At 72.8% G+C, this 55,887-nt stretch carries 48 protein-coding genes and 4 pseudogenes (1 of these 52 only partly in view); 26 read left to right on the top strand and 26 right to left on the bottom strand.

Going from position 1 to position 55,887, the window contains the following annotated elements; all coding sequences use genetic code 11:
• From ET526_RS12460 to ET526_RS12445, 4 genes and pseudogenes are all read right to left on the bottom strand, one after another.
• Positions 1-544, bottom strand: the 5' portion of a protein-coding gene (locus ET526_RS12460) for an ANTAR domain-containing response regulator (protein ID WP_240048372.1). It extends 44 nt beyond the left edge of the window; 544 of the gene's 588 nt are visible here — the first part of the coding sequence; the start codon lies at positions 542-544; the stop codon falls past the left edge of the window.
• 232 nt (positions 545-776) lie between these two features.
• Complete coding sequence (locus ET526_RS12455) at positions 777-1,406, bottom strand: tripartite tricarboxylate transporter substrate-binding protein (protein ID WP_158295571.1); 630 nt, start codon at positions 1,404-1,406, stop codon at positions 777-779.
• 385 nt (positions 1,407-1,791) lie between these two features.
• Positions 1,792-2,630: pseudogene (locus ET526_RS12450) on the bottom strand (IS5 family transposase).
• An 80-nt stretch (positions 2,631-2,710) separates the two neighbouring features.
• Positions 2,711-3,546 (bottom strand): annotated as a pseudogene (locus ET526_RS12445) (NAD(P)-dependent oxidoreductase).
• 458 nt (positions 3,547-4,004) lie between these two features.
• Here ET526_RS12445 and ET526_RS22635 point away from each other — a divergent pair.
• Positions 4,005-4,208: pseudogene (locus ET526_RS22635) on the top strand (tripartite tricarboxylate transporter substrate-binding protein); the annotation flags it as partial.
• A 13-nt stretch (positions 4,209-4,221) separates the two neighbouring features.
• Positions 4,222-4,515, top strand: a pseudogene (locus ET526_RS22630) (tripartite tricarboxylate transporter substrate-binding protein); the annotation flags it as partial.
• A gap of 18 nt (positions 4,516-4,533) precedes the next feature.
• On the opposite strand, the gene ET526_RS12435 reads toward ET526_RS22630, so the two are convergent.
• Positions 4,534-4,944 (bottom strand): DUF4260 family protein, encoded by a 411-nt coding sequence (locus tag ET526_RS12435; RefSeq protein WP_135468028.1) that lies wholly within the window; start codon positions 4,942-4,944, stop codon positions 4,534-4,536.
• An 89-nt stretch (positions 4,945-5,033) separates the two neighbouring features.
• Here ET526_RS12435 and ET526_RS12430 point away from each other — a divergent pair, with 89 nt between their 5' ends.
• On the top strand, positions 5,034-5,951 hold the full coding sequence (locus ET526_RS12430; protein WP_204623615.1) for a LysR family transcriptional regulator: 918 nt from the start codon (positions 5,034-5,036) through the stop codon (positions 5,949-5,951).
• A gap of 528 nt (positions 5,952-6,479) precedes the next feature.
• Here the strand turns inward: ET526_RS12430 and ET526_RS12425 are convergent.
• The 8 genes from ET526_RS12425 to ET526_RS12390 form a co-directional block, all read right to left on the bottom strand.
• Positions 6,480-7,076, bottom strand: coding sequence for a transposase (locus ET526_RS12425; protein ID WP_135468027.1), 597 nt, complete (start codon positions 7,074-7,076; stop codon positions 6,480-6,482).
• Entirely contained in the window at positions 7,046-7,381 is a 336-nt protein-coding gene (locus ET526_RS12420; protein WP_135468026.1) for a hypothetical protein, read from the bottom strand. The genes ET526_RS12425 and ET526_RS12420 overlap by 31 nt, the downstream gene beginning before the upstream one ends.
• Positions 7,382-7,460: 79 nt before the next feature.
• The gene (locus ET526_RS12415; protein WP_135468025.1) at positions 7,461-8,024 is read right to left on the bottom strand and encodes an NADH-quinone oxidoreductase subunit B family protein; all 564 of its coding nucleotides are present in this window, start codon (positions 8,022-8,024) and stop codon (positions 7,461-7,463) included.
• Positions 8,024-9,547, bottom strand: coding sequence for a hydrogenase large subunit (locus ET526_RS12410; protein ID WP_135468024.1), 1,524 nt, complete (start codon positions 9,545-9,547; stop codon positions 8,024-8,026). The genes ET526_RS12415 and ET526_RS12410 overlap by 1 nt, the downstream gene beginning before the upstream one ends.
• Positions 9,544-10,983, bottom strand: coding sequence for a hydrogenase 4 subunit F (locus ET526_RS12405; RefSeq protein ID WP_135468023.1), 1,440 nt, complete (start codon positions 10,981-10,983; stop codon positions 9,544-9,546). The genes ET526_RS12410 and ET526_RS12405 overlap by 4 nt, the downstream gene beginning before the upstream one ends.
• Positions 10,983-11,651, bottom strand: coding sequence for a hydrogenase-4 component E (locus ET526_RS12400; protein ID WP_135468022.1), 669 nt, complete (start codon positions 11,649-11,651; stop codon positions 10,983-10,985). Before ET526_RS12400 ends, ET526_RS12405 begins: the two co-directional genes overlap by 1 nt.
• 163 nt (positions 11,652-11,814) lie before the next feature.
• Positions 11,815-12,774 (bottom strand): respiratory chain complex I subunit 1 family protein, encoded by a 960-nt coding sequence (locus tag ET526_RS12395; protein ID WP_135468021.1) that lies wholly within the window; start codon positions 12,772-12,774, stop codon positions 11,815-11,817.
• Positions 12,774-14,792: a proton-conducting transporter transmembrane domain-containing protein gene (locus ET526_RS12390; RefSeq protein WP_135468020.1), complete on the bottom strand. Its 2,019-nt coding sequence runs from the start codon at positions 14,790-14,792 to the stop codon at positions 12,774-12,776. Before ET526_RS12390 ends, ET526_RS12395 begins: the two co-directional genes overlap by 1 nt.
• A 254-nt stretch (positions 14,793-15,046) precedes the next feature.
• Here ET526_RS12390 and ET526_RS12385 point away from each other — a divergent pair, with 254 nt between their 5' ends.
• Positions 15,047-15,595, top strand: a complete 549-nt coding sequence (locus ET526_RS12385; protein ID WP_135468019.1) for a TRAP transporter small permease subunit — start codon at positions 15,047-15,049, stop codon at positions 15,593-15,595.
• 49 nt (positions 15,596-15,644) lie between these two features.
• Entirely contained in the window at positions 15,645-17,054 is a 1,410-nt protein-coding gene (locus tag ET526_RS12380; RefSeq protein WP_135468018.1) for a TRAP transporter large permease, read from the top strand.
• A 46-nt stretch (positions 17,055-17,100) separates the two neighbouring features.
• Here the strand turns inward: ET526_RS12380 and ET526_RS12375 are convergent, their stop codons facing one another.
• Positions 17,101-18,129: a zinc-binding dehydrogenase gene (locus ET526_RS12375; RefSeq protein ID WP_135468017.1), complete on the bottom strand. Its 1,029-nt coding sequence runs from the start codon at positions 18,127-18,129 to the stop codon at positions 17,101-17,103.
• A 41-nt stretch (positions 18,130-18,170) separates the two neighbouring features.
• Positions 18,171-18,695, bottom strand: coding sequence for a MarR family transcriptional regulator (locus ET526_RS12370; protein ID WP_135468016.1), 525 nt, complete (start codon positions 18,693-18,695; stop codon positions 18,171-18,173).
• Between the two features lie 100 nt (positions 18,696-18,795).
• Between ET526_RS12370 and ET526_RS12365 the strand changes: the two genes are divergently transcribed.
• From ET526_RS12365 to mtgA, 7 genes are all read left to right on the top strand, one after another.
• Entirely contained in the window at positions 18,796-19,563 is a 768-nt protein-coding gene (locus ET526_RS12365) for an SDR family NAD(P)-dependent oxidoreductase (RefSeq protein ID WP_135468015.1), read from the top strand.
• Between the two features lie 12 nt (positions 19,564-19,575).
• The gene (badI, locus tag ET526_RS12360) at positions 19,576-20,358 is read left to right on the top strand and encodes a 2-ketocyclohexanecarboxyl-CoA hydrolase (RefSeq protein ID WP_135468014.1); all 783 of its coding nucleotides are present in this window, start codon (positions 19,576-19,578) and stop codon (positions 20,356-20,358) included.
• 8 nt (positions 20,359-20,366) lie between these two features.
• On the top strand, positions 20,367-21,539 hold the full coding sequence (gene aliB, locus ET526_RS12355; RefSeq protein WP_135468013.1) for a cyclohexanecarboxyl-CoA dehydrogenase: 1,173 nt from the start codon (positions 20,367-20,369) through the stop codon (positions 21,537-21,539).
• 31 nt (positions 21,540-21,570) lie between these two features.
• Positions 21,571-23,205 carry a cyclohexanecarboxylate-CoA ligase gene (gene aliA, locus ET526_RS12350; protein WP_135468012.1) on the top strand — a complete coding sequence of 545 codons (1,635 nt, stop codon included), beginning with the start codon at positions 21,571-21,573 and terminating at the stop codon, positions 23,203-23,205.
• A gap of 38 nt (positions 23,206-23,243) precedes the next feature.
• A complete protein-coding gene (locus tag ET526_RS12345; RefSeq protein WP_135468011.1) occupies positions 23,244-24,479 on the top strand; it encodes an ABC transporter substrate-binding protein in 1,236 nt (411 codons plus the stop codon).
• Positions 24,480-24,513: 34 nt separating this feature from the next.
• Positions 24,514-26,436, top strand: coding sequence for an AMP-binding protein (locus ET526_RS12340; protein WP_135468010.1), 1,923 nt, complete (start codon positions 24,514-24,516; stop codon positions 26,434-26,436).
• Positions 26,437-26,561: 125 nt separating this feature from the next.
• Positions 26,562-27,221, top strand: a complete 660-nt coding sequence (gene mtgA / locus ET526_RS12335) for a monofunctional biosynthetic peptidoglycan transglycosylase (RefSeq protein ID WP_135468009.1) — start codon at positions 26,562-26,564, stop codon at positions 27,219-27,221.
• A 72-nt stretch (positions 27,222-27,293) separates the two neighbouring features.
• Here the strand turns inward: mtgA and ET526_RS12330 are convergent, their stop codons facing one another.
• Complete coding sequence (locus tag ET526_RS12330) at positions 27,294-28,196, bottom strand: EDSAP-1 family PEP-CTERM protein (protein ID WP_135468008.1); 903 nt, start codon at positions 28,194-28,196, stop codon at positions 27,294-27,296.
• Positions 28,197-28,916: 720 nt separating this feature from the next.
• Between ET526_RS12330 and ET526_RS12325 the strand changes: the two genes are divergently transcribed.
• Complete coding sequence (locus ET526_RS12325; RefSeq protein ID WP_135468007.1) at positions 28,917-29,585, top strand: GNAT family N-acyltransferase; 669 nt, start codon at positions 28,917-28,919, stop codon at positions 29,583-29,585.
• Positions 29,586-29,610: 25 nt separating this feature from the next.
• On the opposite strand, the gene ET526_RS12320 is transcribed toward ET526_RS12325, so the two are convergent.
• Both ET526_RS12320 and ET526_RS12315 read right to left on the bottom strand, forming a co-directional pair.
• Entirely contained in the window at positions 29,611-31,425 is a 1,815-nt protein-coding gene (locus ET526_RS12320) for an SLC13 family permease (RefSeq protein WP_135468006.1), read from the bottom strand.
• Positions 31,426-31,639: 214 nt separating this feature from the next.
• A complete protein-coding gene (locus ET526_RS12315; protein ID WP_135468005.1) occupies positions 31,640-31,993 on the bottom strand; it encodes an antibiotic biosynthesis monooxygenase family protein in 354 nt (117 codons plus the stop codon).
• A 117-nt stretch (positions 31,994-32,110) separates the two neighbouring features.
• On the opposite strand from ET526_RS12315, the gene ET526_RS22405 reads away from it, so the two are divergent.
• A complete protein-coding gene (locus ET526_RS22405; RefSeq protein ID WP_135468004.1) occupies positions 32,111-32,815 on the top strand; it encodes an ArsR/SmtB family transcription factor in 705 nt (234 codons plus the stop codon).
• A gap of 37 nt (positions 32,816-32,852) precedes the next feature.
• On the opposite strand, the gene acnA is transcribed toward ET526_RS22405, so the two are convergent.
• Positions 32,853-35,561, bottom strand: coding sequence for an aconitate hydratase AcnA (gene acnA / locus ET526_RS12305; protein WP_135468003.1), 2,709 nt, complete (start codon positions 35,559-35,561; stop codon positions 32,853-32,855).
• Between the two features lie 110 nt (positions 35,562-35,671).
• Between acnA and ccmA the strand changes: the two genes are divergently transcribed.
• The 3 genes from ccmA (at position 35,672) to ccmB (ending at position 38,237) form a co-directional block, all read left to right on the top strand.
• Complete coding sequence (gene ccmA, locus ET526_RS12300; RefSeq protein WP_135468002.1) at positions 35,672-36,295, top strand: heme ABC exporter ATP-binding protein CcmA; 624 nt, start codon at positions 35,672-35,674, stop codon at positions 36,293-36,295.
• 127 nt (positions 36,296-36,422) lie between these two features.
• Entirely contained in the window at positions 36,423-37,457 is a 1,035-nt protein-coding gene (locus ET526_RS12295; protein WP_204623614.1) for a Hint domain-containing protein, read from the top strand.
• Positions 37,458-37,577: 120 nt separating this feature from the next.
• Positions 37,578-38,237 carry a heme exporter protein CcmB gene (gene ccmB / locus ET526_RS12290; RefSeq protein WP_135468001.1) on the top strand — a complete coding sequence of 220 codons (660 nt, stop codon included), beginning with the start codon at positions 37,578-37,580 and terminating at the stop codon, positions 38,235-38,237.
• A 356-nt stretch (positions 38,238-38,593) separates the two neighbouring features.
• Here the strand turns inward: ccmB and ET526_RS12285 are convergent, their stop codons facing one another.
• The gene (locus tag ET526_RS12285) at positions 38,594-38,896 is read right to left on the bottom strand and encodes a hypothetical protein (protein ID WP_135468000.1); all 303 of its coding nucleotides are present in this window, start codon (positions 38,894-38,896) and stop codon (positions 38,594-38,596) included.
• 256 nt (positions 38,897-39,152) lie between these two features.
• Here ET526_RS12285 and ET526_RS12280 point away from each other — a divergent pair, with 256 nt between their 5' ends.
• Entirely contained in the window at positions 39,153-40,472 is a 1,320-nt protein-coding gene (locus tag ET526_RS12280) for a DUF3422 family protein (RefSeq protein ID WP_158295569.1), read from the top strand.
• A gap of 126 nt (positions 40,473-40,598) precedes the next feature.
• Here ET526_RS12280 and ET526_RS12275 read toward each other — a convergent pair whose 3' ends face one another.
• Positions 40,599-41,972 (bottom strand): nicotinate phosphoribosyltransferase, encoded by a 1,374-nt coding sequence (locus ET526_RS12275; RefSeq protein WP_135467998.1) that lies wholly within the window; start codon positions 41,970-41,972, stop codon positions 40,599-40,601.
• A gap of 102 nt (positions 41,973-42,074) precedes the next feature.
• Between ET526_RS12275 and ET526_RS12270 the strand changes: the two genes are divergently transcribed.
• Positions 42,075-43,058: a ribose-phosphate diphosphokinase gene (locus ET526_RS12270; RefSeq protein WP_135467997.1), complete on the top strand. Its 984-nt coding sequence runs from the start codon at positions 42,075-42,077 to the stop codon at positions 43,056-43,058.
• Here the strand turns inward: ET526_RS12270 and ET526_RS12265 are convergent.
• The 5 genes from ET526_RS12265 to ET526_RS12245 form a co-directional block, all read right to left on the bottom strand.
• Complete coding sequence (locus ET526_RS12265; protein WP_135467996.1) at positions 43,027-44,097, bottom strand: hypothetical protein; 1,071 nt, start codon at positions 44,095-44,097, stop codon at positions 43,027-43,029. The two genes, ET526_RS12270 and ET526_RS12265, sit on opposite strands and share 32 nt — an antisense overlap.
• Before the next feature lie 94 nt (positions 44,098-44,191).
• Positions 44,192-45,496: a TRAP transporter large permease gene (locus ET526_RS12260; RefSeq protein ID WP_204623613.1), complete on the bottom strand. Its 1,305-nt coding sequence runs from the start codon at positions 45,494-45,496 to the stop codon at positions 44,192-44,194.
• 8 nt (positions 45,497-45,504) lie between these two features.
• Positions 45,505-46,023, bottom strand: a complete 519-nt coding sequence (locus ET526_RS12255; protein ID WP_135467994.1) for a TRAP transporter small permease subunit — start codon at positions 46,021-46,023, stop codon at positions 45,505-45,507.
• Positions 46,024-46,092: 69 nt separating this feature from the next.
• Positions 46,093-47,190 carry a TRAP transporter substrate-binding protein gene (locus tag ET526_RS12250; protein WP_158295568.1) on the bottom strand — a complete coding sequence of 366 codons (1,098 nt, stop codon included), beginning with the start codon at positions 47,188-47,190 and terminating at the stop codon, positions 46,093-46,095.
• A gap of 139 nt (positions 47,191-47,329) precedes the next feature.
• On the bottom strand, positions 47,330-48,130 hold the full coding sequence (locus tag ET526_RS12245) for a hotdog family protein (RefSeq protein ID WP_135467992.1): 801 nt from the start codon (positions 48,128-48,130) through the stop codon (positions 47,330-47,332).
• 71 nt (positions 48,131-48,201) lie between these two features.
• On the opposite strand from ET526_RS12245, the gene ET526_RS12240 reads away from it, so the two are divergent.
• The 7 genes from ET526_RS12240 (at position 48,202) to ET526_RS12210 (ending at position 55,795) form a co-directional block, all read left to right on the top strand.
• Positions 48,202-48,696, top strand: a complete 495-nt coding sequence (locus tag ET526_RS12240; RefSeq protein WP_135467991.1) for a MarR family winged helix-turn-helix transcriptional regulator — start codon at positions 48,202-48,204, stop codon at positions 48,694-48,696.
• Positions 48,677-49,933 carry an HlyD family secretion protein gene (locus tag ET526_RS12235; protein WP_135467990.1) on the top strand — a complete coding sequence of 419 codons (1,257 nt, stop codon included), beginning with the start codon at positions 48,677-48,679 and terminating at the stop codon, positions 49,931-49,933. The genes ET526_RS12240 and ET526_RS12235 overlap by 20 nt, the downstream gene beginning before the upstream one ends.
• The gene (locus ET526_RS12230; RefSeq protein WP_240048371.1) at positions 49,926-51,518 is read left to right on the top strand and encodes a DHA2 family efflux MFS transporter permease subunit; all 1,593 of its coding nucleotides are present in this window, start codon (positions 49,926-49,928) and stop codon (positions 51,516-51,518) included. The genes ET526_RS12235 and ET526_RS12230 overlap by 8 nt, the downstream gene beginning before the upstream one ends.
• Before the next feature lie 61 nt (positions 51,519-51,579).
• A complete protein-coding gene (locus ET526_RS12225; protein ID WP_135467989.1) occupies positions 51,580-53,304 on the top strand; it encodes an N-acyl-D-amino-acid deacylase family protein in 1,725 nt (574 codons plus the stop codon).
• Between the two features lie 231 nt (positions 53,305-53,535).
• Positions 53,536-54,615 (top strand): bifunctional DNA-binding transcriptional regulator/O6-methylguanine-DNA methyltransferase Ada, encoded by a 1,080-nt coding sequence (gene ada / locus ET526_RS12220; protein WP_135467988.1) that lies wholly within the window; start codon positions 53,536-53,538, stop codon positions 54,613-54,615.
• On the top strand, positions 54,612-55,328 hold the full coding sequence (locus tag ET526_RS12215) for a 2OG-Fe(II) oxygenase (RefSeq protein WP_135467987.1): 717 nt from the start codon (positions 54,612-54,614) through the stop codon (positions 55,326-55,328). Before ada ends, ET526_RS12215 begins: the two co-directional genes overlap by 4 nt.
• 176 nt (positions 55,329-55,504) lie before the next feature.
• Positions 55,505-55,795 carry a hypothetical protein gene (locus tag ET526_RS12210; protein WP_192898689.1) on the top strand — a complete coding sequence of 97 codons (291 nt, stop codon included), beginning with the start codon at positions 55,505-55,507 and terminating at the stop codon, positions 55,793-55,795.
• The last annotated feature ends 92 nt before the right edge of the window (positions 55,796-55,887 follow it).

The raw sequence follows: 55,887 nt of genomic DNA, 5'->3' as shown, positions 1-55,887 counted from the left end.
CCATGCGCTGCCCGCGGTCCATCGCACGGCGGCGCAGCCAGTGATGCGCCTCGGCCTCGCTCATCCGCCGGCGCTGCATCAGCACGCCCTTGGCCCGCTCGATCAGGCTGCGCTCGGCCATTGTGGCGCGCATGCCGTCGAGTTCCGCCCGCAGCGCCTGATGCGCCCGGAAGCGGCGGATCGCCACCTCGAGCACCGGCCGTACCCGCTCCGGCGCCAGGCCTTCCACGACATAGGCCGCCACCCCGGCCTCGATCGCCGCCTCGATCTGCCCGGGCTCGCCGCGCGCGGCGAAGACCACGACCGGGCGCGGCTCGTCGCGATACAGCGCGCGCATGCTCTCGAGCGCATCGCGCGAGGGGTCGTCGAGGTCGCAGACGATCACCTCCGCCGCGCTCTCGCGCACCAGCGCGACCAGGTCGCGCGCCTCGGGCACGACAGCCACGACGGCACAGCCACCCGCCTCCAGCCCGGAGCGCACGGCCGCCGCCCTGTCCTCGTCGTGATCCACCAGCAGGACCCGCAGGGTGCCCTCCTCAAGCATCCTCCAGGTGGCTGGCGCTTCCGTCTCCAGCAGCTAGGATCGAGCCATGCCGGCGGCACTGGCAAGGCCCATGCGCGGGCGCGCTGCCCCGGCGGGCCGGCGACCTGCCCACAATCCGGGCAGCGCAGGCGGGCATCTGCCCGCGGACCGGACTGCGGTGCAGCCGCAGCACCCCGGCACCGCAGCGCACGCCGGCGCGGCATTGCCCGCGTCACTGCCATGGCGTCCGCTCTCAAATCTGCTGGTAGCGCCGGAGCTGCGCAGGCATGCGCGCCTCCCACTCGGCGCCGGGCAGGACGCCCATCGCGAGTTCGAGCTGGCGCGCCTTCTCCGCCCATTCGAAGGTGGCGACGACCTTGAGGATCGCCTGCTCCAACCGCTGCGTGATCTCCTCGGGGATGGCGCGCGGCGCGCCGATGTCGCGCTCGCTCGTCATCACCCCGTCATAGCCGAGTTCGCGGAAGGTCGGCACATCGGGCATCAGCTTCCAGCGCCGCTCGCCCATGCCAGCGAGCGTACGCAGCTGCCGAAGCGGGTTCTCTTGATCGAGCGTGCCAATCTCTCCGAGATTGAGCCCGGCGATATCGATCTTCCGCCCTAGCGCCGCGTTACGCGAGGGCCCGGCGCCGCTGAAGGGCACATGGATGAACTCGGTGCCCGAGGCGGTCTGGAACAGCGTGAGCCCCAAATGGTCGTCGGTGACGATGCCCGAGGTGCCCACGCTAATCGTCCCCGGGCGGCGGCGCGCATCGGCGATCACATCCTGGAGGCTGCAATAAAGCGAATCGCGGTGCAGCACGAAGGTTGAGGAATCGTCCACGATGCGCGCGATGAGGCGGATCTGCGCGCGGTCGTAGCGCACCCGCCGCTGCACGCCGAGCGAGAGGAAGCCCGGCGTGTTGATGGTGCCGAGGGTGAGCCGTCCGGCCGCGCATTCTGCAGCGCGACATAGGCAGCCTTGCCGCCCGCACCAGGACGGTTGACGACGACGAAATTCGCCCCCGTCAGTTCGGGGGCGAGCATCTGCGCGAGCGCGCGGACTATCACATCGGTTCCTCCGCCCGGAGCGAAGCCGACGATGATCTCGATCGGCCGGTCGGCGGGCCAGGCGGCCTGGCCGAGCGCCGGCGCAGCGAGCGCGGAGCCCGGCGCCGAGCAGGAAGCGCCGGGCGGTGAGGGATCATACGATTATGCGTTCCTCCTCGCCCTTGTGGGTGTCCTTGCGCGTCCTTAGTGTCCGTCCGGGATCATGTTGTTTTCTGGCATAGCCTTCGCAGCATGAGGCGGATGGAGGCCCAGCGCAGGAAGGTCAGGGCGTTCCGGTTCAGGCACTCCCAGTCCTTGGCGAGCCGGCGACAGCGGTTGAGCCACGCGATCGTCCGCTCGACGATCCAGCGCTTCGGTAGCGCGACGAACTTGTGCCGGTCGCAGCGCCTGACGATCTCCGGGCTGACCCGGCGGCAGACGGCCCGCAGCCCGGCCTGGAACTTCGCGCCCTGGTAGCCGCTGTCGGCGTAGAGCTTCAGCAGGAACGGATACAGCCCGAACAGCGCCCCCATCAGCAGCAGGCCGCCGTCGCGGTCCTGCACGTCGGCGGCGTGGACCACCGCCTGCATCAGCAGGCCTTGGGTGTCGACCAGGACGTGGCGCTTCTTGCCCTTGATCTTCTTGCCCGCGTCGTAGCCCGGCGGGTCGACGCAGCGCCCCCCTTTTCGCCGCCCTTGACGCTCTGGCTGTCGATGATCGCCGCCGTCGGGCTGGCTTCGCGCCCGGCCCGCTCGCGGCACAGCACGTAGAGCGCGTGGTGGATGCGATCGAGCGTGCGGTCCTCGTCCCAGCGCCGCAGGTAGTCGTTCACCGTGCTGCGCGGCGGCAGGTCCTTGGGCAAGGCCGCCCACTGGCAGCCGGTGGAGAGGATGTACATCACCCCGTCCACCACCGCCCGCACGTCGATCGTCCGCTTGTTGCCGCCGCGCTTCGCGGGCGGGATCAGCGGCGCGACGATCGCCCATTCCTCGTCGGTCAGGTCGCTCGGATACCGCAGCCTGCTGCGGTCATACCGAGCCCGGTTCCCCTGCGTCCACATGGCCGCAGTTCTCCCCAGACCGACCGCCTCGCGCGAGTCACAAGCGATTCAGATCACTCGATCTGTTCCCGGATGGACACTTACGCCGGCCTGGCGAGGCGGCCGGGCAGCACTAGCGCGCCCGGCGCCGCCGGCGCGCGGCCGGCAAGGAGCACGAGGATGCTCTCGGCCGCTGCGCATCCCATGGTGGCGACGGCGCGCGGCGTGTTGGCCGCGAGATGCGGGGTAGCAAGCACGCGCGGATGGGCGCGCAAGGGGCTTTCGGGCGGCAGCGGCTCGGCGGCGAAGACATCGAGCCCCGCCCGGCGGCATGGCCCGCATCGGAGCGCGGCAGGCCGCGCCGCCTCGTCCACGATGCGCCGCGCGCGGTGTTGATCAGGATCGCCCCGCGCCGGAAGCGTGCGAGGGCGGCCGTCCTGATCAGGCCGCGCGTCCCCTCGGTCAGCGGGCAGTGCAGCGAGAGCACCTCGGCCTCGGGCAGCAGCGTTTCGAGCGTCTCCACGCGCGCGCCCGGCTCCGGCGGCAGGGCGGGATCGACGGCGAGGACGCACATGCCGAAGGCATCAGCGAGCCGCGCGCCGATCGCGCCATAGCCGAGAATGCCGAGCGTGGTGCCGGCCGCGTCGCGGGTGATGCGCGTGGTCTTCTCCCAGGCGCCGGCGCGCATGGCGGCGGCGGGCAGATCCTTGAGCAGCGCCATCATCATCGCAAAGGCGTGCTCAGCGATGGCGGGCGCATTGGCGCCGGCCACGCGCGTCACCGCAATGTCGCGCGCCTCGGCCGCGGCGAGCGCGATGCCGTCTACGCCCACGCCGTGCCGGGCAATGACCCGCAGATGCGGCAGGGCAGTATCCATCACGGCCGCCGAGATTGCGCCCTGGCGATGCAGGATCGCGGCCGGGCGGTTGGTGACGATGGCGGCGAGCAGCGCCGCCTCGTCCGGATAAGCGGGGGTGTGGGCTGCGCCATGCGTGGCGCGGTTTTATGGAATATCGTTCTATTCATGCTATGGCCGCCGGGCCCAAGCGGCAGACCGGCGCGGGCGGCGGCCTCGGGCCAAGCGGGATCGGCGAAGATCGGGGCGGGGATACTCAGCGCGGCACGGCAGCCGAGGCGGGGTGTCGGCATGGTTGGAGGTCTCCTTCCCTGCGCCGACGTTTGACAGGCCGCTTCGTGCAGCGCGTACAACGCAACAACGTTTCGAAATGCAAGATCCGCCACCGATCGGGGCCGAAAGGGAGGAACCGCCCGCCATGACCAGCCATCGCCTGCTGCTCAACGCTGCGCTGCCGCTCTCCCCCCGCCCCTCCGCGCCCAGGCTTATGGCCCTCGCGGCCCATCCGCATCGTCGTCGCTTGGGCCCCGGGCGGGGCGGTGGACACCTTCGCCCGCCGCCTCGCACCCAGACTCTCCGAGACGCTTGGCCGGCCTGTGATGGTGGAGAACAAGTCGGGTGCGACCGGCACCATCGGCGTCGCCGAGGTCGCACGCGCTACGCCCGACGCGCATACGCTGCTGGCGATGGACAACACCTACGCCATGCTGCCCCACCTCTTCCGCACCCTTGTCCTTCGACCATGCTCGGGCCTTCGTGCCCGTCACCGTCAGCGCCTTCTCGGCAGTGATGCTCGCCGTGCACCGGGACGCGCCCTGGCCCGATCTCGCGGCGTTGATCGCCGCGGCGTGCGCGGCGCCCGAGCCCATCACCTACGGCACGGGCGGCACCGGCTCGGCGCCGCATTTCGCCACCGCCGCCTTCGCCGAGACCGCCGGCATCCGCCTGCTACACGTCCTCTTCCGCGGCGCTGGCGAGGCGGTGACGAATGTGCTCTTGCGCCAGGTGGACCCGATGATGATCTCGCTCGGCTCGGCGCTCGGCCGTGTGGGGGCGGGGCGGCGACTCTCACGCCCTCGACGCCGCCTGCCCGGTCCCGATCGTGCCGAGATGCGTCGCCGTGAACCCTTCCGGATACTTCAGCCCATAGCCCAGCGCCCGGTCGAAGCCGATATGCGCGGCCCAGACCAGGGCGACCGAGCCTGCCGCCTCGGCCTCTGTGACCAGGCCGATCCCGCCGACCAGCGCCGGTGCGAGGTAGCTATGGGCAAGGTTATAGGCGAGCGCTCCGACGCGCCGTCCCACCAGATAGCCCGCCATGGCGAGATCGGGCAACAGGAGCAGCGCGGCGAATAGCGTCCAGCATCCACCGGCGAGGCCATAGGCGGTGACGGCGGCGGCCAGCGCGGTCAAGCCTTCGAGGCGCAGCAGCAGCCGTGGCTGGCCGGTGACAGGGGGTGCAGCGGGGGCGGTGTTCATGGCGGTCTCCTGTGAGGGATGGCCGAGCTTCCCTCCGCCGCGGGTTGAACGCGATTAGGCAGATGCGTCCATCCGCTGTAGGGTTTCGTATGAACCGCCCCCTGCCACACGATGGCCCCGACTGGGCGCTGTGGCGCTCCTTCCTCGCCGTGCTGCGCGCCGGCAGCCTCTCGGGGGCGGCGCGCGCGCTGCGTCTCACTCATCCCACCCTGCGCCGGCACATCGAGGCGCTGGAGGCGGCGCTCGGCACCGCGCTGTTCACGCGCTCCCCGGCGGGGCTGCTTCCCACCGCCACGGCGCTCTCCTTGCGCGCCGCGGCCGAAGCCATGGAGGCGGCGGCGGCGCGGCTCATGCGCGAGGCGTCCGCCGAAGCCGAGGAGCCGGCCGGCACGGTTCGCCTGACGGCAAGCGAGATCGTCAGCGCCGAGGTACTGCCGTCGCTGCTGGCTGAACTGCGCGCGCGCCACCGCCGCCTTGCCTTCGAGCTGGTGCCGTCGGATGGGACGCTCGATGTGCTGCGGCGGGATGCCGATATCGCGGTGCGCATGGCCCGCCCCGCCACCAACGGGCTGGTGGCGCAGCGCCTCGGTGCGGTGCGGCTCGGCTTTTTCGCCCATTGGCGCTGGCTCGAGGTGCATGGCGAACCGGCGGATCTTGCCTCCCTCATCGCGGCGGGCGCGCTGATCGGGCCAGATCGCAGCGATGCCCTGCCGCGCGCTCTGGCCGCACACGGCATCGCGGTCTCACGCGAGGCTTTCACGTTCCGCTGCGACAGCGATGTGGCCTGCCTCGCGGCGCTGCGAGCGGGGATCGGTGTGGGCATCTGCCAGGTGCCGCTCGCCGCCCGCATGCCGGACCTCCGGCCCGTTCTCCCCACACTCGGCGCGGAGCTCGAGATGTGGCTGGTGACCCACCCCGATCTGCGGACGGTGCCGCGCGTGCGGATCGCGCTCGATGCGCTGGCGGCAGGGCTGCGGTGCTATCTCGCGGTCGGGGACACCGCCTAAGTGGCCCCACTCCCTACCGCTACGCCCCTTCATGCGCCGCGAATCGCCTCCCCTCGGTGGGCCCCGCCATGAGGTGCAGGTTCTTCGCAGGTTGCGCCCATTGGGCTGGCGGGTGCGAAGGCGCAGCGACGGTCTCCGGGCATCTCTCTCCCCCCCTTTCTCTCCGAACCTTGCGTCTTGCCGCTGCGGCAGGGTGATGACGCCTTGGAGGCCCACTCCCTCAGGGCGGCGCGATCCTGAGGCCGTTCCGAACCCCGGTGCAGAGACCGGCCTCAAGCAGGGCCCGCATCGCCCTATCTTAAGAATGCCCAATGCTCTGTTGAAATGCTCATGCGGAAGCGGCGAGGAGCATGAGGTTGTGGGTGAGGANGCCATCCCCCGCCGTTTGGCAGGGGAAATCACCACGCCGGCGCCAAGCCAATTAGTACAGACCACCCCCCACGCACCTCGTGCCGGAAACGGTCCGAGACGGGCTCTCAGACAACGCACCGCACCGGGTTTTGTTAGGCGTTTGCTCTGTTGAAATGCTCATGTGGAAGCGGCGAGGAGCATGAGGTTGTGGGTGAGGATGCGCAGGACAAGTTCGCGGGCCTGGGCATCGTCGCAGCGGGTGGTCAGGGCCGATCCGAGCCGCCGCTTGTGCTGGCTGAAGCCGCTCTCGGCGTGCCAGCGCTGGTTATAGAGGGTGCGGTCGAAGCGTTTGCGCATGGCACGTCGATGCGGCGTCTTCGGCCAGCGCCGCCCGGTGTTGCGACGGTTGAGGCGGATCACCGTCTGCCGGACGCCGAGTTCCTCGCGGCAGAGCCGGTGGTTGTGCTCGGCGTCATAACCCGCGTCACCCAGGACGGCATCGACAGCGATGAGCGCCCCTGCCTGCCGCATGGCGGGAGTGAAGTCGGGAGAGTCCTGGCTCGGCCCAACGCCGGGAACCGCACCGAGAATAAGGTGGGAGGCGGTGTGCACGACGGCCGTCAGCTTCGGCCAAGCCCGCTGTCGGTGCCCCTCCCCGGTGGCCCGTCGCATGCCGAAGTAGGCGCTGACGTGGCGGGTCTCCAGCCCGGTGGCGTCGACCGCGGCGACGGGCTTTGGACCGATCAGGCCCCGCGCCTGTGCACGTCCGACCACCGCGGCCTGGGCATGGCGGAAAGCCCCCCGGCCTCCGCCTCTGCGAGGATCCGGCGCGAGGCATGGGCCAGCGTCGAGTAGTGCGGCACCTTTTTCAGGCCGAGGGCACGGCGCAGCTCGGCCCACTCAGCCACAAGGGTGACGACGCCCCGGTAGTCCGTCCGCAGAAACTGCCGCAGCACCAGCAGGGCGAAGAGCTGCGGCTGCGTGTAGTCCCGCCTCGAGTAGCGGCTGCCATACTCGGGCAGAGCCACCCGACCCGCCGCCAGCGCCTCTCGAGCGACACCAACCGCCGACTTCGACATCCTCCGCATCCGCCGCCTCCCAACCCTCGCTCGAAAGCGGGCCAGAGCGCCTGCGGCATCTCAGGGTTTCAACAGAGCATTAGGCGTTCTTACTGACCGACTGAACGGCGGAGGCGGCGCGCGGCGGCGCCTGCGCCTCCAGCAGCGCCAGCAGCCCTTCCAACAGCTGCGTCGGCGAGGGTGGGCAGCCCGGGATCACCAGGTCCACCGGCAGTGCCGCGCCGACGCCGCCCTCGACCGCGTAGCTGCCCTTGAACACCCCGCCATCCACGGCGCAGTCGCCGGCCGCGACCACCCATTTCGGCTCCGGCGTGCAGGCCCAGGCGCGTTCCAGCGCCTCACGCATGTTGCGCGAGAGCGGACCGGTCACCAGCAGCACGTCGGCATGGCGCGGCGAGGCGACGAAGCGCAGCCCGAACCGCTCCAAATCGTAGACGACGCTGGACAGCGCGTTGATCTCCAGCTCGCAGCCATTGCAGGAGCCCGCATCCACCTGGCGGATCGCAAGGCTGCGGCCGAGCCGACGCTGCGCCGCCGCGTCCAGCCGCGCCGCCAGCGCCTGCGCCACCTCCTCCGGCACCGGCGGCGCCGGGTCGGTCAGCGGCTTCGAGAACAGGGCGCGCGCGAGCCTCGGCCAGAGCATCAGAGGTCCACCCCGCTATAGGAACAGTTGAAGCTCTTGTTGCAGAGCGGGAAGTCGGCGACGATGTTGTTCCCGATCGCGGCCTCCAGCAGCGGCCATTGCAGCCAGGAGGGGTCGCGCGGGAAGGCCGCGCGGATCAGCCCGCCCTCCTCCAGCGCCAGCCAGTGCAGGCATTCGCCGCGGAAGCCCTCGACGATGCCGACGCCCTCGCCGCCGCGCTGCGGCAGCGACACCTTCACTTCGCCCTCCGGCAGCCGCTCCAGCAGCAGGCGCACGAGGCGGGCGGATTCCTTCAGCTCGGCGATGCGGATGCGCATGCGCGCATCCACGTCGCCCTGCGGCAGCACCGGCACGGCCGGGTCGAGGTCGTCGTAGGGCGCGTAGCCGGGCAGGCGGCGGGCGTCGAAGCCGCGGCCGGCGGCGCGGCCGACGAAGCCGCCGGCGGCGAAGCGCGCCACCAGCGCCGAGCCGACCGCGCCGGTGCCCACCACACGGTCCTGCAGGCTGGCATGGCCGTCATAGACGCGTTCCAGCGCCGGGATCTCCGCCTCCATCGCGTCCAGCGCGGCGAGGATCACCTCGGGGCCCTCGGGCGCGATGTCCACCGCGACGCCGCCCGGGACCACGCAGTCCATCATCAGCCGGTGGCCGAAGGCGGCGGCACAGGCGCGCAGCACCGCCTCGCGCAGCGCGCCGCAACGGGCGTGCGGCCAGGCGAAGGCGGCGTCGTTGCAGACGAAGCCCCAGTCGTTCAGGTGGTTGTGGATGCGTTCCAGCTCCGCCATCAGCGCCCGCAGCGCCACGGCGCGCGGCGGCGGCGCGGCGCCGGTCGCGGCCTCGGCGGCCATGGCGAAGGCCCAGGCATGGGCGACGGTGGAATCGCCCGAGAGCCGCGCCGCGAAGCGCGCCGCCGAGCGCGGCGACTTGCCGAGCATCAGCCCGATCGTGCCCTTGTGGACGTAGCCGAGCCGCGCCTCCAGCCGCGCCACCGTCTCGCCTTGGACGTGGAAGCGGAAATGCCCGGGCTCGATCACCCCGGCATGGATGGGGCCGACCGGGATCTGGTGCACGCCCTCGCCCTCCACGGGCAGGAATTCCGGCTGCGGCGGCGGCAGCCCGTTCGGCGCCGGGCGGGCGGAGAGCGGCGCCGTCACCGGCCAGCGCCCGTGGTCGAGCCAGGGGCGGAGATCCGCCGCGCCCTCCGCGCTCAGGCCCCAGAGGTCGCGCAGCGTGCGCTCGAACCGCGCCGCGCCGGGGCGGACGGGGGAGAGGGCGGCGTAGCGCCCCTCGGGCGCCGGGGCGGAGGCGAGCAGCACCGCCCCCTCCGCCTCGGAGAGGAAGGCGGCATGGACCATGCCGGGCTCGCCCCAGAGGGCGAGCAGGGCGAGGTCGTGGTCGGCGGCCAGCGCCTCGGCCAGCGCCGCCCAGCGGCCGGGGGTGAGCAGGAAGCGCTCATGCGGCCGGCAGCCCTGCGGCGCGCCGGAGCGCAGCAGCGCGCGCGCGCCCTCCGCCCCTCCGCTCATCCCGGGATCCTCGCCGCCTCGGCCATCAGCCCGGCGAGGGCGGGCGGCATCAGCAGCCCGAGCAGCAGGGCGAGGCCGAGATGCAGCCAGAGCGGCACCACCGCGCTCAGCCGCGCCGCCCGGCCCGGCGCCTCCGCCGCGTCCGGGGTGGGATCGCCGAGGCAGAGGCGCTGCAGCGCCGCGACCTTCGCCGCGACGGTGAGGAACAGGCCGAGGGCGAGCGGCAGCGCCAGCCACCAGGCGCGGCCGGCCGTCTCCTGCAGCAGCAGGAACTCGCTGGCGAAGAGCAGGAAGGGCGGCAGCCCCGCCACCGCGGCGATGGCGAGGGCAAGCCCCCAGCCGAGCAGCGGATGCGTGCCGATCAGCCCGCCGATGTCGGCCAGGCGCTGGCTGCCCTTGATGCGCGCCGAGAGGCCGACGCCGAAGAAGATCGCGCTCTTCACCACCGAATGCCCCGCCATGTGCAGGAGCCCCGCGAGGTTCGCCGCGGCGCCGCCGAGGCCGAAGGCGAAGGCCGCCATGCCCATGTGACCGACGCTGCTCCAGCCGAAGAAGCGCCGCGCATCCGCCCGCCGCCACAGCGACACGCCCGCGAGCAGCACCGAGGCGAGTCCGAGCGCGAGCAGGAAGGGGCCGGGCGCCACCGCCTCCGGATTGGCGCCGACGATCGCCTTGGCGCGCAGCACCGCCATCAGCGCCGCGTTCAGCAGCAGGCCGGAGAGCACGGCGGAGATGGCGATCGGCCCCTCCGCCTCGGCGTCCGGCAGCCAGGCGTGCAGCGGCACCAGCCCGGCCTTGGTGCCGTAGCCGACCAGCAGGAAGACGAAGGCGAGGTTGAGCAGCCCCGGGTCGCATTCCGCCGCCACCGCGTGCAGCGAGGCCCAGGAGAGGCCGGCCTCGCCCGCTCCCCCCACCGCCTGCGCCGCCAGGTAGAGGACGATGGTGCCGAACAGCGCCAGCGCGATGCCGACGCCGCAGAGCAGGAAGAACTTCCACGCCGCCTCGATCGCCGCGGGGGTGTTGTGCACCGCCACCATCAGCACGCTGGCCAGCGTCGCGATCTCGATCGCCACCCACATGATGCCGAGATTGTCGGAGAGCAGCGCCAGCGCCTGCGCCCCGAGGAAGAGCTGGAAGGCGGCGTGGTAGGCGCGCAGCCTGAGCGCGTCGAACCGCTCGGCGTCGAGCTGGCCGGCGGAGAAGACGGCGGTGGTCAGGCCGATGAAGGCGGCGAGCGCGACGAAGGGCGCGTTCAGCGCGTCCACCCGCGTCCAGCCCTGCACCCCGTGCGGCTGGAACAGCAGCAGCAGCGCCAGCGGGAAGGTGAGGGCGGCGACGCCGATGTTGACGCGCGCGGCGAGGCGAGGCGCCGCGATGGCCGCGAGCGCCAGCGCGCCGGCCCAGGGCAGCAGCACCACGATCCAGGGCAGCGGCATCAGCGCCGCTCCCCGCGATGGATCTCGAGGAAGCCGATGTCCACGCTGTCGAAGCGCTCGCGGATCTGGAACACGAAGACGCCGCCCACCACGAAGGCCAGCAGCACCAGCGCGGCGGTGGAGAGCTCCACCACCAGCGGCATGCCGGCGGCGCCGACGGCGGCGAGGATCAGCCCGTTCTCCATGCTCATCAGCCCGACCACCTGCAGGATGGCGTTGCGGCGGGTGATCATCATCAGCATGCCGAGCAGGATCACGGAAAGGGCGAGCGCCATCTCCTCCCGCGTGCCGATGGCGACGCGGGCGGTGACGGGCAGCACCACCAGGATCGCCAGCGCCACCACCGCGACGCCGGCGATCAGGCTCGGCCCGATGCCGAGCGCCGTCTCCACGGTGCGGTGCAGGTCGAGCCGCCGCACCAGCGCCCGCAGCGCCAGCGGGATCAGCGCCGCCTTGGCGACGAGGGCGATCAGCGCCGTCACGTAGAGATGCGGCGAGCCCTGCACCCAGGCCTGCCAGGCGGCGGCGGCGGCCAGCACGCCCCCCTGCACCGCGAAGGCGCCGATCACCGCCGAGACGCGCCGCTGGTAGAGCAGCACGAAGGAGAGCAGCACCATGATGCCGCCCAGCAGATGCGCCACGTCGTAGGGAAGCTGGCCGAAGGTCATCCGTTCGTGCCCTCAGGCGCCGGGCGGCCGCCACGGGCTCCCATCGCAGGCGCGCCTGCGATGGGAGCCCGACCGCGGCCTTGGCTTGCGCGCGACTCCGCGCGGGCCGCGTTCGCGCCCTCGGCGCGCCACCGGGTCGCGCGCCGCATGGTGGAGCGTCGTGTCATGCCAGCCCCGTGCTCACGAACAGCAGGGCCGCGGCCATCAGCGCCAACAGCAGCGCGGCGCCGAGGAATTCGGGCACGCGGAAGACCCGCATCTTGGCGATCGCGCTCTCGAACGCCGCTAGCACCGCCGCCAGCGCGCCGATCTTCGCCACCCAGGCCAGCAGGCCGAGCACCCAGGCGAGCGGCCCCGCCCCGGCCGGCGCGGTGCCGAAGGGCAGGAACACCGCCGCCAGCAGCGCCAGCCACAGCGTCAGCCGCAGCGCCGACTGGTATTCCCACAGCGCCAGGTGGCGGCCGGAGGATTCCAGCAGCATCGCCTCGTGCACCATGGTCAGCTCCAGATGCGTCGCCGGGTTGTCCACCGGGATGCGGGCATTCTCCGCCACCGCCACGGCGGCCAGCGCCAGCAGCGCCAGGGCGAGCGAGACGCGCAGGCCGAGCTGGCCTTCGCGCATGGTGGCGGCGATCACGTCCAGGTTCGTCGTCCCCGCCAGGATGGCGAGGACCAGCACGCAGAGGATCAGCGCCGGCTCGGCGAAGGCGGAAAAGCTCATCTCCCGCGCCGCGCCGAGGCCGCCGAAGGCGGTGCCGACATCCATCCCCGCCAGCGCCAGCGCGACGCGCGCGATCGCCAGCAGCCCCGCCAGCAGCACCAGATCCGCCGCCGGCGCCAGCACCATGCCGCGCGCGAAGCTCGGCACCAGCGCCGCGGCCAGGATCGTCGCCGCCAGCGCGGCATGGGGCGCCCATTCTGAGATCCAGGAAGCGTTCTCCGCCAGCAGCGGGCGCTTGCGCAGCAGCTTGTCGAGGTCGCGGAAGGGCTGCAGCGGCGAAGGGCCGCGCCGTCCCGTCAGCCGCGCCTTCATCCACCGCGTGCCCCCCACCACCAGCGGCGCCGCGGCGAGCAGCAGCGCGAGGTGGAGAAGCTGCGCCAGCACCGCGCCGAGCAGCGCCATCACCGCGCCTCCAGCCAGGCGAGCAGGGCCAGCAGCGCCACCAGCGTGGCGAAGGAAAGGGAGAGCCAGCGCCGGATGGTGAGGTGGCGCAGCCGCTCCCCCTGATCCGCCAGCCTCTCCCGCAGCCAGGCGGCGGGGGCGAGCAGCAGCGGCAGGGACGGGTCGCGGAAGCCCGCGGCATGGCGGGCGGGACGGGTCTCGCCGGGCTCGGGCATGTCCACCCGCTCGCGGGCGCGGAGCAGCGCCTCCCCCAGCATGCGCCGCAGCGGCTGGGCGATGCCGGCCGGCCCCGGCTGGGTCAGCGGGTCGCCGAAGGGCAGGTGGGCGGGGGGGGCGATGAAGCCGCAATCCCAGGCGGGCCCCCGCGCGGCCGGCAGGGGGGAGCGGCGGCGCACCGCGAAGGCCAGCGCCGCCCCGGCCAGCGCCAGCAGCGCCGCGGCGACCAGCGGCAGGTAGGCCGTGGCCCCGTCCCCGGCCCAGAGCGAGAGGCCGCGCGCCGGCGCCAGCGCCACCGGCCCGGCCAGCGCGGCGATGGCGGGTTCCGCGAGGCGCAGCACCGGCGCCGGGAACAGGCCGAGCAGCACGGTGAGGCCGGCGGGCAGGATCATCGCCCAGCGCTCCGGCGCCGAGACCTCGTGCGCGCCGGCGCCGCGCGGCGTGCGCGGCCGGCCGAGGAAGGCCACGCCGAACAGCCGCACCATCGCGGCGGCGGCCAGCGCCGCGGCCATGGCGGCGAGGGCGAGGGTGGCGGCGATCGCCACCTGGAAGGCGATGTCCGCCACGCGCCAGCCTGCGATCAGCGCCTGCAGCAGCAGCCACTCCCCGGCGAAGCCGGAGAGCGGCGGCAGCGCGGCGGCGGCGAGCGCGCCGACCAGCGCGCAGGCGGCGGTGACGGGCATGGCGTGGACCAGCCCGCCGAGCCGCCCGAGGGCGCGGCTTCCGGCGGCATGCGCCACCGCCCCCGCGGCGAGGAACAGCAGGGTCTTGAACACGCCATGGTTCAGCGCGTGCAGCAGCGCGGCCGAAAGCGCCAGCGCGGCGAGGGCGGCGAGATCGGCGCCGCGGAACACCAGCGCCAGCCCGAGCCCGATGGTGATGAGGCCGACATTCTCGATGGTGGAGCAGGCGAGCAGGGCCTTCGCGTCCTCCTCCAGCGCCGCCCGCAGCGCGCCGAGCAGCGCCGAGGCGGCGCCGAGCGCCAGCAGCGGCAGCCCCCACCAGGAGGGCTGCGCCGGCCCGCACAGGTCCAGCACCAGCCGCGCCAGCACGTAGAGCGCCACCTTGGTCATCACCCCCGACATCAGCGCCGAGACGTGGCTCGGCGCCGCCGGGTGGGCCAGCGGCAGCCAGGCGTGCAGCGGCACCAGCCCCGCCTTCGCCCCGGCGCCGAGCAGCGCCAGCGCCAGCACCGCCGCCCCCCGCGCCCCCTCGGGCGGCAGGGTGCGCAGGGTGGCGAATTCCAGCGCCCCGGTCGGGCCGGCGAGCAGCCCGAAGGCCGGGATCAGGCAGAGGGCGGAGAAGGCGGCGAAGACCAGGTAGAGCCGCGCCGCCCGCCGGCTCTCCGCCCGCTGGTGTTCCGCCGCGACCAGCGCCCAGGAGGCGAGCGACATCAGCTCGAAGCCGAACAGCAGCGTGAAGGCGTCCGCCGCCAGCAGGGTCAGCGCCATGCCGGCGAGGAAGAGCGGATAGGGCGGCAGGGTGCGCGCCGGCCCCGGCGGGTGGCCGAGCGCGAAGAGCGAGGCGGCGGCCCCCGAGAGGCCCAGCAGCAGCAGGAACCAGGCCGAGAGCCCGTCGAGCGCCAGCACCATCCGGCTCCAGGGAGGGCCGAGGGGCAGGCGCAGCGGCGCCTCCGGCGGCCCCACGGCCAGCGCCGCGGCGGCGAGCAGGGCGAGTAGCGCCGCGGCGGCGAGGCAGGCGCCATGCACCACCGCCCCGCCCTGCCGCCGCCGCCCGAGCGGCACGGCGGCTGCGGCGAGGAGGACGAGCAGTCCGACAAGGCTGGCGAGCGCCGTCAGCACGGCGGCAAGGACGTGACGCGCACGGGCGGCAGACTATCCCCCCGCGGCCATGGCGACGAGGGGGAAGTGCCTGCTCCGGCGGCGGCGCGGGCTTTCCGGCCTTGTTCCCGCCGCATCCCCCGCCCGAAAAGGCTCTGGCGCGGCGGCGGCGGCCATGCTGTAACCGGCCGCCATGCGGAACGGGAAGGAGGCGCAGCCGCGACCGCGCCCTGTTCCGTGACGCGCGGGGCCGACGGCCCGGGAGTTCGCTTGGCATGCGTGCCCTGCTTGCCTTCAGCCGCTTCGTGGACGGGGTGAACGCGCAATTCGGCCGCGTCGCGGAGTGGATGGTGCTGTTCGCCTGCGCGGTCAGCGCCAGCAACGCCTTCATCCGCTACGGCTTCTCCTACTCCTCCAACGCCTGGCTGGAGGCGCAGTGGTACCTGTTCGCCGGCGTGGTGATGCTCGGCGCCTCCTGGACGCTGAACCGCAACGGCCATGTCCGGGTGGACCTGGTCTACGGCATGCTTTCGGAGCGCAGGCGTCTCTGGGTGGACGTGTTCGGCTTCGTCTTCTTCATGCTGCCGGCGATCGGCCTGCTCGTCTGGATGACCTGGCCCTTCTTCTGGGACAGCTTCCAGCGCGGCGAGGGCTCGCCGAACGCCGGCGGGCTGCTGCGCTGGCCGGTGAAGCTGCTGATGCCGCTCGGCTTCACCCTGCTCGCGCTGCAGGGCGTCTCGGAGCTGATCAAGCGCATCGCCCTGCTGCGGGGCCTGCAGCCGGAGGGCGAGGCGGTGGTCGAGTACCAGCGCCCCGACCAATGACGCCGCCCTTGCCGACCCCTCCCCCGCCCGGATCCGACGCGCCCGCCCCATGAACATCGAGATCATGCCCCCGCTGATGTTCGGCGGGCTCGTCCTGTTCCTGCTGATCGGCTTTCCGGTCGCCTTCAGCCTCGCCGCCGTGGGGCTGTTCTTTGGCTTCATCTCGATCGAGCTCGGCTTCTTCACCGAGGCCTATCTCGGCAACCTGCCGCTGCGCATCTTCGGCATCCTGTCGAACGACCTGCTGCTGGCGATCCCCTTCTTCACCCTGATGGGGGCGATCCTGGAGCGCTGCGGCCTCGCCGAGGACCTGCTGGAGGGCACCGGGCAGCTCTTCGGCAAGATCCCCGGTGGCCTCGCCTATGCGGTGATCCTGGTCGGCGCGGTGCTCGGCGCCATCACCGGTACGGTGGCCGCGAGCGTGATCGCGATGGGCATGATCAGCCTGCCGATCATGATGCGCTACGGCTACGACCTGCGCATCGCCACCGGCGTGATCGCCGCCTCGGGCACCATCACCCAGATCATCCCGCCCTCGCTGGTGCTGATCGTGCTCGGCGACCAGCTCGGCCGCTCGGTGGGCGAGATGTATGCCGGCGCGATCGGCCCGGCGGCGATGCAGGTGCTGCTGTTCCTCTCCTTCATCGCCGTGGTCAGCTTGGTGGCGCCGCACAAGGTGCCGCCCCTGCCGCCGGAGGCGCTGGTGCCGCGCGGCTGGTCGCTGTGGTGGCGGGTGATCCGGGGCATGGTGCCCTCGATCGTGCTGATCTTCATGGTGCTCGGCACGATCTTCCTCGGCCTCGCCACGCCGACCGAGGCGGGGGCGATGGGCGTGGTCGGCGCGACCCTGCTTGCGGTGCTGAACCGGCGCTTCACCTACGCCCTGCTGCGCCAGGCCATGGCCAACACCATGCGCATCACCTCCATGGTGATCTTCATCCTGATCGGCGCCACGGTGTTCGCCCTGGTGTTCCAGGGGGTGGACGGCAGCATCTGGATCGAGCACCTGCTGACCCAGCTTCCGGGCGGGGCGATGGGCTTCCTGGTCTTCACCCAGGTGTTCATCTTCCTGCTCGCCTTCTTCCTCGACTTCTTCGAGATCGCCTTCATCGTCATCCCGCTGCTCGCCCCGGTGGCGGCCAAGCTCGGGATCGACTTGGTGTGGTTCGGGGTGCTGGTCGGAGTGAACATGCAGACCAGCTTCATGCACCCGCCCTTCGGCTTCGCGCTGTTCTACCTGCGCGGCATCGCGCCGAAGGAGGTGCTGACCAAGGACATCTATCTCGGCGCCATCCCCTGGCTGTGCCTGCAACTGGTGCTGGTCGCGATCGTGCTGATGTGGCCGGAGAGCGTGACCTACTTCCTCGACCGCGGCCCGAAGGTGGATCCGAGCACGGTCATCATCGACGTGCCGCTGCCCGACCTGCCGCCGGACGACGCGATGCCGGTGTTCCGGTAGGCGATGCCGCCGCGCCGGGGCGGGCGCGGCCCGCCCCGGCCGCCGGTCAGCCGATCCGCAGCACCAGCTTGCCGCGCTGCGCCCCGGCGGCGAGATGGGCCAGCGCCGCCGGCACCTCCTCCAGCGTGAAGACCCGCTCGATGGCGGGACGCAGGCGGCCGGCCGCCACCACGGCCAGGAGGCGGCGGAACTCCTCCAGGCTGCCCATGGTCGAGCCCTGGATCTGGATCTGGCGGATGAACAGGCGCTGCAGCTCCGCCGGCGGGTCGCCGCCGGTGGTGGCGCCGCAGGTGACGACGCGCCCGCCGCGCCGCACCGCGCGGAGCGACTGCCCCCAGGTGGCGGCCCCGACATTGTCCACCACGAGGTCCACCCCGGCGCCGCCGGTCTCCGCCAGCACGCGCTTCGGCACGTCCTCGGTGCGGTAGTCGATCGTCACCGCGGCGCCGAGGGCGGCGGCATGGGCCAGCTTCTCCGGCGAGGAGGAGGTGGCCAGCACCCGCGCCCCGGCGAGATGGGCGAGCTGCACGCAGGCGCTGGCGACGCCGCCGCCGGCGCCCACCACCAGCACCGTCTGCCCGGGGCCGAGCGGCCGGTCCCAGCCGAACAGCATCCGCCAAGCGGTCAGGTAGGCGACGGGCAGCGCCGCCGCCTCCTCGAAGCCGATCCCGGCCGGAATCGGCAGCCAGCAGGCGGCGGGCATGGCGATCAGCTCGGCGAAGGTGCCGTGGCGGTGCTCGCCCGCAATGCGCACCCGCGCGCAGAGGGGCTGCTCGCCGCGCTGGCATTCCGGGCAGCGGCCGCAGAAGGCGGCGGGGTAGAGCAGCACGCGGTCGCCGGGGGAGAGGCCGCTCCCATCCGGCGCCGAGACCACCTCTCCGGCGCCGTCCACGCCGAGCACCAGCGGCAGGCGGTGGGTGATGCCCTGGCCGCCGCCGCGCATGTAGAGGTCCACATGGTTCAGCGCCGCGGCGCGCAGCCGCACCAGCGCCTCGCCCGGCGCGGGTTCGGGATCGGGGAAGTCGCGGACGCTTGGCGCGTCCTCGCCGTAGTGGTCCAGCACCGCCGCACGCATCGCCTGTCCTCCCTTGCCTCCGCGAAGCCGCCGCGGCGGCCTCACTCGCCCTCCGGCCCGGCCATGCGGCCGAGGCTGTCCCGCAACCTGTCGAGCAGGCGGAACAGCAGCACGCACTCCTCGGTGGAGAAGTCCGCCAGCGCCTCCTCATAGTAGCCGCGGATGCTGACCAGCATCTCGGACCAGATCCGGGCGCCCTCCGGCGTCAGCCGGACGTGGCGGAGGCGGCCATCGGCCCCCGCAGCGCGGATCCGCTCGACCAGGCCCGCCCCCTCCAGCCGGTCCAGCACCGCGGTGAGGTTCTGGCGGCTGACCATCAGGAAGGCGATCAGCGCCTTCACCGTCATGCCCTTCTCGCGCACCGCCGGCCGCGAGAGGGCGCCGAGCACGGCCCATTGCTGGGTGGTCGCACCGAAGCGGGCGACCGCCCGGGTGCCGGTTTTGTGCATGAGATTCGAGGCCTGATAGAGCCGCAGGAACAGGCGGTTGGCGATGTCGAACCGGAGGAGGTGGTCCTCGCGGCCCGTCGCGACTTCTTGAGCATGTAGCCTTGCCGAGTGATCCATCAATGTCTTGCCATATCTGCGCAGATGCATCATACCATTGCTATATTCGGTCGGCCAGCGAGCCGGTCGGTCAGAAGGGCGCCGTGCCGCAGGAGGGCTCATGCGCGGTCTCAGGAACAAGGTCGTCATCGTCACCGGCGGCGGCGGCGGCATCGGCGGGGCGACCTGCCGACGCTTCGCCGAGGAGGGCGCGAGGGTCGCGGTCCTCGACATCAACGCGGCGGCGGCAGAGCGCACCGTGGCCTCCATCGCGGGCGCCGGTGGCACGGCGCGGGCCTTCGCCTGCGACATCACCGACCATGCCGCCGTCCGGCGGACCGTCGCCGCCGTCGAGGAGGCGCTCGGGCCCGTGGACGTGCTGGTGAACAACGCCGGCTGGGACGTGTTCCGCCTGTTCAAGGACAGCATGCCAGAGGAATGGCAGAAGCTGATCGCCATCAATCTGGTCGGCGCGCTGAACCTGACCCATGCGGTGCTGCCCGGCATGGTCGCGCGCAGGGCGGGGCGCATCGTCAACATCGCCTCCGACGCCGCGCGCGTCGGCTCCTCCGGCGAGGCGGTCTATGCCGCCTGCAAGGCGGGGCTGGTCGGCTTCTCCAAGACGCTGGCGCGCGAACATGCGCGCGACGGCATCACCGTCAACGTCGTCTGCCCCGGCGCCACCAACACCGCCCTCTTCGCCGAGTACAAGAAGGGCGCCGGCAATCCCGAGAAGCTGCAGGAGGCGTTCCGCCGCGCCGTCCCCATGGGCCGCATCGGCGAGCCCGAGGACCTGCCCGGCGCCATCCTGTTCTTCGCCTCCGACGACGCCGCCTTCGTCACCGGGCAGGTGCTCAGCGTGTCCGGCGGCCTGACCATGGTGGGATGAGGAGATCGGGCCATGCAGTACGAGGACATCCTGTTCGATGCCAGGGATGGCGTCGCCACCATCGCCATCAACCGCCCGAAGGTGATGAACGCCTTCCGCGGCCGCACCTGCGAGGAGCTGATCCACGCCTTCAACCGCGCCGGCTGGGACAAGGCGATCGGCGTGATCGTGCTGACCGGCACCGGCGACCGGGCCTTCTGCACCGGCGGCGACCAGTCGGCGCATGACGGCAATTACGACGGGCGCGGCATCATCGGCCTGCCGGTGGAGGAGCTGCAGTCCATCATCCGCGAGGTGCCGAAGCCTGTGATCGCGCGGGTGCAGGGCTACGCGATCGGCGGCGGCAACGTGCTGGCGACGCTCTGCGACCTCACCATCGCCTCCGAGAAGGCGCAGTTCGGCCAGGTCGGCCCCAAGGTCGGCTCGGTGGATCCCGGCTTCGGCACCGCCTACCTCGCGCGCATCGTCGGCGAGAAGAAGGCGCGCGAGATCTGGTATCTCTGCCGCCGCTACACCGCCGCCGAGGCGCTGGCCATGGGCCTGGTCAACGCCGTGGTGCCGCATGACCAGCTCGACGCCGAGGTGGCGCGCTGGTGCGCCGAGATCCTGGAGAAGAGCCCGACCGCCATCGCCATCGCCAAGCGCAGCTTCAACGCCGACACGGACAGCATCCGCGGCATCAGCGGCATGGGGATGCAGGCGCTGACCATGTACTACGCCAGCGAGGAGAGCCAGGAGGGCGTGCGCGCCTTCAACGAGAAGCGGAAGCCCGACTTCCGCAAGTACCAGAAGTAGGTGCCGCCATGACGGCCGGGCTGACCGAGGACCAGCGCGCCTTCCAGGACACGGCGCGGCGCTTCGCCCGCGAGCGGATCGCGCCCGGCTACATGGCGCGCGAGCGCGAGGGCCGGGTGGACCGCGCGCTGGTGCGGGAGATGGGCGCGCTCGGCCTGATCGGCGCCGACCTGCCCGAGCGCCATGGCGGCCTCGGCGCGCCGAGCGTCACCGCGGGGCTGGCGATCGAGGCGGTGGCCCATGGCGACATCAACCTCGCCTACGTGCCGCTGCTCGCCTCGCTCAACGGGCAGATCATCGCCCGGCACGGCGCGCCCGAGCTGGCCGGGCGCTGGATCCCGCGCATCGTCTCGGGAGAGGCGCTGGTCTGCATCGCGCTCACCGAGCCGCGCGGCGGGTCGGACGCGGCGAGCCTGGCGCTGTCCGCCCGCCGCGACGGCGCCTCCTACGTGCTGAACGGCGAGAAATCCTCGATCAGCATGGCCGACCAGGCCGATGCGGCGGTGGTCTTCGCCCGCACCGGCCCGGCCGGGAGCGGGGCGCGCGGCGTCTCCGCCTTCCTGGTGCCGATGGACGCGCCCGGCATCACCACCACGCGGTTCAAGGATCTCGGCAGCCATGCGATCGGCCGCGGCTCGATCTTCTTCGACGCGGTGCGCATCCCGACGGAGAACCGCCTGGCCGAGGAGGGGGCGGGCTTCGCGCAGGTGATGCAGGGCTTCGACTACAGCCGGGCGCTGATCGGGCTGCAGTGCTGCGCCGCCGCGCAGGCCTCGCTGGACGAGACCTGGGCCTATGTGCAGGAGCGCCAGGCCTTCGGCGCGCCGATCGCGCAGTATCAGGGCGTCACCTTCCCGCTGGCGGAGGGAGAGGGGCTGATCGCCGCGGTGCGGCAGCTCTGCTACCACACGCTGCGCCTGCGCGACGAGGGCGCGCCGCACACCGCCGAGGCCGCCATGTGCAAGTGGCTGGGACCGAAGACGGCGGTGGATGTCATCCACCAGTGCCTGCTGACGCACGGCCATTACGGCTGGTCGCTCGACCTGCCGCACCAGCAGCGGCTGCGGGACGTGATGGGCCTCGAGATCGGCGACGGCACGGCGCAGATCATGAAGCTGATCGTGGCGCGCGAGCGCGCGGGCAGGGCCGCGGTGCAGTATGCGGGGCGGGACCGGGCGTAAGAGGCCAACGGAGACGGGGAGGAGCAAGGACATGGCGTTCGAGCCAAACCGCCTGCCGGCGCGGCGGGAGGCGATGCGGGCGGCGGGCCACTGGCGGGACGAGACCCTGCTCGACCATCTGGCGCGCGCCGTCGCGCGGACGCCCGAGAAGGCGGCGATCGTCGCTCGCCGTTCCGAGACCGGCGAGGAGACGCGGCTCAGCTACCGCGCGCTCGACCGGCTCTCGGATCTGGTGGCGCTGTCGCTGCGCGAATGCGGCGTCGCGCGCGGCGAGGTGGTGTCCTTCCAGCTTCCCAACTGGTGGGAGTTCTCCGTCCTCCACCTCGCCTGCCTGAAGATCGGCGCCGTCAGCAACCCGCTGATGGTCATCTTCCGCGAACGCGAGCTCGGCTTCATGCTGGACCTTGCCGAGACCAGGGTGCTGGTGGTGCCGGCGCGCTTCCGCGGCTTCGACTACCCGGCGATGGTGGCGGGCCTGCGCGGCCGCCTGCCGGCGCTGCGCCACGTCTTCGTCGCCGGCGGCGAGGGGGAGACGGCGTTCGGGGCGCTGCTCGCCCCGCGGGCCGGCGAGCAGGGGCGGGCCTCGCTCCGGGGCCAGGGCGCCGGGCCGGACGACGTGATCCAGCTCCTCTACACCAGCGGGACGACCGGCGAGCCGAAGGGGGTGATGCACACTTCCAACACCCTGCTTTCGAACCTCGCCCCCTTCGCCGGGCGCCTCGGCCTCGGCGAGGAGGACGTGATCCACATGCCCTCGCCGCTCGCCCACCAGCTCGGCTTCATGTACGGCCTCATGCTGCCGGTGATGCTCGGCGCCACCGCGGTGCTCCAGGACATCTTCGCGCCGGAGGAGATGGCGCGCCAGATCCGCGCGGAAGGCGCCACCTTCACCATGGGCGCCACGCCCTTCCTCAACGACCTGACCGAGCATGTCGCGCGCACCGGCCAGGGCACGCCGAGCCTGCGCGTCTTCGTCTCAGCCGGCGCGCCCATCCCGCGCGCGCTGGTGGCGAAGGCGCGCCAGACGCTTGGCGCCGCCATCGTCTCCGCCTGGGGCATGTCGGAGAACGGGGCGGTCACCACGACGCGGCCGGACGACCCGGAGGAGAAGGCCATCGCGACCGATGGCTGCCCCCTGCCGGGGATGGAGCTGCGCGTGGTGGACGCCGAGGGCCGCCCCGTCGCTGCCGGCGAGGAGGGGCGGCTGCAGGTGCGCGGCTGCTCCAATTTCGTGGGCTACCTGAAGCGGCCGGACCTCGACACCACCGATGCGGAGGGCTGGTTCGACACCGGCGACCTCGCGCGCATGGACGAGGACGGCTACATCCGCATCGCCGGCCGGACCAAGGACATCATCATCCGCGGCGGCGAGAACATCCCCGTCGTCGAGATCGAGAACCTGCTGTTCCGCCACCCCGCGGTCGCGGAGGTCGCGATCGTCGGCTACCCCGACGAGCGGCTCGGCGAGCGGGCCTGCGCCTTCGTGCGGCTGCGGGAGGGCGCCTCCTTCTCCTTCGCCGACATGATCGCGCATCTCGAGGCGCAGCGCATGGCCCGGCAGTACATGCCGGAGCGGCTGGAGATCGTGACGGAGCTGCCGCGGACGCCGAGCGGCAAGATCCAGAAATTCCGCCTCCGCGCGATGGTGCGCGGCGCCGGCCCCTGAACCGCATCCACGTCCCGCAACGAGAGGGAGGAACCGCCATGACATTCACCCGACGCTGCTTCTTCCAGGCCGGCGCGGCGCTGGCCGCAGCGACCGCCGCCGGGGTGGGCCGCGCCCGCGCCCAGGGCGCGAACACGATCAGGCTCGGCGTGCTGTCCGACCTGAGCGGGGTCTTCCGCGACATCGCCGGGCCGGGATCGGTCGCCGCCACGCGCCAGGCGGTGCAGGATTTCGGCGAGCGTGGCTTCCGCGTGGAGGTCCTCGCCGCCGACCATCAGAACAAGCCCGACGTCGCCTCCAGCATCGTCCGGCAGTGGATCGACCGCGAGGGGGTGGACGCGATCGTGGACGTTCCGACCAGCTCCGTCGCCCTGGCGGTGGCCGGGGTGGTGCGGGAGAAGAACAAGGTGCTCCTCGCCTCCACGCCCGGCACGGCGGAGCTCACGGGCGGGCAGTGCAGCCCCAACACGGTGCACTGGACCTACGACACCTGGATGCTCGCCAATTCGACCGGCGCGGCCATGGTCGCGGCAGGCGGCGACACCTGGTTCTTCATCACCGCCGACTACGCCTTCGGCCATTCGATGGAGGCCGAGGCGACGCGCTTCATCCAGTCCGCCGGAGGGCGCGTGCTGGGCTCGGTGCGCTTCCCCTTCCCCGGCACCACCGACTTCTCCGCCTTCCTGCTGCGCGCGCAGGCCAGCCGGGCGAAGGTGATCGGCGTCGGCGCCGGGGGCGGCGACCTCATCAACGTCACCAAGCAGGCCGCCGAGTTCGGCCTGACGCGGCGCGGCCAGAGGCTCGCCGCCCTGGTGATGTTCATCTCCGAGGTGCACGGGCTCGGCCTCGAGGCGGCGCAGGGCCTGGTCCTGACCGAGACCTTCTACTGGGATCTCAACGACCGCACGCGCGCCTTCACCGCCCGCGTGAAGGGCAATTTCGGCCTGGAGGCGCCGACCATGGCGCAGGCCGGCTGCTACGGCGCGGTGCTTCACTACCTCAAGGCGGTCGGGGATCTCGGCGTCGCCGCCGCCAAGGCCTCGGGAAGCGAAACGGTCAGCCGCATGAAGGCCATGCCCTGCGACGACGACGCCTTCGGCGCCGGCACCATCCGCCCCGACGGCCGGAAGCTGCACCCGGCCTATCTCTTCGAGGTCAAGTCGCCGCAGGAGTCCCGCGGCCCGTGGGACTACTACAGGCTGCTGCGCACCACGCCCGGCGAGCAGGCCTTCCGGCCCATGGCCGAGGGCGGCTGCGCGCTCGGCCGCGCCTGACCGCCATGCCGGGCACCGGAAGGGAGGCAGTCGCATGAGCGAGACCGGTACGCCGCCGCTGGAGCGCTTCCTGCGCCTCCACGGCATCCCGGACTACGACAGCCTGGTGGCGCGCGCCGCCCGGGAGCCCGAGTGGTTCTGGGCGGCGGTGATGGAGTTCCACGGCCTCCGCTTCTTCAGGCCCTATGAGCGGCTGCTCGACCTCTCGAAGGGGCCGGAATGGGCCGAGTGGTGCGTCGGCGGCACCACCAACCTCGCCTGGAACTGCCTCGACCGCACCATCGCCAACGGCCATGCGGAGAAGCCGGCCATTCTCTGGGAAGGGGAGGATGGCAGCCGGCGGTCGCTGACCTATGCGGACCTCGCCGCGACGGTCTCGCGGGCGGCGGGCGGGCTGACATCGCTCGGCATCCGCCGGGGCGAGGTGGTCGGCCTGTTCATGCCCTCCGTCCCCGAGGCCATCGCCGCCTTCCTGGCCATCGTCAGCATCGGCGCGATCGCGCTGCCGATGTTCTCCGGCTTCGGGCCGCAGGCCGTCGCCGAGCGCTTGGCGGATGCCGGGGCGGTCGCGGTCGTCACCGCCGACCACACCTGGCGCCGCGGCCGGAAGGTGGAGATGGCGGCGGTGATCGCCGCCGCCGCCGCCGAGGTGCCGACGCTGCGCCATGTGGTGCTCGTCCCGCGCGACCCCGGCGCGGCGGTGGAGGCGGGCCGGATCGGCTGGCACGATCTCCTCGCCCGCGGGCAGCCGGCCCCCCCGGCCGAGCTTCCGGCCGAGACGCCGGCGATGCTCGTCTACACCTCGGGCACCAGCGGCAGGCCCAAGGGGACGGTGCATACCCATTGCGGCTTCATGACCAAGGCGGCGCTCGACTTCGGGCTGATCCTCGACCTGCGGCCCACCGACCGCCTGCTGTGGATGAGCGACCTCGGCTGGCTGACCGGCCCGATCCTGGCCGTGGCGACGCCCCTCGTCGGCGCCACCCTGCTGCTCGCCGAGGGCACGCCGGATTATCCGGAGCCCGGCCGCCTCTGGCGGCTGGTGCAGGACCACCGGATCAGCTTCCTCGGCGTGGCCCCGACCATGGTGCGCGCCTTCATGCAGCAGCCCCCGGAGGTGGTGGAGGGCTACGACCTGTCCTCGCTGCGCGTCACCGCCTCGACCGGAGAGCCCTGGACGCCGGAGGCCTGGACCTGGTTCCGCAGCAAGGTCTGCGGCGGTCGCGCGCCGATCCTGAACTATTCCGGCGGCACGGAGATCGGCGGCGGCATCCTCGCCGGCAACGTCCTGCGGCCGGAGGTGAAGCCCTGCGGCTTCGCCGGCCCGATCCCGGGGATGGGCGCGGCGGTCGTGGACGACGACGGCAACCCCCTGCCGCGCGGCAGGGTCGGGGAGCTTGCCCTGACCATGCCCTCGATCGGGCTGACCCGCGGCCTGTGGCGCGACCCCGCGCGCTACATCGAGAGCTACTGGTCGCGGATTCCCGGCCTCTGGGTGCAGGGCGACTTCGCCTCGGTGGACGAGGACGGCGACTGGTTCATCCACGGCCGTTCGGACGACACCATCAAGATCGCCGGCAAGCGCACCGGCCCGGCCGAGATCGAGGCCCTGCTGCTCGCCACCGGCAAGGTGGCCGAGGCCGCGGCGATCGGCGTGCCGGACCCGGTCAAGGGCTCGGCCGTGGTGTGCGTCTGCGTGCCGGCGCGCGGCGTCGCCGCGACGGAGGAGGTCGCGGAGGCGCTGAAGCAGGCCGTCGCCGCCGGGCTCGGCACCTCCTTCCGCCCCAAGGCCGTGGTCTTCGTGGAGGACCTGCCGAAGACGCGCAGCATGAAGATCATGCGCCGCGTGGTGCGGTCGGTGTGGACCGGCGGCGAGGTCGGCGACCTCTCGGGCCTGGTCAACCCCGAATCGGTCGGTCGCTTGGCCGAGCGGGTGGCGGGCGCCGCCGCCTCCTGAACCGTCTCCGCCCGGCTTGACGCCGCCGGCGCGGGCGGGGACGAGTGCAGGATGCGCCCCGCCCCCGCCCGCGCCGCCTCCGAAGCCTTCCCGGCGCGCCTTCCCGCGTGCTGACGGGACGGGCGATGCGGCTGCTGCGCCTCGGGCTGCTGGTGCTGCTGCTCGGCCCGCCGCTGCTGATCCTGCTGTTCCGCTTCGTGCCCCCGCCGGTGACGCCGCTGATGCTGATCCGCCTCGCCGAAGGGCACGGGTTGGAGCGGCAATGGGTGCCCTACGAGGCGATCGCGCCCGCCCTTGCCCATGCGGTGATCGCGGCCGAGGACAACCTGTTCTGCGAGCAGGCGCTGGGCTTCGACATCGCGGCGCTGCGCGGCCAGATCGAGGCGTGGCGGGAGGGGGAGCGGCCGCGCGGGGCCAGCACCATCACCATGCAGACGGCGAAGAACCTGCTGCTGTGGCCGGGGCGCGACCCGGTGCGGAAACTGGCCGAGGCCTGGCTGACGCCGCAGATCGCGCTGCTCTGGCCGAAGCGGCGGGTGCTGGAGGTGTATCTCAACATCGTGGAGTTCGGCCCGGGGATCTACGGCGCCGAGGCGGCGGCGCGGGCCTTCTTCGGCAAGCCGGCCGCGGCGCTCTCGGCACGGGAGGCGGCGCTGCTGGCCTCGGTGCTGCCGCGGCCGCTGCACTGGTCGGCCGCCGCGCCGGGGCCGCAGCTTCGCCGGCGCGCCGCGATCATCGAGCGGCGCGTCGGGCAGATCCGCCCGCTGCTGGGCTGCGCGGGATGAGGGGGGTGGCGGAGGAGAAGGCAGGAAAGGCCCGCCGGGCCCGGAGGACCCGGCGGGCGGCGCGCAGGGCGCTCAGGCGGCCTTGCGGCGGCGCACGGCGGCGAGGCCGAGCAGCCCGGCACCGAGCAGCGCCAGCGTGGCCGGCTCGGGCACACCAACAGTGATGCTCTGCGTCGCCTGCGAGGTAAGCGAGACGGTGTAGCTCTGCCCCGAAACGAGAGCTGGGGTGAGGATGCTGATCGAATGCGTCTCGTTGATCGAGGCGGTGGGCGGCACGCCGGCACCCGAGCCGACCTGCCGGTTGATCTCGGCCGGAGCGGCCTCGAAGATCAGCACGCCAGCGGCATTGCGGAGCTGCAGCGTGTTGGCAATGGTGGCCGTGGCGCTCTCACCGAAAGCGACGGCCGTGGAGGCAATGAGCTGGATCAGGTCATTGAACTGGACCAGCAGCCCCTGGCCCGTGCCGACCACCGACCAGGTGATGGTAGCGGTGTTGTTCGCCGTCGAGGTGCCAGAAGTGCCGCTGACGACGCCATAGCCCTCCACTACATTGTTCACCGCCACGCCGGTCTGCGCGGTGCCGGCGCCAATGTTGGCATCCGCCCGTGTGCCGATGAAAGTGCCGGGCGCCCCCGCGGGATTGAAGGTGTTCTCCCCAGGTGCAGGCCCTGGCCCGGAAAAGGCCTGAGGCATTTCAAGCGCAGCACCGACGACACCGCTGTTGAAGGATCCCCCCGGAGCGAAACCGGTGAAGAAGGCGGAGCCGCTGATCGACGTATTCGCCTGAGCGAGATTGGTCCCGCCAGGCGCGAGGATCGACGATCCGTCCGCGTAGGTGACCGTCAGATTGGTGATCTGGTTCGAGGCGTAGGCGTAGGGCGCGGCCTCGGCGGCGATGGGCGCCGCGGCCACGGCCAGCGCCGCCGCGCCGGCGAAGAGGGTTCTCCTCAGCCACCCTCCGGTGGAGCTCTGCATGTCTGTCCTCCTGCTCCTCTGTGCCTGCGGGAACGGGACCCGCCACGGAGCACCATGCAGGGACCGTGCCAGATTCCCAAGCCATTGATTCGGAAGGCGATTCTTGTTGCGGAATCGGGATCACGGTTTGGTTGTCAAGAACTCCGACAGCGCCGCGCCGCGGTAGCCCGGAGGGTCGGCGCAACCCCCGGTCGCGGCGCCCGCGGCGCACCGCCCGTGCCCTGGCCCCGCTGCCTTCTGGCGGCCCAGACTGTCGGAAAACTTTACAGTCTGCCCTGCTACGCCTTCTGGGCGACGCGGCGAGGCGGATTATTCTTTTATCGTTTCAATGCCTTCTGCAATCATCCCCACACCGGCCGAGCTGCCCCGATCCGCCATGAAAGCCAGGATCAAGCAGGACAGCAGAGGCTTCATCACAATCCCGTACAAATTCATGGTTCATGAATTAACCCTGCCTTTCCGCACCCTCTTGGACAATCCCGGCGGGTCTGAAGCTTTCGTTGCTTAACAACATCATTCATCAATTCGGACCAACCAAGCCTTCCAGTAGTGTCATGCTTTGCCACAAAGTCGCCACATAAAGAACCAGTAAGCCGGACATAGTCCGAACAGTGTCAGCGCATTCGTTGAATAGCCTCTCGCGAGCGGATTTTCTCTTTCTCATCGCACCCGGTTCCTGATAACCATCTCGTGTTCAACGGGGCGGGGGAATGGGACCCAATGAATATTCAAGCCGTCGAGGCGGTCTTCGCGATCGCCCGCCACCTTTCGGTCGAACTCGCGGAAACGGAGGAAGCGGTGCGGGAGGCGCAGCGGCTGCGCCATCAGGTGTTCTGCCTCGAACGGGGCATCCTGCCCGGCCAGCCCGGCCAGGATCTGGAGCAGGACGAGTTCGACCCCTGCTCGCGCCACGTGCTGCTCCGCCACCGCCGTAGCGGAGAACTGGTCGGGACCGCGCGGCTGGTCCTCGGGGCCAGCGGCGGGCTGCCGATGCTGCGCTACTGCGATGCCGACATCCTGCGCGACCTGCCCATGCATACTGTCGGGGAGATCTCGCGCTTCGCCCTTTCCAAGCGCTGCCGGCCCATGGGCGGGGCGTGGGAGCCGCTGGTCCGCCTCGGCCTGATGCAGGGCATCCTGCGCGCCAGCCTCGAGCTCGGCCTCACCCACTGGTGCGCGCTGATGGAGCCGACCCTGCTGCGCCTGCTGCGCGCCACCGGCGTGCGCTTCGTGCCGGTGGGGCCGATGGTCCAGGCCTACGGGCTGCGCCAGCCCGCGGTGGCGCCGATCGACCTCGTGCTCGCCGACGGGCGGCGCCGGCGACCGGATTTCTACGGCTTCGTGGTCGGGGGCTGCGCCGAGGAGCGCCGCGGCCTGCCCGCCGCCTGACGGCGGCGGGGTGCCGGGGCCGCCCTCACAGCGGCCAGACCAGCAGGATCACCGGCACCGCCACCACAAGCACGATCAGCTCGAGCGGCAGGCCAAGCCGCCAGTAGTCGCCGAAGCGGAACCCGCCGGGCCCCAGGATCAGCGTGTTGTTCTGGTGCCCGATCGGGGTCAGGAAGGCGCAGGAGGCGCCGACCGCGACCGCCATCAGGAACGGGTCAGGGTTGGCGCCGAGCCCGGCCGCGGTGCCGACGGCGATCGGGCACATCACCGCCGCGGTCGCGGCGTTGTTGACGAAATCCGAGATCGTCATCGTCACCAGCAGGATCAGCCCGAGCGCCAGCACCGCCTCGCCCCCCGCCACCCCCTCCAGCAGGGTGCGGGCGGCAAGGTCGGCGGTGCCCGTGCTCTCCATCGCGCCTGCGACCGGGATCAGCGCCCCGAGCAGCACCACCACCGTCCAGTCCACCGCGCCATAGACCGAGCGCGGCGGCACCAGCCGCGTCGCCATCGCCGCCAGCACGCCGGCGGCGAAGGCCACCGCCGCCGGCACCAGGCCGAAGGCCGCGGCGGCGATGGCGCCCAGCATGATCGCCGAGGCAAGCGCGATCTGCCGCCGGTCCGGCAGGCGCAGCTCCCGCGGCGCCAGCGGCACGCAGCCCGACTCGGCGGCGAATTCCGCGAGGCTCTCGGCCGGCCCCTGCATCAGCAGCACGTCGCCTTCCCGCAGCACCATGCTGCGCAGCCGCGCCGTCTCCACCCGCCCCCGCCGCGAGACGCCGAGCAGGTTCACGCCCAGGCGCGAGCGCAGGCGGAGATCGGAGGCGGAGCGGCCGGCCAGCGGCGAGCCGGGCAGCACCGCATATTCCAGCAGCACCACCTCCTCCGCGCCCTCGGGCGCCTCCGCCCCCTCCCGACGGGTCTGCCGCTCCGCCTGCCCCTCGGGGTCGGGCCGCACCGCCTCCTCCAGCGCGAGGCCGAGGGCGGACAGGCTGGAGGCGAGCCCCTCCGGCTCCGCCTCCAGCATCAGGATGTCCCCCGCCCGCACCTTCTGCCACGGCCGCGCCAGGCGCAGCCGCCGCTCGTCGCGGATGATGCCGACCACCTGGGCGCCGGCCTCCTCCATCGCCGCCTCCACCTCCCGGAGGCGCATGCCGACCGCCTTGGCCCCCTCGGGCACCCGCGCCTCGGTCAGGTAGGCGCCGACGTCGAATCCCTCCGCGTCGGCGCGCGCGCGCGCCGGCACCAGCCGCCAGCCGAGCAGGGCGATGAAGGCGATGCCCGCCCCCGCCACCGCCAGCCCGACCGGGGTGAAGTCGAACATGGCGAAGCCCTCGCCCTTCGCCTCGGCACGGAAGCCGGCGACGATCAGGTTGGGCGGCGTGCCGATCAGCGTCGTCATCCCGCCGAGGATGGAGCCGAAGGCAAGCGGCATCAGCAGCCGCCCCGCCGGCACCTCCTGCTTCGCCGCGAGCTGGATCGCCACCGGCATCAGCAGCGCCAGCGCGCCGACATTGTTCATGAAGGCCGAGAGCACCGCGGCGAGCAGGGTGAGCGCCGCGATCGTCAGCCCCGGCCCGGCGCGCTGCGGCAGCACGCGCTGCGCCAGCGCGTCCACCGCCCCCGAGGTCTGCAGCGCCCGGCTCAGCACCAGCACCGCGGCGACGGTGATCACCGCCGGGTGGCCGAAGCCGCTGAACGCCTCCGCGGCCGGCACCAGCCCCGCCAGCACGCAGGCGAGCAGCGCGCCGAGCGCCACCATGTCGTGGCGCCAGCGCCCCCAGAGGAACATCAGCATCGTCGCGACCAGGATGCCGCTGATCGCGATCTGCTCGGCGCTCATCCCCCTGCCCCTGCTGCCCCTGACCCGCGGCGGATGGCCCGCCCCGGCCCTTGTCGCAGCGATCGGGGGCGCCGGCCAGCCCTGCGCGATACGCCTTGGCGGATCGCGCCTCCTTCATGCGGCGGCCGGTCCACCGCTCCGGAAACTGCTCTGGCGCGTTGATGGTGCGAGCCTCTTCACCCGTTCGGGCGGGTCCACCTGAACGGGATCCGCTTCAGGGCACGGCGTGCGCCGCGTTGCTGTCCGCCGGGACCTGCTCCCGCCGCTCGGCGGGGCCGTAGTCGCGCAGCACGGCGGCCACGCGCAGCCGGTAGCCGGCGAACACGCCGTCCCGACCCGCGCGCTGCGCGGCGCGGTGCGCCGCGTGGTTGCGCCAGCGGCGTACCGCCTCCTCATCCTCCCAGAAGGAGAGGGAGAGCAGCTTCGCCGGGTTGGCCAGGCTGCGGAAGCGCTCGACCGAAAGGAAGCCCGGCATCGTCTCCAGCTCGGCGCGCAGCCGCGCCGCGTGGTCCAGATAGGCGTCGAGCTGGCCCTCGGCCGGCTCGACCTCGAAGATCACGGCGATCATGCATCCCTCCCCGGGCAGCCTGCCATGGCATGGCCGGCGCCGCTCCGCGCAGCGGCGAAGCATGCCCCGCCCCTCCGTGGCAAGCTGGGCGGCCGGATCCGCCGGGAGCGCGCCGCCATGCCCACCCCTGCCGCCTTCGCCGCCACCGCCGCCCTGCTCGGCGAACCCGCTCGCGCCGCCATGCTGCAGGCGCTGCTGGGAGGCGAGGCGCTGACGGCGGGGGAACTCGCGCGCATCGCCGGCATCGGCGCCTCGGCGGCGAGCGCGCATCTGGCGCGGCTGGCGGAGGGCGGGCTGGTTGCGGTGCACCGCCAGGGAAGGCACCGCTATCACCGCCTGGCCTCGGAGGAGGTCGCGGCGGCGCTGGAGATGCTGGGCGGCCTGACCCTTTCGGTGGCGCCGCGGCGCCCCTGGCCGCATGGCGAGGCGTTCCGCGCCGCGCGGCTCTGCTACGACCACCTGGCGGGGCGGCTCGGTGTGGCGCTGCACGCCGCGCTCGCGGGGCGCGCCTGGCTCCGCCCGGCCGAAGGCGGGTGGGAGACGAGCGCGGAGGGAGAGGCGGGACTCGCCGCGCTCGGCGTGGACCTCGCCGCGGCACGGCGGGCCAGGCGCCTCGCCTGCGACTGCATGGACTGGTCGGAGCGGCGGCCGCACCTCGCCGGCGGGCTGGGGCGGGAGATCGCTGCCTGCTGCCTGCGCCGCGGCTGGGTCTACCGGATGGCGACGCGGGGAGAGGACCCGCTGGCCCGCCGCCGCCTGGCGCTGAGCCCGGAGGGCGCGCGCCGGCTGGAGGCGGCGCTCGACCTCCGGCTGGAGGGGTAGGGGCGCGGCCCGCCGCCCCCCTCCGCATCCGCTGGCGTCAGTGCGCGCGGGCCATGCCGCGCAGCACGTAGTGCAGGATGCCGCCATTCTTGTAGTACTCGACCTCGTCGGCGGTATCCACGCGGCAGAGCACCTTGGTGCGGTCCACCGCGCCATCCGGACGGTGGATCACCAGCTCGAGCTGCATGCGCGGCCGCAGCTCCTCGAGGCCGAGGATGTCGATCACCTCCTCGCCGGTGATGCGCAGGCTCTTGCGGTCCTGCCCGTCGAGGAAGGTCAGCGGCAGCACGCCCATGCCCACGAGGTTGGAGCGGTGGATGCGCTCGAAGCTCTCGGCGATCACCGCCTTCACGCCGAGCAGGAAGGTGCCCTTCGCCGCCCAGTCGCGCGAGGAGCCGGTGCCGTACTCCTTGCCGCCGAACACCACCAGGGGCACGCCCTCGCGCTTGTAGCGCATGGCGATGTCGTAGATCGGCGCCACCTCGCCCGAGGGATGGTGCTTCGAGATGCCACCCTCGGTGCCCGGCAGCATCTCGTTGCGGATGCGGATGTTGGCGAAGGTGCCCCGCATCATCACCTCGTGGTTGCCGCGGCGGGCGCCGTAGCTGTTGAAGTCGGCCTGCCGCACCTGGTGCTGCAGCAGGTACTCGCCCGCCGGGGAGTTCCGCCGGATCGAGCCGGCGGGGGAGATGTGGTCGGTGGTGATGGAGTCGCCCAGCACCGCCAGCACCCGCGCGCCGCGCACCGACTGCACCGGCTTCACCTCGAGCGTCATGCCCTCGAAGTAGGGCGGGTTCTGCACGTAGGTGGAGCCGGAGTTCCAGCGGTAGGTCTCGCTGTCCGCCTCGACGCGGATCGCCTGCCACTGCGGCGGGCCCTTGAACACGTCGGCGTAGCGGGACTGGAACATCTCCCGCGTCACCGCGGCGTGGATGGTGTCCGACACCTCCTTCTGCGTCGGCCAGATGTCCTTCAGATAGACCGGCTGGCCGTCCTTCCCCTGGCCGATCGGCTCCCTCGTCAGGTCCTTCGTGATGGTGCCGGCGAGGGCGTAGGCCACGACCAGCGGCGGGGAGGCCAAGTAGTTGGCGCGCACGTTCGGGTGCACGCGGCCCTCGAAGTTGCGGTTGCCGGAGAGCACGCTGACCGCGACCAGCTTGTTGTTCTCGATCGCGTCCACGATCGGCTCGGCGAGCGGCCCGCTGTTGCCGATGCAGGTGGTGCAGCCGTAGCCCACGGTGTTGAAGCCGATGGCGTCCAGGTCCTGCTGCAGGCCCGACTTGGCGTAGTACTCGCTGACCACCTGGCTGCCCGGGGCGAGGGAAGTCTTCACCCAGGGCTTGGGCGCGAGGCCCTTCTGCCGCGCCTTGCGCGCCACCAGCCCGGCGGCGAGCATCACCGAGGGGTTGGAAGTGTTGGTGCAGGAGGTGATGGCGGCGATCACCACGTCGCCGTGGCCGAGGTCGTAATTGGCGCCGGCCACCGGCACCCGCTTCCCCGCCTCGTCGCCCGGCACGCCCATGGCGCCCGCGGCGAGGTCCTTGGCGAAGGAGGCGGCGGCGTTCGAGAGCGCCACCCGGTCCTGCGGGCGCTTCGGCCCGGCGAGGGAGGGCTCGACCGTGGAGAGGTCGAGTTCCAGCGTGTCGGTGAAGACCGGGTCGGGCGCCCCGCTGTCGCGCCACATGCCCTGCGCCCGGTAGTATTCCCGCACCAGGTTGATGCGGTGCTCCTCCCGCCCGGTGAGGCGGAGGTAGTCGAGCGTCACCTCGTCCACCGGGAAGAAGCCGCAGGTGGCGCCGTATTCGGGCGCCATGTTGCCGATGGTGGCGCGGTCGGCCAGCGGCAGGTCGTCGAGGCCGGCACCGAAGAATTCGACGAACTTGCCGACCACGCCCTTCCTGCGCAGCATCTGGGTGACGGTCAGCACCAGGTCGGTCGCCGTCACGCCCTCGCGCAGCCTGCCGGTGAGCTTGAAGCCGATCACGTCCGGGATCAGCATCGCGATGGGCTGGCCGAGCATCGCCGCCTCGGCCTCGATGCCGCCCACACCCCAGCCCAGCACGCCGAGGCCGTTGACCATGGTGGTGTGGCTGTCGGTGCCGTAGCAGGAATCCGGGTAGACATAGGTCTCCCCGGCCTCGGCCGAGGTCCAGGCGACCTGCGCGAGATACTCCAGGTTCACCTGGTGGCAGATGCCGGTGCCGGGCGGCACGACGCGGAAATTGGCGAAGGCGGACTGGCCCCAGCGCAGGAACTCGTAGCGCTCCCCGTTGCGCTCGAACTCGATGTCCACGTTCCTCTTCAGCGCGTCCGGCGTGCCGAAGACGTCCACCATGACGGAGTGGTCGATGACCAGGTCCACCGGCACCAGCGGGTTCACCTTCCGCGGGTCGCCGCCGAGGCGGATGATGCCGTCGCGCATCGCCGCGAGGTCCACCACCGCGGGCACGCCTGTGAAGTCCTGCATCAGGATGCGGGCGGGGCGGAAGGGTACCTCCTTCTCGGAGCGGCCCTGCACCACCCATTCGGCGATCGCCTTCGCGTCCTCCACCGTGTAGCTGCGCCCGTCCTCGTAGCGCAGCACGTTCTCGAGCAGCACCTTCAGGCTGAAGGGCAGGCGGGAGAGGTCGGCGCCGGCGGGGGCGATGTGCTTGGCCGCCTCGGGCAGGCTGAAGTAGTGATAGGTCTTGCCGTCCACCGTCAGGGTGCGGCGGGTCTTCAGGCTGTCCTGCCCGATCATCCGCATGGTCCGGGAACCCTCTGTCCGTGGGGCGCCGGAAGGCGCCGGGGCCGGGTTTTAAGCACGCCGCACCGGACGGGTCCACGGGGCGGGCCGGGGCGGAGCGGGAGCGGTGCATGCTGGAGGCGCAGGATCTCGCCTGCCTCAGGGGCGAGAGGGCGGTGTTCGGGGGCCTTTCCTTCTCGCTCGGGCCGGGGGGGGCGCTGCTGCTGACCGGCGCCAACGGCGCGGGCAAGTCGAGCCTGCTGCGCATCCTGGCCGGGCTGCTGGCCCCGGCCGAGGGGCGGCTGCTCTGGCAGGGGCGGGACGCGCTGGCAGACCGCACGGCGCATGCGGCGCGGCTGCGCTATCTCGGCCATGGCGACGCGCTGAAGCCGTCGCTGACGGCGCGCGAGAACCTCCTCTTCTACGCCCGCCTGTGGGGCGGGGGGGAGGAGGGGGTGGCGTCGGCGCTCGAGGCGCTCGGCCTCGCGCCGCTCGCGGCGCTGCCGGTGCGCGTGCTCTCCGCGGGGCAGCGGCGACGGCTGGCGCTGGCGCGGCTCGCGCTCGGCCTGCCCGCGGGGGACGGGCCGCCCCGGGCCCCGCTCTGGCTGCTCGACGAGCCGACCACCGGCCTCGATGCCGCCTCGGTGGAGCGGTTCGGCGCCCTGCTGGCGCGGCACCGCGCGGCGGGCGGGCTGGTGGTGGCCGCCACCCACCTGCCGTTGCCTCTGCCCGGCGCCGTGACGCTGGGGCTGTGACCGGCCGAAATGAAACCAGAAAACGATTGTATTGGGATCGAATCAACTATAAGGCGATAGCCCTGCGGCGGTGCATCGGCTGAGGCACTCCGGCCGCATCCCCTGGGCATGCGATGGAGACCATCAGGTGAGCGATACCTCCTCGGGCGGCAGCAGCGCCCCGGCCGGACTCATCATCGAGGGCACCGACGGGCACGACACGCTGCTCGGCAGCAGCGGCGACGACATCCTCGACGGCGGCGGGGGCAACGACCTGCTGATCGGCGGCGCCGGCAACGACCTGCTGATCGGCGGCCCCGGGCGCGACACCATCTGGGGTGGCCCCGGCAACGACCTGTTGCTGGGCGGCCCGGGCGACGACCTGCTGATCGGCGGCCCCGGCGATGACACCATCATCGGCGGCGGGGGTATCGACACCGTGGTCTTCTCCGGCCTCCGCGCCGACTACCAGATCACCACCGGCACCGATTCCCGCGGCTTCTACTACCAGGTGAGGGATCTCAACCTCGCCGACGGCAATGAGGGCACGAACCGCATCTACAGCGCCGAGCAGTTGCAGTTCGCCGACCGCATCGTGCCCATCTGCTTCCTGCCCGGCACCGGCATCCTGACGCCGAAGGGCGAGGTGCCGGTCGAGACGCTGCGGCCCGGCGACCTGGTACTGACCGCGGAGGGGGAGGCGCTGCCGGTACGCTGGGTCGGACGCCAGACGGTTTCCACCCGCTTCGCCGACCCGCTGCGGGTCAACCCCATCCGCATTCGCGCCGGCGCTCTGGCCGAGAACGTGCCGCACCGCGACCTGCTGGTCTCGCCCGGCCATGCGCTGTGCATCAGCGGCGTTCTGGTGCAGGCGGGGGCGCTGGTGAACGGCGTCTCCGTCTTGCGCGAGGCGCCACCGGCCGAGGTGTTCACCTACCTGCACGTGGAACTGGCCGAGCACCGCCTGCTGCTCGCCAACGGCGCCCCGGCCGAGAGCTTCGTGGACAACGCCGATCGCGGGCATTTCGACAATTGGGCCGAGCACGAGGCGGGCACGGGCGCCTGCGTCGTGGAGATGGACCTGCCGCGCGCCAGGTCGCACCGCCAGGTGCCGCAGGCGGTGCGCGCCGCCCTCGCCGCGCGGGCGGCGGCGCTGTCCGGGGAGGAGGCGGCCGCGGCCTGAGGGCGGGACACGCCGTGCCCGCAGGGGAGGTGCGCTCCCGGCCGCCCGCGATCTGCCCTACAAGCGCCGGGTGTCCCTTCCCCCCGTCCTTCGGGTGCCGCCCGGCCCCGCCCTTCCGTCATGACCGGCTGGCGCGCCCTGCTCGGGCGGGAGCTGCGGCTCGCGCTCCGCCATCCGGCGGACACGCTGGCGGCGGTGCTGTTCTTCGTCCTCGTCGCCGCGCTCTTTCCCTTCGGCATCGGTCCGGCGCCGGAGGCGCTGGCACGCCTCGCCCCGGGCGCGCTGCTGGCTGCCGCCCTGCTCGCCGCCCTGCTGCCGCTCGACCGCCTGTTCGGCGCCGATGCCGAGGACGGCTCGCTCGACCAGCTTCTGCTCTCCGGCCTGCCGCCTGCCGCCGTGGCGGCGGCGAAGGCGGTGGCGCACTGGCTGACCACCGGCCTGCCGCTGCTCCTCGCCACCCCGGTCGCCGCGGCGCTGCTCAACCTGCCGGCCGAAGCCTGGCCGGCAGCGATGGCCGCGCTCGGCCTCGCGGCGGGGTTCCTCTCGCTTCTCGGCACGGCCGGGGCGGCGCTGACGCTCGGGGCACGGCGCGGCGGGGTGCTGCTGCCGCTGCTCGTGCTGCCGCTGGCGATCCCCGCCGTCATCTTCGGCGCGGCCGGGATCGAGGCGGCGGCGGCGGGGCTTTCCGCCCGGCCCTACCTGCTGCTGCTGGCGGCGCTGCTGGCGGCGGCGATGCCGCTCGCCCCGCTCGCGGCCGGCGCGGCGCTGCGGGTGGAGTAGGCCCAGCCAGCCCTCAGGCCATGCCGACGGCGCAGGCGCCCGGTGCGACCCGCAGCCAGCCAAGCCAAGGGCGGGAGCCCGACCACGCGCCGCAGGGCGCGCGCACGGCTCCCCATCCCCGGGCCTGGGTCCAGGTGATCGCCTCCACGGGGCAGTCGGGGGCGGGCTCGTGGAGGGCGAAGCCGTCCAAGTGGCGGCGGCCGCCGCCCGGTCGATCAGGGCGGCGAGTTCGACCAGCGGTGCTCTCGAACGCGGCTCCGGCACTGGAAGCAACTGGAAGCCTGAAGCCGTTTTCCGAACCGGAAAGGGCGCCGCTGGCGCGCATGACGGGATGGAAACAATCCGGAATCCGGCGCTCAAGGGGCGCGTAGGTTGGCGCAGGCCGTCCACCACTCCGTGGTCGCCACCGCGTCGCGCACCGCACCGACGATACCCGCCTGCTGGCCGCCAATGTCGATGACGCAGACCGGGCCGGCGGGGGTGTCCAGGCGGCGGACGGTGGCGACCCGGCAGCCCTGCGGCAGCGAGGCACCGGGCCCCGCCTGCATCACCATCTGCGCGTCCTCGCGCGAGGGGCAGACCGGCACCTCGCTGGTTTGCGCCCACGCCGGCGCGGCAGCGAGCAGCGCCGCCGCAGTTGGGGCAAGAAGGAGCCGCATCCCATCCTCTCCAGCCATGGAAGCAGGAGGGAGACGCCGGCGCGGCGGCAGGGTTGCGTCCCGGTCCGCGAAGAAGCGGATGCGGCGAGGGAGAATTCCGCGTCCCACCAGCACGGGTGCAACGCGGGGGCAAAAGCACTCCCCTTCGTCGGCTCAGCAACTTTTCGGTTGTTTTACAGGAAATGTAAAAAGCATTTCCTAGCAAATATGGAGTGCACTTCAACCTGTCATGACCTTGAGCAGGCAGGAGTTCCTCTTGGCCCGCCCACAGCCGCACTGTCCTGCCGCCATCGAGATGATCAGCGCCCTCTCCCCGCATCCGGACCGCGACCTGCTGGCCGGCGAACTCCACGCGCGCCCGCCGCTGCCGCTCGCAAGCCCTGCCACCATCAGCCGCCTTGCCAATGTGCTCGAGCCCGGCGCCAGCCGCGCGGCGGCGGTTGCGCATCTGGCCCTGCTCTGCCGCCGCTACGGCGTCACGCCGCCTGCCGCCGGCGCCGATTTCGTCCTGGCCGATTTCGGCCGGTTCAGCCTGCGGTACGAGCGCCACACGGAGTTCGACGGCTGGACCTTCTTCCGCCCCCGTCCCGGTGCGGCCGCTCCCGATCCCTTCGGCGAGACCGCCATCGAGGCGGTGCCGACCGACTGGCTGGCCGGCCTGCCCGGCCGCACCCTGGTGGCCAGCCACATCGCCGTGGTGCGCAGCGAGGGCGAGGATGCGCCGCCGCCTCCCGGCTGCTTCGCGTCGGCCAACCTGGCCGGCGCCAGCCTCGCCGCCGGCGCCGCCACCTGCTGGACCGATTTCCGCCCCGGCCCCGACGGCTTCACCCGCCTGCTGCTCCAGGACCACGGCATGGCCCCGGCGCTGACCGGGCGGCTTGTCCAGGCGCTCTGGGAGATCGAGACCTACCGCATGCTCGCCCTGCTGGCCCTGCCGGCCGCCCGCGCCGTCAGCACCGATCTCGGACCCGCCTCGGAACGGCTGGCCCTCATCGCCAGCCGCCTGCCCGGGCTTTCCACGCTCCAGGAGGAGCGGCAGGCCCTCGAGGAACTCAGCGCGCTCGCCACCTCGATCGAGCGCCAGGCCGCCACCACCGCGGACCGCTTCTCCGCCGCCCGCGCCTATCACGCGCTCGTCGGGCGGCGGCTGCAGGTGCTGCGCGAGCAGCGGCTGCACGGCCTGCCGACCCTCTCGGAATTCCTCGAACGCCGGCTCGATCCGGCGATGAGCACGGTGGATGCCGCGCACACCCGCATCCAGGCGCTCTCCACCCGCTGCGCCCGCGCGGTGGAGCTGCTGCGCGCCCGCGTCGCCGTGGCGCAGGAGGCGCAGGCGCAGAAGCTCCTGGCGGCGATGGCCGAGACCGGACGCGCCCAGCTCCGCCTGCAGGAGACGGTGGAGGGCCTCTCGGTCGCCGCGATCAGCTATTACGTGCTGTCGCTGCTCGGCTATGCGCTGAAGCCGCTGCCCTGGCCCGGGGGCGTTGCGACCAGCGAGGTCGCGCTGTCCCTGGCGGTGCCGGTGGTGGCGGCCCTCGTCTGGCTCCGCATACGCCGCCAGCGCGGCGGCCGGTGATCCGGCTCCGGCGCCCGATCCGCGGCGAAGCGCAGGCTCGGCCACCCGACACGGGGCGGCAGCATGATCCGCGCGGCGGATCACGCGTCGGGGCCGCCCGCCAGGGCCGGGCAGGCCGCGCCCCGGTCACGCCGGGGGAGCGGCCAGGCCGCGCACCCGCGCGCGCACCTCCCGCTCATGCGCGGCGAGGGCGGGGCTGAGGGCGACCGGGTAGGGCGGCTCGGCGGGGGCGAGGCCGCGCAGCCGCGCCGGCAGCGCGGCCACGCGTTCCGCCGCCTCGGCGCGGATGGCGGCAAGCGCCGGGCGCGGCGCCAGCCTCCGGCCGCCGCGCATCACCGGGCGCAGCAGGGGCTCGCCCGGCAGGTCCTCCTCGGCGCGGGCGATCACGTCGCCGGCGGCCACGCCCCCCGCCATGGCGCGGAACACCTGCTTGCGGCCGGGCAGGATGCGCTTGCCGGCGGAGAGCTTGGTGCGCCCCTCCCCGGCATAGCGGGTGAGCTTGTAGGCGATGTCGAGCGCCGGCGCGTCGGCGGAGACGCTCATCTCCGTGCCGACCCCGAAGGCGTCGATCGGCGCGCCGGCGGCGAGCAGCGCCGCGATCCGCGTCTCGTCCAGCCCGCCGCTGGCGAAGACCTGCAGCCGGTCGAGGCCGGCGGCGTCGAGGATCGCGCGGGCCTCGCGGGAGAGGGCGAGCAGATCCCCGGAATCGAGGCGCACGCCGCGCACGCGGAAACCGGGGCCGAGTTCCCGCGCCAGCGCCACGACGCGCCGCACCCCCTCCGGCGTGTCGTAGGTGTCCACCAGCAGGACCGTCTCCGGATAGAGGCGGGCGAAGGCGCGGAACGCCTCGGCCTCCGAGCCGAAGGCCTGCACGAAGCTGTGCGCCATGGTGCCGGCGACCGGGATGCCGTGCCGCGCCCCGGCCAGCAGGTTCGAGGTCGCCGCCACCCCGGCGATGTGGAAGGCCCGCGCGCCGGCCACCGCCGCGTCCAGCCCCTGGGCGCGGCGGCTGCCGAAATCCACCACCGGCCGCCCCGCCGCCGCGGCGACGACGCGCGCCGCCTTGGAGGCGAGCAGCGTCTGCAGCCCGACCAGGTTCATCGCCAGGGTCTCGACGAGCTGCGCCTCGGCGATCGGGGCGACCACCTCGAGGATCGGCTCCTCGGCGAAGACCGGCGTGCCCTCGGGCACGGCGTGGACGCTGCCGGAGAAGCGCAGGCCCGCGAGCCAGGACAGGAACGGCTCCGGGAACTCGCCGAGGGAGCGCAGGTAGCCGAGGCTCTCCGGGCCGAAGCGCAGCGCCTCCAGCGCGTCCAGCAGGTCCTCCGTGCCGCAGGCGAGCAGGAAGTTGCGCGCGGGCGGCAGGCGGCGGACGAACAGGCTGAACACCGCCTCCTCCCGCATGCCGAGCGCCTGGTAGGCGTGCGCCATGCGCAGCTCGTAGAGGTCGGTGAACAGTTCCGCCTGCGCGGGCAGGGCGGCGGGTGTGCCGGGCGGCATGGCCTGCTCTCCCCCTTGTGCGGACGGGCCCGGCGGCGCCGCTGCCACCCGCCCGGCCGGCGATGTTAGAGGGTCGTGCCGGGCAGAACGAGGATCGCCGCGATGCTGCAGCTTTTCGCGCTCGACGCCGGCCGCGACCTCGGCGAGCGGGTCGCCGCCGCGCTCGGCGTCGGGCTCGCCGCGCATGAGGAGCGGAGCTTCGAGGATGGCGAGCACAAGGCCCGGCCGCTCGTCGGCCTGCGCGGCGCCGACGTCTACGTGCTGCAGGGGCTGCATGGCGGCCCCGACCAGAGCCCGAACGACCGGCTGTGCCGGCTGCTGTTCTTCCTCGGCGCGGTGCGCGACGCCGGCGCGGCGCGGGTGACGGCGGTGGTTCCCTACCTCGCCTATGCGCGCAAGGACCGCCGCACCCAGCCGCGCGATCCGGTGACCACCCGCTACGTCGCGCAACTGTTCGAGGCGATGGGCGTGGACGCCGTCCTTGCCATGGAGGTGCACAACCTCGTGGCCTTCCAGAACGCCTTCCGCTGCCGCGCCGAGCATCTCGACGCCCGCGCCCTGTTCGCCCCCCGGCTGCGCGAATTGGCGGGCGAGGGGCCGGTGGTGGTCGCCTCGCCGGATCCCGGCGGGGTGAAGCGGGCACAGCTCTTCCGGGAGGGCTTCGAGCGCCTGCTCGGCCGCGAGGTCGGCGGCGCCTTCATGGAGAAGCGGCGCAGCGGCGGCGTCGTCAGCGGCGAGATGCTGGTCGGCGAGGTCGCCGGCGCCACCGTCATCGTGGTGGACGACCTGATCAGCAGCGGCGGGACGATGCTGCGCGCCGCCGAGGCCTGCCTGGCGCGGGGGGCGGCGCGGGTGCTCGCCGTCGCCGCGCACGGGCTGTTCACCGGCAATGCCGCGGAGGCGATGGCCGCGCCGGCCCTGGCGCGCGTCCTGGTGAGCGACACCGTGCCGCCCTTCCGCCTGCCGCCCGGGCTGATCGGCCCGCGGGTGGAGGTGGTGAGCGCTGCGCCGCTCCTCGCCGCGGCGATCCGCCGCCTGCACGAGGGCGGCTCGCTCACCGCGCTGCTGGAGGGCGGCGGAGCGTAGCGCAGGCCGCGTCCGCCAGCGCCAGGTAGCGCAGCGCCCGCGGCCGCCACTTCCCGGGCTCGCGCGGCTCCGGCTCCTGCAGGTGGGCGACGGAGAGGCGGGCGCGCAGGCAGGCGCGGAAGGCGGTGTAGAAGGCGAACAGCCTCTCCGGCGGGCACTCGCCCAGGGCGGCGGCGCAGCGTTCCGTCACCAGCCTGCCGGCCCAGGCTCCGCCGAGCAGGGCGCATTCCATGTCCAGGAAGGCGAGCTCCTCGAAGGGGTCGAGCAGGCGCAGCGCGCGGTCGAATTCCAGGCAGTCGATCACTGCCGGCGGCTCGCCGAGGAAGACGTGCTCCGGCCGCAGGTCGCCATGGCCCTCGACGACGCGCCCCTGCCGCAGCCGGGCGAGCAGCGCCGCGCGCTCCCGCTCGAGGAAGGCGTCGAGCGTGTCGAGCACCGCGCGGGGTGCCTCGTGCGGCAGGCCATAGGCGCCGTCGTGCAGGGTGCGGCGGTTCCGCTCCAGTTCGCGGGCGAAGCGGCCGAGATACTCCGCCTCCGCCACCCGTTCCGGCGGGGCGGCGGCGTAGAAGGCGGCGAGGTGGTCGGCGGCGCGGGCGACGCGCGCCGCCTCCGCCGTGCCGCGCAGCAGCGCCGTGTCGAGCATCTCCGCCTCCGGCAGCCGGCGCATGCGCACCAGCCAGTCCACCACCTCGCCCTCGCCGCCGATCGCCAGCGCCCCGTCGGCCCGCCGCACCAGGGGCTGGAGGTCGAGATAGACCGCAGGCGCGAGGCGCCGGTTCAGGCGCAGCTCCTCCTCGCAGAAGCGGTGGCGCTGCGCCAGGCTGCGATAGTCGAGGAAGGGGTGCCGCACCGGCTTCTTCAGCTTCCAGGCGAAGCGGTCGGTGAGGAAGACCCAGGACATGTGGGTCTCGCGCGCCTCCACCGCGGGCGGCGCCTCCGGATAGGCGGCGGGCGAGCGGAGGAAGGCGACCTTGGCCGCGAGGCCGTCCGGCCCGTCCTCCACCGCCGCCCGCGAGGGCTGATCCTGTTTGCCGGACACGGCGCCAAGGTCGGCCCTCGGACCGGCCGGCGCAAGGCGGCGGGGGGCGGTCCGGTGCGTCCCTTCCGTTCCCGTCATGCGCCGCCGAGCCGTTTCAGTCGTAGAGCACTCTTGGCAGCCACAGCGCGAGGCCAGGAAAGATGAGCAGCAGTACGACCGCCAGGTTCTGGATTACGTTGAATTGTAGCATGCCAATGAAAATGTCCTTCATGTCAAGCTGCGGCGCCGCTCCCTTCAGGTAGTAGGCTGCCATGGCGACGGGCGGTGAGAGAAAGGCCGACTGCAGGTTGACCGCTACCAGGATGCTGAACCAGAGCATGTCGAAGCCAAGTTCGGTTACCACTGGCAGCAGAATGGGGACGAAGATCAGAATGATCGCCGGCCATTCGAGCGGCCAGGCAAGAAGGAAGATCAGGACCTGGATCAGGATCATCATGCCCATGGGTGGCAGGGGAAGCGCGAGGAGCTGCTCGGTGATCCAGGCTCCGGTTCCCAGTCGGCCAAACACCGCCGCATACATGTTTGCCGAAAGAGCAAGGAAGAGAATCATGCTGGAGGTGGTCGCAGTCCGGTATACCGCGTCCTTGAACCCTTCCCACGTCAGGCTCCGATAGGCGAGGCCGAGCAGCAGCGCTCCGGCCGCGCCCATGGCCGAGGCTTCGGTCGGGGTGGCGAGGCCAGCAAGGATAGTGCCGAGCGCGGCGAACATGAGGAGTGCGGCAGGAACGATCCCAATCGCCAACTCCCGCAGCGGCTCCAGGATCGAGGTGGCGCGCTCATCGGGCGGCAGAGGAGGGCCGAGATGAGGCTGGAAGTAGCTGCGCGCCATCGCATAGATGATGTGCATCGCCGAGAGCATGAGCCCTGGGATGATCGCTCCCGCGAAGAGGTGGATCACCGAGACACCGGTGACCGGTCCGAGCAGGACCAGCATCAGGCTCGGCGGGATGAGGATGCCGAGGCAGCCACCGGCCGTGATCACGCCCGCCGTCAGCCGCGGGTCATAGCCGCAGCGGAGCATGATGGGCACCGCCAGCAGGCCGATTACCGTGACGGAGGCGCCGATGATTCCGGTGGCGGTGGCGAACACGGTGCAGGTGAGCAGCACGACGAGGTAGAGCGAGCCGCGGACCGCGCCCATCAGCACCCGGAAGGCGTGAAACAGGCGGACGATCAGACCCGCACGCTCCATGAGGAAGCCCATGAAGATGAACAGTGGCGCGGCCGCCAGAACCTCCTCCTGCATCATCCCGTAGGCCTGGGTGATCATCAGCGGCACGACCACGGGGCCGAAGCCGATGTAGCCAAAGGTGAAAGCGAGGATGATGAGAGTGAAGGCAATCGGGAAGCCGATGAAGATGGCGAAGATGAGCGTGCCGACGAGCGCGAGCCCGAGCATCTCGGGGCTCATGGATGGCGGCCCGTCACGGCGGTGCGCAGGCTTCGCGCCGCTTCGGCAATAGCCTGCAGCAGGAGCAGGGCGAAGCCAAGCGGCAGAAGCGCCCGGAAGGGGTAGATCGGTGGCTGCCAAAGGCTTGCCATCGCCCGCGCACCGATCAGCCAGGCATGGTAGGCCCGCTCTGCCGAGACGATGGTAAGCCAGGCGAGAATAGGCAGCAGGAACAGGATGTAGAGCACCGCGTCGACAATGCCCTGACCGCGGGGCGGGAGCAGGCGGTAGATGAAGTCGGTTCGCACATGCTCTCCCCGGCGCAGGGTATAGGCGGCGCCGAGCAGGAAGATCGCCGAATAGAGCATGTAGCTCATATCGTAGGCCCAGATCGTCGGCGCGTGGAAGAAGTAGCGGGCGATCACCTCGAACACCAGCGCCCCCATCAGGGGCACGATGAGCCAGGAGAAAGCCTTGCCCGACCACTCGCTGACGGCGTCTATCGTCCGCAGGCCGCGGAGGAGGAGAGGAGCCATTCGGGCGCTTCCATACGTCGCGTCAGCTTGCAGGGCGCAGCCCGGGTTGCGCCCTGCTCTCCCGGCTGCCTATTGACGCGGCCAGTAGTAGTCGCGCAGGAGATCGGCCGGCGGATTAACCAGCTGCTTCGCACGCACGACCTGCTCGGCCCAACTCCGCTGCGACTCCAGGACCTTGCGGAAGAAGGGGTTGCGCTGTGCCTCTCGCTCCTTGATGCGGTCCCAGGATTCCAGGGTCTTGACGAGAATCTCGTCCGGGGTGCGGCGGATCTGCACGTTGTGCCGCTCCTGCAGCTCCCTGAGGGCACGGGCGTGCGCGACGTTGTTGCGGATCTGGGACTCTACCGTCACCGCGAGCGCCGCGGTGCGCATGATCTCCTGCAGGTCGGCAGGCAGGCGTCCCCAGACCCTCGGATTGATGAGAAGTTCGAGGGCGATTGCCGGCTCGTGCACCGAGGGCATGTAGTAGTAGCGGAACACCTGCTGGAAGCCCATTCGGATGTCCTCGCCAGGACCCACCCACTCGGCGCAATCGATCAGGCCGCGCTCAGCAGCGGGCAGGATCTCGCCACCCGGAATGTTGACGGTAGCCATGCCGGCGGCGCTGAACACCTCGGCGGTTATGCCAGTCTGCCGGCACTTCACACCGCGCAGATCGGCCCAGCTGTTGATCTCGCGGTTGAACCAGCCGAGCACCTGATTGTCCACGGCCACGAGCGGTAGCGGCACTACATCGCGGCGGATGTGGTCGCGGTAGAGCTCTCGGTAGAGATCGAGACCTCCGCCGTGATACAGCCAGCCGAGGTAGTCGATCAGGTCCATGCCGTACGGCCCACCTGGCGCCGGACCGAACAGGGTCGCCGCCTTGTTCAGGCCGACCGAATAAGCAGCCGCCCCATGCGCGCCGTCGAGCACGCCCGAGTGCACCGCTTCCAGCAGTTCGAAAGGCGGCACCACCGCACCGGCCGGCAGCGCCTCGATGCGCAGCCGCCCGCCGGACATCTGCTCGACGCGGCGGGTGAACAATACGAAATTCTCCCAGAGCGAGCTGGTCGTGGGCCACGCGGCCTGGAATTTTAACCGGTGCGTCTGGGCTGTTTGGGCGGCCGCCTCGGTCGGCAGGGAGGTCAGCGCCGCTGAGCAGACGATCGCGGCCAGCGCGGCCACGACCGGTATCCGGGACCACCGCATCGCGTTTCCTCCTCGGATGTTCGTTCCGTTCTTGGATGCGGAACGCCGGGAGTATGGCGGGTGGGTTACGCGGCCGACAAGGAAATCCGCGGGCCGGGCTGGGCGCGGCAGCGCCCTACGCCGCCTGGCGCGGGCGCCAGATCGCCTGATGCCGCACCTGCGCGACCGGGCGCGTCCCGTCGGCCACCAGCAGCGCGTCGAACTCCACCACGCGGTGGCCCTTGCGGTCCTCGTTGGCGACGATCCGCGCCCGCACCGTCAGCGCCTCCTCGAGGCGCGCGGCGGCGAGGTTGCGCACCGTGCTGCCGACATGGATCCAGGGCCCCAGCACGACATTCTGCGTCAGCGCCCTGTTGCACAGGCGCAGGAGCAGGCCGGGATGCGCCAGCCCCTCCGCGGCGTAGAGCGGCTCCGTCTCCGCGATGCCCCGCAGGTAGTCGGCCAGCGCCGCCGCCGTGACGCGCTCCGGCGCCGTGCCAAGCCAGGTGCCGGGGGCGAGCGTCGCCTCGCTCGCCGGCGGGCGCTCGGCGGGAGGCGCGCGCCAGGGCCAGGCCTCCAGGTCCTCGGGGGGCGTCGCCTCCGCGGCCATCCAGGCGCGGCCGGTGGCGCAGAGCGCGCCGCCGCTCTCCACCCACAGCGCCAGCGCCTCGCCTTCCGGCGTCGCTGTCGCCACCACCGCCGCGCCGTCATAGACCGGCTTGAGGAAGCGCAGCTCGGCGCCGCCCCGCTCCAGCCATGCCCGCCCCCAGCGCGCGACGACGGGGTGGCAGGCATAGGCGTACACCTCCACCCCCGGCACCAGCGCGCCGGAGAAGCCGAGGCGGCGCGCCACCGCGTCGTCGTGGATGCGGTTCTCGGAGGCGCGGGAGAGGTTGTTCGCCCGCACCTCGTGGCGTCCGACCACAGCGTTGCCCATGCGTGTCCTCCTGCCGCGGCGGAGATGTTATCTAGCTAGCTATCGGTCCGCCAGACGCCTATCCTGCCGCCATGGAAGAGCCGCAGCCCCTGGCGCAGCTTCAATGGCGGCTGGGCCGGACCATCGGACAGATCAGCCGCCGCTGGCGGGCGCGGCTCGATGCGCGCATGGCTGCCTTCGGCCTGACGGAGGCGCGCTGGCTGCCGCTTCTGCACCTCGCCCGCGCCGGAGAGGGGCTGACGCAGCGCGAGCTCGCCGCCCGGCTCGGCGTGGAGGGGCCGACCCTGGTCCGCACCCTCGACTGGCTGGAGCGGGAGGGGTTCGTGCAGCGCCGCGCCGTGCCGCACGACCGGCGCCTGCGCACCTTGCACCTCACCTCCCGCGCCCGGGCGCTGCACCGTCGGATCGAGGAGGCCGCCGCGGCGGTCCGCGCCGAGATCCTCGGCGGCATTCCCGAGGCGGAACTCGCCGCCTGCCTCTCGGTGCTGGAGGGCGTCGCCGCCAGGCTGGGGGCGCCGCCGGAGGAGGCGGAGGAGGAGCAGGCGCATGGACATCGGGCCGCCTAGCACCGGCCTGCCGCGGCGCCCCGAGGCGGCCGGCCCTACCCCTCCGGCGGAGGCGCTGGAGAAGCCGCCCCCCGAAAGGCCCGCCGCCCCCGCCCGCCCGGCCGAGCCGCCGCGCGAGGAGGCCGCCCGCCACGCCCCGAGGCGCGGCGGGGAGCGCCGGCGCCGCCTCCGGCTCGCGGGCCTCGCCGCGCTCGCGCTCCTCCTGCTCGCCGCCGGCGGCGCCTGGCTGCACCGCCTGCTCACCCATGTCGTCGTGGACGATGCGCGCATCGCCGCGGACATGATCGGCCTGTCCAGCCGCGTGCCCGGCTGGGTGCGGGAGGTGCGGGTGATCGCCGGCGACCGCGCCGCCGCGGGGGAGGTGGTGGTGCGCCTCGACGACCGCGAGGCGGCGCTGGCGCTGCAGGAGCTGGAGGCGCGGCTGGCCGGCATCGCGGCGCGCCGGCGGGAGATCGAGGCGCGGCTCGCCATGGTCGAGGCGCTGACCGCGAGCCGCGAGGCCGCCGAGCGCGCCCGGCTGGAGACGGCGCGCGCCGCCCTCCCCGCCGCCGAGGCCGAACGCGCCTTCGCCGAGGCCGAGTTCCGCCGCGCCCAGGAGCTGGCGGCGGGCGGCAGCGGCACCCGCCAGCGCCTGGACCAGACCCGTGCCGCGCTCGAGGCCGCGCACCACCGCGTGCTCGGCGCGCGGGCGGAGATCGGGGCGGCGGAGGCCGAGCTCGCCGCCGCCGGGGCGGCGCGGGCGGAGCGCGAGGTGCTGCGCCGCCAGCTCGAGGCGCTGGGGCCGGAGGAACGCGAGCTCGCCGCGCGGCGCGACCGGGCGGCGCTCGACCTCGCCGACCGCGCCATCGCCATGCCGGTGGACGGCATCGTCAACCGCGTCTTCGTGGATGCCGGGGAGTACGTCGCCCCCGGCCAGCGCATCCTGCTGCTGCACGACCCCGCGCGGGTGCGCGTCGAGGCCAACGTGAAGGAGACGCAGATCCGCCACTTCTCCCCCGGCACGCGGGTGCGCGTCAGGGTGGACGCCTGGCCGGGCCGGCGCTTCGAGGGGGTGGTGGAACGCATGGCCGGCGCCGCCACCAGCGAGTTCGCGCTGCTGCCGAGCCCCAATCCGAGCGGCAATTTCACCAAGATCGCGCAGCGCCTGCCGGTGCGCATCGCCCTCGACCCGCCGCCCGAGCCCGGGCTGCTCAGCCCCGGCATGATGGTGGTGGTGGAGACGCCGAGGCGTGAGTGAGGCGGCCGCTGGGCCGCAGGCGCTGCCGCGGGCGCCGCGCCCGCGCAGCGTCGAGGCGCTGTTCGCCCGCTACGGCCCGTCCTACCGGCTGCTGGTGGCCTTCACCGCGATGATCGGGACGGTCTCCACCATCCTCTCCTCCACCATCGTCAACGTTGCGATCCCCGACATCATGGGGGCCTTCGGCATCGGGCAGGACCGCGCGCAGCTCCTCGCCGCGGGCTTCCTCGCCGCCACCACGGGGACGATGCTGCTCACCGCCTGGGCCGTCGAGGCCTTCGGCTTCCGCGCCACCTACCTCGCCGCCATGGCGATCTTCCTCGCCGGCTCGGCGCTCGGCGGCCTGGCGCCGAACGAGGCGGCGCTGGTGGCGGGGCGGGTGATGCAGGGCGCCTCGGCGGGGCTCCTGCAGCCGCTCGGCATGCAGGTGGTGTTCCAGGTCTTCCCGCCGGAGCGGCGCGGCACCGCCATGGGTCTCTTCGCGGTGGGGGTGGTGATGGCGCCCGCGCTTGGCCCCGCCCTCGGCGGGGTGGTGACGGACGCCTTTGGCTGGCGCGCGGTGTTCCTCGCGGCGCTGCCGCTGCCGCTGCTCGGCCTCGGCCTCGGCTGGCTGTTCATGCCGGGGCGGCCGCGGGAGGGGAAGCGGCCGCGCTTCGACGCGGTGGGCTTCCTGCTGCTCAACACCGCCATCTTCGCGCTGCTGGCCGGGCTCGCCAGCGGCCAGCAGCTCGGCTGGCGGTCCGATGCCGTGGTGCTGGAGCTGACGGTCGCGGCGCTCGCCGCCACCGGCTTCGTGCTGTGGGAGCTGCGCACGCCGGCGCCGATGCTCGACCCGCGCATCTTCGCCAACCCGGCCTTCGCCGGCGGCGCGGCGGTGGCCTTCGTCTACGGCGCGGCGCTGTTCGGCACCACCTACCTCGCGCCGCTCTTCGTGCAGCTCGTGCAGGGCTACACGGCGACGCGGGCGGGACTGCTGCTGATGCCGGCAGGGCTCGCCATGATCGTCTGCTTCCCGATCTCGGGCCGCATCGCCGACCGGGTACCGCCGGTGGGGCCGGTGGCGATCGGGCTGGTGGTGTTCGCCCTCTCTTCCTGGCTGATGGTGGGGGTGGACACGCAGGTGCCGTTCTGGACCCTGGCGCTGTGGATCCTGCTCGGGCGGGTCGGCCTCTCCCTGGCGATGCCGAGCATGAACACCGGCTCGCTGCGCGCCCTACCGCCGCGCTTCCTCGGCCAGGGGGCGGGGGCGATCAACTTCTCCCGCCAGTTCGGCGGCGCGCTCGGCATCAACGGCCTGTCCATCGCGCTCGAGCAGCGCACGCAATTCCACGCCGAGGCGCTGACCGCGAGCCAGGACGGCACCCAGGCGGCGACGCTGGAGCTGCGCCGCCTGATCGAGGGGCTGCTGGCGCAGGAGGGCGTGCCGCAGACGCTATGGCAGGCCGGATTCGAGCAGTTCCTCGGGCGGATGATCCATGCCCAGGCGCTGATGCTCGGCTTCCGCGACGGCTTCCTGATCGCGGCCGTGGTCTGCCTGGTGGCGGTGCTGCCGGCGCTGCTGATGCGCCGGCGCGCGGCCGGATGAGGGGGTCGTCCCCCGCGGGCGCGGCTGGCATGATGGCGGGGAGAGGAACGGGAGGAACGGCATGGCGGACGAGGTCACCCTCATCATCCGCGGCGGCACCGTCGTGGACGGCTCGGGCGGGGCGCCCTTCGAGGCGGATGTGGCGGTCGCCGGCGGGCGCATCGCGGAGGTCGGCCGGCTCGGCCCGGCGCCGCGCGGGGTGGAGGAGATCAGCGCGAAGGGGCTGATCGTCACGCCCGGCTTCGTGGACATCCACACCCATTACGACGCGCAGGCGACCTGGAGCGAGCGGCTGGACAGCTCCTCCCTCCACGGCGTCACCACGGCGCTGATCGGCAATTGCGGCGTCGGCTTCGCCCCCTGCCGGCCGGAGCGGCGCGAGGCGCTGATCAAGCTGATGGAGGGGGTGGAGGACCTGCCCGAGGTGGTGCTGGCCGAGGGCCTGCCCTGGAACTGGGAGAGCTTCCCCGACTTCATGGAGGCCCTTGCCGCGCGGCGCTGGGACATGGACGTGGCGGCGCAGGTGACGCACGCGCCGCTGCGCGTGCACGTGATGGGCGAGCGCGCGGAGGCCCATGCCGAGGCGACGGAGGCCGAGATCGCGGAGATGGCGCGTCTCGCCGCGGAGGGGATCCGCGCCGGCGCGCTCGGCTTCTCTACCTCGCGGGCCATCGCGCACCGCACCCTGGACGGGCGGCACATCCCGACGCTCGGCACGCCGGAGGCGGAGCTGGAGGCGATCGGCCGCGCGGTGGGCGAGGCGGGGGCAAGCTGGCTGCAGGTGATCTCCGACTTCGACGAGCCGGAGGAGGAGTTCGACCGCCTGAAGCGCATCGCCGCCGCCAGCGGCCGGCCGCTGACCTTCTCCCTGCTGCAGCGGGAGAGCCGCCCCTGGCTGTGGCGCTTCCTGCTCGACCGGATCGAGGCGGCCAACCGCGAGGGCGTGCCGATGACCGGGCAGGTGATGGCCCGCCCGGTCGGGCTGATGCTCGGCTTCGAGCTGTCGCAGCACCCCTTCATCGCCCGCCCCTCCTGGCGGCGCGTCGCACACCTGCCCTTCGACCAGAAGATGCGGGCGCTGCGCGACCCGGCGCTGCAGGCGGCGCTGCTCGCCGAGGAGACGCCGGACCCGATGCTCAGGGCGCGGCTCAACACCTGGGACATGATCTTCCCCCTCGGCGACCCGCCGGATTACGAGCCGCCGCCGGAGGCGAGCGTCGGCGCCGTGGCCCGCGCCCGCGGCATGGACCCCGCCGCCCTCTGCTGGGAGTGGATGATGGAGCGCGGGGGCAGGGCGATCCTGAACCGCCCCATCATCAACTACGCCGACCGCGACCTGGAGGCGGTGCGGGCGATGGTGGAGCATCCGCGGACGCTGATGGGCCTCGGCGACGGCGGGGCGCATGTCGGCATCATCTGCGACGCCTCCTCGACCACGCACATGCTCGCCTACTGGACCCGCGACCGGGTGCGCGGGCCGCGGCTGCCGCTGGAATTCGCGGTCAGGCGGCTGACGCGGGACAACGCGCTGGCGCTGGGGCTGGCGGATCGCGGCCTGGTGGCGCCAGGGCACAAGGCGGACCTCAACGTGATCGACTACGCACGGCTGCAGGTCCGGCCGCCGCGGATGGCGTACGACCTGCCGGCCGGCGGCAAGCGGCTGGTGCAGGGGGCGGATGGCTATGTCGCCACCATCGTCGCCGGCCAGCCGGTGTACCGCGAGGGCGAGCCGACCGGCGCCCTGCCCGGGCGGCTGGTGCGCGGGGCACGGCGCGCCGCGGCCTGACCCTGCCCGCGGGCCGGGCGGGGCGGCGGGCCTCCGCCGGATGCGCCCCGTCGCCCGCCGGCCGGGCCTGCGCCGCCCTCTCGCTGAGGGAGCCGCGGGCGGGCGCCTTGCCGGGCGCGTCTGCGATGACGAATTGCGCCGCAAGCCCCGGAGCGCGCCCGCCGCCGGGATGTCGCATCTGGCGGGGCATGGCGCGGGATCCTCCCGCGCCGGACCCGACGGAGACAGGCCATGTCCGCCGCGACCGAGATCCTTGCCGAGCCCTATCCGGACGATGCCGCGCGCCTTGCCGCCGTGCGCCGCCGCGACCGCGCGGCGGACGGACGGTTCGTCTATGCGGTGCTGACCACCGGGGTCTATTGCCGCCCCTCCTGCGCCGCGCGGCCCGCGCGGACGGAGAACATCGTCTTCTTCCCCTCCTGCGCGGCGGCCGAGCGCGCCGGCTACCGCCCCTGCAAGCGCTGCCGCCCCGACGGCCAGGATCAGGCGGCGCGGCAGGCCGAGGTGGTGGCCCGCGCCTGCCGGATGATCGAGGTGGCGGAGGAGACGCCCTCCCTCGACGCCCTGGCCGCGGCGGCGGGGCTCAGCCGCTTCCACTTCCACCGACTGTTCCGCGAGGTGACCGGCGTGACGCCGCGGGACTACGCCGCCGCCTGCCGGGCGGCGCGGCTGCGACGGGCGCTCGGCGAGGCGCCCACCGTCACCGAGGCGCTATACGGCGCCGGCTACGGCTCGAACGGGCGCTTCTACGAGGCGGCGCCGGCAATCCTCGGCATGCGGCCGGGGGAGTGGCGCGATGGCGGGCGGGATGCGGAGATCCGCTTCGCCCTCGGCCAGTCTTCGCTCGGCGCGGTGCTGGTGGCGGCGACGGACAGGGGCGTCTGCGCCATCGAGCTGGGCGACGACCCGCAGGCGCTGCTCGACGCCTTCCAGGACCGCTTCCCCAAGGCGCGGCTGGTCGGCGGCGACGCGGCCTTCGAGGCGTTGGTCGCCCGCGTCGTCGGCCTGGTGGAGGCGCCGCGCCGCGAGGGGCCGGACCTGCCGCTCGACCTGCGCGGCACCGCCTTCCAGCAGCGCGTCTGGAAGGCGCTGCGGGAGATCCCGCCGGGCCGCACCGCCACCTATGCCGATGTCGCGGCGCGCATCGGCGCGCCCGGCGCCACGCGCGCCGTGGCGCGGGCCTGTGCTGCCAACCGGGTGGCGGTGGCGATTCCCTGCCACCGCGTGGTGCGCACCGGCGGTGCGCTCTCTGGCTATCGCTGGGGGGTGGCGCGCAAGCGGGCGCTGCTGGCGCGCGAGGCGGAGGGATGAGCGGGCGCGACATCGCCGCGCGTGTGGCCGCGCTCGACTGGGCGCGCATCGGGGCGGAGCTGGATGCCGGGGGCGCCGCCCTCACCGGCGCGCTGCTCACGCCGGCCGAGTGCGAGGCGCTCGCCGCGCTCTACGATGCGGAGGCGCCCTTCCGCAGCCGCGTGGTGATGGCGCGGCACGGCTTCGGCAGCGGCGAGTACAAGTACTTCGCCGCGCCGCTGCCCGCGCCCGTTGCCGCGCTGCGGGCGGCGCTCTGGCCGCGCCTGGTGCCGGTGGCGAATCGCTGGCAGGAGGCGATGGGCCTTGCGCCGCGCTTCCCGGAGCGGCACGAGGAATTCCTCGCCCGCTGCCACGCGGCCGGGCAGGCCCGCCCGACGCCGCTGCTGCTGCGCTACGGCCCGGGCGACTACAATTGCCTGCACCAGGACCTCTATGGGGAGCACGTCTTCCCGCTGCAGGTGGCCTTCCTGCTCTCCGCCCCCGGTGAGGACTTCACGGGCGGGGAGTTCGTGCTGACCGAGCAGCGCCCGCGCATGCAGAGCCGCGCCGAGGTGGTGCCGCTGCGCCAGGGCGAGGGCGTGGTCTTCGCCGTGCATCACCGGCCGGTCCGGGGGGCGCGCGGAACCTACCGCGTCACCATGCGTCACGGCGTGAGCCGGGTGCGGACGGGGCGCCGCCACACCCTCGGCATCATCTTCCACGACGCGGCATGAAGACACATCCCTGTGATCGGAGTCGCCGGGGCAGGGCGGGATGACCGCGGATCGCGAAGAGGAGCAGCGCGGTCGACCGGGCTGGCGCGGCGCACCCGGCTTTGGCTAGGCTGCATTCGGATGACAGGAGGGGAGCGCCGTCCGCCCTTGAGCGCCAGCCCGGGAGCCACGCCGCCGTGCCCGTAGGGCACTTGGTCAGCGTCAGCCGCGGAGAGGACGACACCCTCTGGGCCGTCGTCGCCACCGTTGGGCGAACCAGCCGCATCGCCGAAGTGTATCGCAGCCGGGCCCAGGCGCTGGCGGATCGCGCTTGGCGGGCGCAGCAGGTCAGCGCCTACGCCGATTTCCTGTCCCGCTCCCGCCAGCCCATTCCGCACTACAGCGTGACACCGATCCGCCGCGCCGACCTGCCGCGCAAATGGTCGCCCCTGCCGGCGCTCGGCTTCCTGCGTGGGCAGTTCGTTTAGAGGAAGTAGCTCGGCTGGTGGATTGTTTGGTGGACACGGCGCAGGCCCTGCTTCCTGACGATCTCTAGGCCGCGTGGACAAACCGGTAGGCT

It is taken from the genome of Crenalkalicoccus roseus, from assembly GCF_004761865.1.
Lineage (GTDB): Bacteria > Pseudomonadota > Alphaproteobacteria > Acetobacterales > Acetobacteraceae > Crenalkalicoccus > Crenalkalicoccus roseus.
Note: the sequence above shows the minus strand (reverse complement) of the source record. Positions and strands in the feature narration are given on the sequence as shown.

Bases quoted from the DNA above. Each gene is read 5' to 3' on its own strand.
- ET526_RS12240 (WP_135467991.1), top strand. From the start codon at position 48,202: ATGGAAGAGCCGCAGCCCCTGGCGCAGCTTCAATGGCGGCTGGGCCGG.
- ET526_RS12430 (WP_204623615.1), top strand. From the start codon at position 5,034: ATGAACCGCCCCCTGCCACACGATGGCCCCGACTGGGCGCTGTGGCGC.
- ET526_RS22405 (WP_135468004.1), top strand. From the start codon at position 32,111: ATGCCCACCCCTGCCGCCTTCGCCGCCACCGCCGCCCTGCTCGGCGAA.
- ET526_RS12330 (WP_135468008.1), bottom strand. From the start codon at position 28,196: ATGCAGAGCTCCACCGGAGGGTGGCTGAGGAGAACCCTCTTCGCCGGC.
- ET526_RS12340 (WP_135468010.1), top strand. From the start codon at position 24,514: ATGAGCGAGACCGGTACGCCGCCGCTGGAGCGCTTCCTGCGCCTCCAC.
- ET526_RS12375 (WP_135468017.1), bottom strand. From the start codon at position 18,129: ATGCGTGCGGCGGTGCTGGACCACTACGGCGAGGACGCGCCAAGCGTC.
- badI (WP_135468014.1), top strand. From the start codon at position 19,576: ATGCAGTACGAGGACATCCTGTTCGATGCCAGGGATGGCGTCGCCACC.
- ET526_RS12215 (WP_135467987.1), top strand. From the start codon at position 54,612: ATGAGCGGGCGCGACATCGCCGCGCGTGTGGCCGCGCTCGACTGGGCG.
- ET526_RS12420 (WP_135468026.1), bottom strand. From the start codon at position 7,381: ATGTCGAAGTCGGCGGTTGGTGTCGCTCGAGAGGCGCTGGCGGCGGGT.
- ccmB (WP_135468001.1), top strand. From the start codon at position 37,578: ATGACCGGCTGGCGCGCCCTGCTCGGGCGGGAGCTGCGGCTCGCGCTC.
- ccmA (WP_135468002.1), top strand. From the start codon at position 35,672: ATGCTGGAGGCGCAGGATCTCGCCTGCCTCAGGGGCGAGAGGGCGGTG.
- ET526_RS12270 (WP_135467997.1), top strand. From the start codon at position 42,075: ATGCTGCAGCTTTTCGCGCTCGACGCCGGCCGCGACCTCGGCGAGCGG.
- ET526_RS12260 (WP_204623613.1), bottom strand. From the start codon at position 45,496: ATGCTCGGGCTCGCGCTCGTCGGCACGCTCATCTTCGCCATCTTCATC.
- mtgA (WP_135468009.1), top strand. From the start codon at position 26,562: ATGCGGCTGCTGCGCCTCGGGCTGCTGGTGCTGCTGCTCGGCCCGCCG.
- ET526_RS12380 (WP_135468018.1), top strand. From the start codon at position 15,645: ATGAACATCGAGATCATGCCCCCGCTGATGTTCGGCGGGCTCGTCCTG.
- ET526_RS12255 (WP_135467994.1), bottom strand. From the start codon at position 46,023: ATGGCTCCTCTCCTCCTCCGCGGCCTGCGGACGATAGACGCCGTCAGC.
- ada (WP_135467988.1), top strand. From the start codon at position 53,536: ATGTCCGCCGCGACCGAGATCCTTGCCGAGCCCTATCCGGACGATGCC.
- ET526_RS12410 (WP_135468024.1), bottom strand. From the start codon at position 9,547: ATGAGCGGAGGGGCGGAGGGCGCGCGCGCGCTGCTGCGCTCCGGCGCG.
- ET526_RS12325 (WP_135468007.1), top strand. From the start codon at position 28,917: ATGAATATTCAAGCCGTCGAGGCGGTCTTCGCGATCGCCCGCCACCTT.
- aliB (WP_135468013.1), top strand. From the start codon at position 20,367: ATGACGGCCGGGCTGACCGAGGACCAGCGCGCCTTCCAGGACACGGCG.
- ET526_RS12345 (WP_135468011.1), top strand. From the start codon at position 23,244: ATGACATTCACCCGACGCTGCTTCTTCCAGGCCGGCGCGGCGCTGGCC.
- ET526_RS12285 (WP_135468000.1), bottom strand. From the start codon at position 38,896: ATGCGGCTCCTTCTTGCCCCAACTGCGGCGGCGCTGCTCGCTGCCGCG.
- ET526_RS12435 (WP_135468028.1), bottom strand. From the start codon at position 4,944: ATGAACACCGCCCCCGCTGCACCCCCTGTCACCGGCCAGCCACGGCTG.
- aliA (WP_135468012.1), top strand. From the start codon at position 21,571: ATGGCGTTCGAGCCAAACCGCCTGCCGGCGCGGCGGGAGGCGATGCGG.
- ET526_RS12415 (WP_135468025.1), bottom strand. From the start codon at position 8,024: ATGCTCTGGCCGAGGCTCGCGCGCGCCCTGTTCTCGAAGCCGCTGACC.
- ET526_RS12405 (WP_135468023.1), bottom strand. From the start codon at position 10,983: ATGCCGCTGCCCTGGATCGTGGTGCTGCTGCCCTGGGCCGGCGCGCTG.
- ET526_RS12315 (WP_135468005.1), bottom strand. From the start codon at position 31,993: ATGATCGCCGTGATCTTCGAGGTCGAGCCGGCCGAGGGCCAGCTCGAC.
- ET526_RS12400 (WP_135468022.1), bottom strand. From the start codon at position 11,651: ATGACCTTCGGCCAGCTTCCCTACGACGTGGCGCATCTGCTGGGCGGC.
- ET526_RS12370 (WP_135468016.1), bottom strand. From the start codon at position 18,695: ATGGATCACTCGGCAAGGCTACATGCTCAAGAAGTCGCGACGGGCCGC.
- ET526_RS12385 (WP_135468019.1), top strand. From the start codon at position 15,047: ATGCGTGCCCTGCTTGCCTTCAGCCGCTTCGTGGACGGGGTGAACGCG.
- ET526_RS12225 (WP_135467989.1), top strand. From the start codon at position 51,580: ATGGCGGACGAGGTCACCCTCATCATCCGCGGCGGCACCGTCGTGGAC.
- ET526_RS12365 (WP_135468015.1), top strand. From the start codon at position 18,796: ATGCGCGGTCTCAGGAACAAGGTCGTCATCGTCACCGGCGGCGGCGGC.
- ET526_RS12395 (WP_135468021.1), bottom strand. From the start codon at position 12,774: ATGGCGCTGCTCGGCGCGGTGCTGGCGCAGCTTCTCCACCTCGCGCTG.
- ET526_RS12245 (WP_135467992.1), bottom strand. From the start codon at position 48,130: ATGGGCAACGCTGTGGTCGGACGCCACGAGGTGCGGGCGAACAACCTC.
- ET526_RS12320 (WP_135468006.1), bottom strand. From the start codon at position 31,425: ATGAGCGCCGAGCAGATCGCGATCAGCGGCATCCTGGTCGCGACGATG.
- ET526_RS12275 (WP_135467998.1), bottom strand. From the start codon at position 41,972: ATGCCGCCCGGCACACCCGCCGCCCTGCCCGCGCAGGCGGAACTGTTC.
- ET526_RS12235 (WP_135467990.1), top strand. From the start codon at position 48,677: ATGGACATCGGGCCGCCTAGCACCGGCCTGCCGCGGCGCCCCGAGGCG.
- acnA (WP_135468003.1), bottom strand. From the start codon at position 35,561: ATGCGGATGATCGGGCAGGACAGCCTGAAGACCCGCCGCACCCTGACG.